This is a genomic window from Natronococcus sp. JC468 (assembly GCF_012163165.1).
Classification (GTDB): Archaea; Halobacteriota; Halobacteria; order Halobacteriales; family Natrialbaceae; genus Natronococcus; species Natronococcus jeotgali.
The window spans coordinates 1-45,087 of the sequence record NZ_JAAVUO010000028.1 but is presented as its reverse complement, the minus strand read 5'-3'; the positions used below and the strand labels follow the sequence as shown (position 1 = coordinate 45,087).

The following is a 45,087-nucleotide window of genomic DNA, read 5'->3' as shown; positions in this document are numbered from 1 at the left end:
TGTAGTGAGCGTGGGGGGGGGGGCCGTGGGAACGTGGCGGGGCGGGGCCGCCCACGCCGACGCCGCCTCCGCCGACGCCGATCCCGCGGCCGCCGCCGCCGCCGCGGACGCCGTCGGCGGCGAGGCCGTTCCCCTCGAGAGCGACGCGACCTACGACGTCGTCTGTATCGCGGTGCCGCTCTCCCACGCCGCCGGGGCGATCGCCGACCACGCCTCGCGGGCCGACGCGGCGATCGTCGACGTCTCGGGGGCGATGGTCGACCCGCTGGCGGCGATGGCCCGCCACGCGCCCGCTCTCGAGCGCGCGAGCCTCCACCCGCTCTTTGCCCCCGAGCGGGCGCCGGGATCGATCGCCGTCGTCCGCGAGGACGCGGGACTGACGATCGAGACGCTGCTGGCGACCCTCGAGGACCGGGGCAACGACCTCGTCGAGACGACCCCGGAAGAACACGACGAGGCGATGGAGACGGTCCAGTCGGCGACCCACGCCGCCGTCCTCGCCTTCGCGCTGGCGGCCGAGTCGGTTCCCGAGGGGTTCGAGACGCCGATCTACGAGGAGCTGCGCGCGCTCGCGACGCGGGTGACCGCGGGGACGCCGCGGGTCTACGCCGACATCCAGGAAACGTTCGCGGGCGCCGAGGCCGTCGCCGACGCCGCCCGGGAACTCGCCGATGCCGACCACGACGAGTTCGAGTCGCTGTACGCCGAGGCTGCACGCAAGCTACGCGAGGAGGGTGATCAGGAATGACCGACCAACGCGAGGCGATCCGTTCGAACGCGAAGTACCTGCGAAACGTCCGCCCGATCGACCCCGAAGAGATCTGCGACTACGTCGAGGGCTCGCCCCACCCGGCGGTCGTCCGCCAGCACCTCCGCGAGGACGCCGTCTCGCTCGGCCTGCGCGAACGCGAGGACGGCACCTTCGTCCCCGTCGGCGACGAGCCCGTGCGCCCGCGACGCGGCCCCGTCGAACGCTTCCCCGCTCGCTACGAGGAGCGACTCGAGGACTTCCTCGTCGAGCGCTACGGGGTGGACTGGCACCGGGACGGGACGGGCCAGCTCCTGCGGTCGACGATCAGGCGGTTCAAGTCCCGCTACCTCGAGGGCCGTCCCGTCGAGTACGACGACGACGTCGCCGCGGGCTACGCGATCTATCACCTGCCGGGCTACTACGCCGCCGTCCAGTACGCGCTGGACGACCTGGCCGAACGGGGGCTGCTCGGGCGGGAGCTGCGCGTGCTCGACGTCGGCGCCGGCGTCGGCGGTCCCGCGCTCGGACTCTGTGACTACCTCCCGGACGACGCCGTCGTCGACTACCACGCGATCGAACCCAGCGCGGCCGCCGACGTCCTCGAGGGGCTGCTCGCGGAGACGGGCCGAAACGTCCACCCGACGATCCACCGCGACCCCGTCGAGGACGTCGACCTCGGCGCGCTCGGCGACGGCGAGGGGTTCGACCTCGTGCTCGCCTGCAACGTCCTGAGCGAGCTCGCCGATCCCGAGGCGGTCGCCCGCTCGGCGCTCGGCGCACTCGCGTCCGACGGCACGTTCCTCGGAATGGCACCCGCGGACAAGAACACGAGCGTCGAGCTCCGGGCGCTCGAACGGGAGCTCGAGGGGACAACCGTTGCGGCCGACGCAGTCGGCGGGTCGGCCCGCGAGGTAACCGTCTACGGCCCGACGGTTCGGCTCTGGCCGGACGCGACGCCGACCGATCGCGGCTGGTCGTTCGACGCCCGGCCCGACCTGGCGGTGCCGTCGTTCCAGCGTAGACTCGACGAGGCGACGCCGGCGGACGACGCCGACCACGCCCCCGGCGAGTTCGTCAACGTCGACGTGCAGTTCTCCTACTCGCAGCTCCGTCTGGACGGGACGCGTCGGATCGAGATCTCCCTCGAGACCGGCGACTGGGCGAGGATGGCCGAGACCGAGCGCCACGTCACCAACCGGATCGACCTGGCCGCAGCGAAGCTCAGCCGCTCACTGTCGGCCGACGGGGCGAATCCGCTGTTCAAGATCAGCGACGGCAGCGAGGCCGTTGATCACTACGCCGTGCTCACCCGGGAGAGCGCCCTGAACCGCCCGCTGCTCGAGGCCGACTACGGCGAGGTGCTCACCTTCGAGGGCGTCCTCGCGCTGTGGAACGACGACGAGGGGGCGTACAACCTGGTCGTCGACGAGGAGACGATCGTCGACCGGATCGGCTGAGACGGTTTGCTCGTTCCGGAGTCCTTTTCGCACCTCCGTTCGACGGTGTCGACATGAGCGAGCCTCTCGAGATCCTGCTGACCAACGACGACGGGATCGACAGCACGGGGATCCGGGCGCTCCACGACGCCCTCGCCGAGCACGCGAACGTGACCGTCGTCGCGCCCGCGACCGACCAGAGCGCCTGCGGGCGGTCGATCTCCCACGCGGTCGACGTCCGGGAGCACGACCTCGGCTACGCCCTCGAGGGAACGCCCGCCGACTGCGTCGTCGCCGGACTCGCCGAGCTGGGACCCGAGCCCGACCTCGTCGTCGCGGGCTGTAACGAGGGCGCCAACCTCGGCGAGTACGTCCTCGGGCGGTCGGGGACGATCAGCGCGGCCGTCGAGGCCGCCTTCTTCGACGTTCCCGCCATCGCGACCTCGATGTACGTCCCACTCGACGGGACCTCCCTCGAGGAGGTCGACCTCGAGCCCGCCGACTTCGCGGAGGCGACCCGCGTAACCTCCTACCTCGCCGACCACGCCCTCGAGGCGGGCGTTTTCGACCACGCGGCGTACTTAAACGTCAACGTCCCGCTTCCGGACGCCGATCCGGCGCCGATCGAGATCACCCGCCCGTCGAAGCGCTACGAGATGGACGCCGAGCGAAACGGCGACGCCGTTCACCTCACCGACCGAATCTGGGAATCGATGGATCCCGAGACGATCCCGGATCCCGAGGGGACCGATCGCCGGGCCGTCGCCGAGGGCCGAATCAGCGTCTCGCCGCTGACGGCGCCACACTCGACGAACCACCACGACGCCCTCGAGGCGCTGGCCGAGACCTACCTCGAGACGGTCGCCACCGACGACTGATTCCGCGTCCTCGCCGCGTCGCCCGAGTCGACGGCATCGACGACCTCGACCGCGGTGAACGAAGCGTTCGATCGGACTCCTCGAGTGGCGTCGACTTGCGCGTCGCAAGGGCGTCGCTATTCTACGGGGCTCGCGTGGACACAAACCGAACTCGACAACGGGCCAAGTATATAAACAACCGAACACAAGTACAAGGTAGACCGACGGCCAAGCAGCGATACTCTCAGCGGAGGAGATCATAGATGGTATTTAATACGCTCTGGACACGGCTCTCGTCGCTCTGGTCGGGGGACTCCACCGACGACGACGCCGACGCCGACTCCGGGACGGAGGCGGCGACAGAATCGACCGAGGAACAGCACAACGAAACGTTAAGCTACGCCGAACGGATCGAGTACGGAACCGACGACCGACAGCTTCCGGACGACGACAAGGTGCTCCGGTTGCTGGTCAAACGCGGCGGCCGCGTCGACGAGTCGACCGTCCTCGAGGAAACCGACTGGTCGGAAGAGCACCTGCGCGAGGTCGTCGAACGGATGGAAGCGGACGATCAAGTCAGCGCGATCACCGTCGGACAAAAGCGCGTGATCTGTCGGCGCGGATTCGAGCCGAAGGGCTACCGTTCTCACCTCAACGAGTGACGGCCGTTCGATGTGCCAGTACGCTCTCGACGTCTCGAACTGCTGACCGCTCTCGAGCCCCGCAGGCCGTCACCGGTCCATCTTCGGTAGCTGACCCGTCGTAACCGATACCAGTTACCTTAACACGGCAACACCTAACAAGCCTCGGGGCGAATGTACGTAACATACGTTACAATGACCGAGATCGGCGGATTCCAAGACAACGTCGCACGCATCGACCTCGGCGAGGGCGAGGTAAACTACGAGGGGATCGACGAGGAGGACGCACGGAAGTATATCGGCGCGCGCGGACTGGGGGTGAAGTACGTTTTCGAACAGGGAACGGATGTCGACCCGCTCGGGCCGGACAACCTGCTGGCGTTCATGAACGGCCCGCTGTCGGGTACGCAGGTAACCATGAGCGGTCGGATCGCCATCTGTACCAAATCGCCGCTGACCGGGACGGTCACGGATAGCCATCACGGCGGCTGGTCGGGCGCCCGACTGAAGTGGGCCGGCTTCGACGGCCTGCTGTTCGAGGGTCAGGCCGACGACCCGGTCTACGCCTACGTCGAGGACGGCGAGGTCGAACTCCGGGACGCCTCACATCTCTGGGGGAAGGGCGTCCACGAGACCCGCGACACGATCGAGGAGGAGGTCGACGGCCAGTACGGCAAGAACCTCTCGATCATGGCGATCGGTGACGGCGGCGAGAACGGGGTTCGGTACGCCTGTATCATGAACGAGGACGACCGGGCCTCCGGACGGGGCGGCACGGGCTGTGTCGCCGGCTCGAAGAACCTCAAGGCGGTCGTCATCAAGTCCAACACGAAGATGCCCCAGCCCGCCGACCCCGAGACGTTCAAGGAGGGTCACCAGCAGGCGATGCAGGCGATCACCGAGTCCGACGTCACCGCGCCCAACGAGGGCGGGCTCTCGATGTACGGGACCAACGTCCTGATGAACATCACCGAGGAGATGGACGGTCACCCGACCAAAAACGGCGAGTACACCTCCTCGCGGTCCTACAACGAGGCCGAGCAGGGCGGCGAGGAGGTCCTCGACGCCGAGCGCATCAGCGGCGAGAACGTCCGCGAGAACATCCTCGTCGACGAGCCGACCTGTCACTCCTGTCCCGTCGCCTGCAAGAAGGAAGTCGAGGTCGACGTGATGCACAAAGGCGAGGAGATGAACGTCCGGATGGAGTCGTTCGAGTACGAGTCCGCCTGGGCGCTCGGAACGAACTCGCTGAACGACGACCGCGACAAGATCGCGGTGATGATCGATCGCTGTAACGACATGGGGATCGACACCATCGAGGCGGGCAACATCATGGCGATGGCGATGGACGCCACCGAGGAAGGCTACCTCGACGACCTCGAGGAGGGCCTCGAGTGGGGCGACGCCGAGGAGATGATCGAGATGATCGAGCGCATCGCCAACCGCGACGGCGAGTTGCCGGACCTGCTCGCGGAGGGCCAGGCCCGCTTCGCCGACGCCGTCGACGCCCACGACTGCCGCCTCGACGTCAAGGGCCAGGCGATCGCGGCCTACGACCCCCGCTGCATGAAGGGGATGGGGATCGGCTACGCCACCTCGAACCGCGGCGCCTGCCACCTTCGGGGCTACACCCCCGCCGCCGAGATCCTCGGCATCCCGGAGAAGGTCGACCCCTACGAGCACGAGGGTAAGGGCGAACTCACCGCCGAGTTCCAGGACCTCCACGCCATCTCCGACTCGTTCGACATCTGCAAGTTCAACGCCTTCGCCGAGGGGATCGAGGAGTACGTCGCCCAGTACAACGGGATGACCGGCTTCGACGTCACCGAGGACGAACTGATGGAAACCGGCGAGCGCATCTACAACCTCGAGCGGTACTACAACAACCTCGTCGGCTTCGACGGCGACGACGACTCCCTGCCCGAGATCTTCCTCGAGGAGGGCGAGACGCCCGGCCAGGGCGCAAGCGAGGGCGAGTTCTGCGAGCTCGAGGAGATGAAAGACGAGTACTACGAGCACCGCGGCTGGGTCGACGGCGTCGTCCCCGACGAGAAACTCGAGGAACTCGAGATCGAGATCGGACCCGGAACCGGCGTCAGCGCCGGTGACAGCGGGGCCGCGGCACCGAGCGACGACTGAGACCGACGATCGGAACGTTCGCCGTCGACGATTTTTGCGATCCGTCACCGACCGATGACCGACCCCGAACCCGAACTACCGCGTCTCGCCGAACTCGACCAGTTAGCTGAGCGACTGCTCGAGCACGCCGCCGCCGAACTCGAGCCCGCCCGGACGACCCTCGAGCTGACGGGGTACGCCGACGGCGACTACGAGCTCCGGGCGTTCGAGACGGTCTCGCTTCGCTCGGGCCCCGACGGCGAGGACGTCTGGGAACGCATCGAGATCCGGTACAACCCTCGGCTCGAGTGGATCCAGCGCTGTCACTACTGCGAGAGCGATCGGGGCCGGTTCGACGAAACGGTAACCGACCTCGAGGCCTATCCGGATCCGACGTCGATCGCCAATCTCGACGAGTGAGGCGGTCCGACTCCGAGCCGGCGTCTCCTCACTGACTCGACGGTAGAACGTCGCGGTGACGGCTCGAGGGCCGACGATCGACGGCGGTGCGATCACGGTCGCCGGACGGGGCTCGTCCGTCGATCGCGGTCGATCGAACGGTGTCGATCCGCCCGGCCGGCGAACCGCCGCACTCGAGTACGAAAGAAATCGTCCGGTTCGGCTACTCGTCGTCCGGATCCTCGGGCGCTCCGTAGACCGTTTCTCCGCTGCGATCGGTCCCCGACGATTCGTCGCCGGAACCTTCCTCCGGGTTTTCCTCGGTTGTCTCGTCTGCGGGGTCTTGCTCGGTGTCGTCTTCGGGCGTCTCGGCTGCCGTATCCTGCCCGGACTCGTCTTCGGACGCCTCGTCTGTAGCGTCCTGTTCGGAGTCTCCGGCCGACTCGTCTGTCGTCTCTTCCTCGGAGTCGCCCTCGCGCGTTTCGTCCTCAATCCCGTCTCCGGCGCCCGCCTCGCGGTCGTCTTCGCAGACGATTCGGCCGCGAAGCTCGCCCGTCGGATACGATTCAGTGGCCACGCTGACGTACACCTCGCCCGCGGCCAACTCGGTCGCGACCGCCTCGAGGTCCGACCGATCGAACGCTCCGAGGAGATCCTCGAGAGTGAGCGTCCCCTCCGCGAGCGTGCCGTCGAACCGACCCTCGATGCGATCGGCCGTCCCCGCTCGGGGATAGAGCTGGACGAGACCGCGACCCTCGCCGTCGTCGTTCCCGGAGCGGATCCTGACCGCGATGGGATCGCAGAGCCACTCGACGTCGATCGCGTAGTGGACGGTCCGCGCCTCGAGGTCGATCTCGAACGCGGCGGTTCCGCAGGCGTTCGTCTCGACCTCGTAGGGAACGACCGCGTCGGTCAGCGTCGCCGAAAACGTCGTCGGGAGATCCTCGAGGACGGCGTCCTCGTCGCGACCGTCGGCGTCCGCGCCGCCGATTCCCGTCGCGAGTCCGCCGCCGATCGTTGCGCCCGCCGTCTGTAGCACCCGTCGTCTGGATCGCAGATAGTCACTCATGCGTCGTTGAAGTACTCGACCGAGAATATTTCCACTAACCCGATAAATTCATTTTACGGAATAGTTTAAATTTCATAAAATCTAATATCAGGAGTCATAGAATCGGTCCGGAGCGCGGGACGGCGAGTCTACCGACTGGAGCAACAGCGCGGACGGAACGACGTGAACTCGCTCGAGACGGGATTCGGGGTACGAGTCGGAACACGCAGATCTCGACGCTAAGTAGCGCTCGAGGTGAACGAATATTGGTTCGTCGAGACTGAGCAAAACGGGAGGTTTGCGAGGGACGGCGAGTCGACTGACTGGAGCGAACGAAGTGAACGGAAGGAAGTGGACTCGCCGGGATGTTGAACTACGCCCAGACGTTCCGAGTCGCTCGCTGCGCTCGCTTCCCGGGCTGGGACTGGTCTCGTTCAAATCCCGCTCGTATCACGAATTTACGGCTCGAGAGTTGCTCGCCGCAAAATTAGTGGACTCGCCGGGATTTGAACCCGGGGCCTCTCCCATGCCAAGGGAGTGATCTACCACTGATCTACGAGCCCTCGCCTGCACTCCTCACTTTCGTACACACCGGTATAAACCCCTCGATATCGGGCGACAGCGGCGGGGAAGGACACGGTGTGTGGTCTCGAGCCACGTCGTCCGGTTCGATCCGGTTCTTCCTCGTGACTCCCGAACGACTCGCGTCCCCGGGTCCTCGAATCGCGGGCGGGCGCCGTCGTCAATGATAAAAGATTAGGCAGATACTGCCTTTGGGTGTGAATGTACCCCATGAAAACGCCAATGCGGACCACGGACTTCCTCGACCGAGCGGTCGACCTCTACAACGACGTGACGGGGATCGTCGCCCACGACGGCACCGAGTACACCTACGCGGAGGTCGACGAGCGGGTGAACCGACTGGCGCACGCCCTCGAGGAGAGCGGGGTCGGACAGGGCGACCGGGTCGCGCTGCTGGCGCCGAACACCCACTACTTCATCGAGACGCTGTACGCGACGAACAAGCTGGGGGCGGTGTTCGTCCCGCTGAACTACCGCCTGACGCCCGGCGAGTACGAGTACATCCTCGGGGACTGCGAGGCGAACACGCTGATCGCCGACTACGACTACGCCGACAAGATCGAGCCGATCCGCGATTCGATCCCCGCCGAGACGTTCGTCGGCTACCGGGCCGACGAGATCGAGGGGGAGTGGACCGACTACGAGGCGTTCCTCGAGGGCCACTCCGCCGACGAACCCGACCGACCCGACATCGACGAGGACGACGACGCCAGTATCAACTACACCTCGGGAACGACGGGCGATCCGAAGGGTGTCGTCCGGACCCACCGCACCGAACACTGGCACGCCCTCGTGTTGAACCAGCACATGGAGATCCGCGACGACGACAACTACCTCTGGACGCTGCCGATGTTCCACTGCAACGGCTGGGGCCACACCTACGCGATCACGGGCACCGGCGGGACCCACGTCTGTCAGCGCACGTTCGACGCCGAGGGCGTCTTCGACCGCGTCCGGGAGTACGACGTCACGTTCATGTGCGGCGCGCCGACGGTGCTGAACGCGCTGATCCAGTACCACGAGGAGAACGACGTCGAGACGACCGGCGACCGCGACGTGCGGATCGCGACCGCCGGCAGCGCGCCCGCGACCGCGACCATCGAGACCGTCGAGGACGAGTTCGACTGGCGGATCATCCACATCTACGGCCTCACGGAGACGGCGCCGATCATCACGACCAGCAACTCGCCGCGCCGTCTCGCCCAGCGCGGCCGCGAGCTCAAGGTCAAGCAGGGCGCCGAGACGCTCTGTACCGACGTCAGGGTCGTCGACGAGGACGGCGCGGACGTCCCCCGTGACGGGGGAACGATCGGCGAGATCGTCGTCCGGGGCAACCAGGTGATGGATCGCTACCTCAACAAACCCGAGGAGACCGAGCGAGCCTTCAACGAGCGCCTCGAGGGCTACTTCCACACCGGCGACCTCGCGACGATCGACGAGGACGGGATGGTCGCGATCCAGGACCGCAAGAAGGACATCATCATCTCCGGCGGGGAGAACATCTCGAGCATCGAACTCGAGGACGTCCTCTACGACCACCCGGACGTCCAGAAGGCGGCGGTGATCCCCGTCCCCAGCGAGCAGTGGGGCGAGACGCCGAAGGCGCTGATCGTCCCCCGCGCGGACGCCGAGCCGACCGAGGACGAGATCGTCGAGTTCGTCACGGACCACCTCGCAGGCTACAAGAAGCCCACCAGCGTCGAGATCGTCGACGACCTGCCCGAGACGGCGACGGGGAAGGTCCAGAAGTACGAACTCCGCGAGGAGTACTGGGACGACGCCGAGCGCCGCGTCGGCCAACAGTAGACCGGAGGCTTCGGCCGTTGGGGCGCCGAGTTTCGGTTTTGGCACCGATTGACTCATCCGCAAGGAGTATAATGAACGATACTCAAGGACCTCGTATATGGAGGTTCCGCTCCTCGTAACAGACTTTCTCGACCGGGCGCGCAAGTACTACGGCGACGAGGAGGCCGTCGTCGCCACGACGGGTGAACGCTACACCTACGACGAGTTCGGCGACCGCGCCGACAGGCTCTCGGCGGTACTCCAGGAGCGGGGCATCGAGAAGGGCAATCGCGTCGCGGTGCTCGACCCGAACACCCACTATCATCTCGAGGCCGCGTACGGAATCATGCAGCTCGGGGCGATCCACACGCCGCTGAACTACCGGCTGACGCCCGAGGACTACGAGTACATGCTCTCGGACGCGGGCGTCGACGCCGTCGTCGCGGACGACGAGTACGCCCACAAGATCGACGCCGTCCGCGAGGAGGTGCCGACGGAGACCTTTATCGCGACCGACGCCGACGCGCTCGAGGACTGCGAGGGCGAGTGGGAGGACTTCGAGGACCTGATCGCCGAAACCGATCCCGACTACGACCGCCCCGAGATGAGCGAGGACGACGTCATCACGATCAACTACACCTCGGGGACGACGGGTGACCCGAAGGGCGTCATGCGGACTCACCGTACCGAGTCGCTGCACGCCCAGCTGGTGACGATCCACCACGAGATCCGCGACGACGACGTCTACCTCTGGACGCTGCCGATGTTTCACGTCAACGGCTGGGGGCACATCTACGCGATCACGGGGATGGGCGCGAAACACGTCTGCACTCGCGGCGTCGACGCCGAGGCGAACCTCCGGCAGATCCGCGAGGAGGACGTCTCCTTCCTCTGTTGTGCGCCGACCGTCCTCACCCTGTTCGAGGAGTACCTCGAGGAGACGGACGTGCCGACGACGGGCGACGTGTCGATGCGGGTCACCGCGGCTGGCGCAGCGCCACCCGAAAGCATCATCGAGACCGTCGAGGAGGAGTTCGGCTGGTACTTCCGCCAGCTCTACGGGGCGACCGAGACGGGCCCACTGATCGGCACCTCCGCGACCCGGCGGCTGATCGACGAGGACAGCGAGGAGCGGTTCGCCCTCAAAAAGCGCCAGGGGATCGCCCCGCTCGGGACCGAGGTCGAGGTCGTCGACGACGACGGGAACGAAGTGCCCTGGGACGACGAGACGATCGGTGAGATCCTCGTCCGGGGCAACCAGGTCATGGAGGGGTACTGGGAGAAACCGGAGGAGACCGAGGAGGCGTTCGACGACAAACGCGAGGGGTGGTTCCACACCGGCGACCTGGCGGTCGTGAACGAAGACGGCCTGATGGCGATCCAGGACCGCAAGAAGGACATCATCGTCTCGGGCGGGGAGAACATCTCGAGCATCGAACTCGAGGACGCCCTCTTCGACCACCCCGACGTCGCCGACGTCGCGATCATCCCCGCGCCCAGCGAGAAGTGGGGCGAGACGCCGAAGGCGGTCGTCGTGCCCGCAAACGGCGACCCCGAGAACCCTCCCGTTACCGAGGACGACCTGACGGCCTACACCCGCGAGCGGCTCGCGGGCTACAAGGTCGTCCACCGCGTCGAGTTCGTCGACGAACTGCCCAAGACCGCGACGGGCAAGATCCAGAAGTACGAACTCCGCGAACGGGAGTGGGAGGGCGAGGAGTCGATGGTCGGGCAGGGCTGACGGCAGGACGCAACCCTTTAGTCGCTGCTCCCGGTAGCGACGGTGGGAAGCGCACGGCCGCAAATCCGACACCGCCGTCCACCCTTTCGGGCGGCTTGGGATTGCGGAAGTGCACGGGCAGCCGGATCCCCGGCTGTCGAACACTCGAGCGGTCAGTGCGGTTCCTATCCTCACCAATGGCACGAATGCACACCCGCCGTCGTGGCTCGTCCGGATCGGACAAGCCGACGGCAGACGAACCGCCGGAGTGGAGCGACGTCGACGCGGACGACATCGAAGCCCGCGTCGTCGAACTGGCAGAGCAGGGCCACGATCCCAGCCAGATCGGGCTCAAGCTGCGCGACGAGGGCGTCACGGGCACGCCCGTGCCGGACGTCAAGCTGGCGACCGGAAAGAAGATCACCGAGATCCTCGAGGAGAACGACGCGAAAGCCGACATCCCCGAGGACCTGCGCAGCCTGATGGAGCGTGCCGTGCGCCTGCGCGAGCACGTCCGGGAGAACCCCCAGGACTACCAGAACAAACGCTCCCTGCAGAACACCGAGTCGAAGGTTCGCCGCCTGGTCGACTACTACCGCGGCGACGAACTCGAGGCCGACTTCCAGTACTCCTACGACGTGGCGGTCGAACTCCTCGAGGAGTAAGCGATGTCCACGGAGGGTCGAACCGCCGAGACGACGCCAGCCCCCCTCGAGAGCGCGGGCTTCGTTCGGCTCGTCACGAGCGCCGACGGCGACGCGCTCGCGGCGACCGGACTGCTCGCGCGGGCGCTCCGCGAGCGCGGGACGCCGTTCCAGGCGACCGTCAGCCGCACCGTTGCGGAACGGTCCGAACGGGCGACGGCCGGCGAACCCGAGGCCGACGACGCGACGATCGTCGTCGGCGGCGCCGACGCGGACGTCGGCGCGGTTCGACTCGACGCGACCGACAGGACGGCGACGCTCGAGGCCGTCGAACTCGTCCGCGAACTCGGCGAGACGCCCGACCTCGTCCTCGCGCTCGCGGGACTCGTCGCGGCCGGGAGCGACCCCGGCGCCGGCGAGAGCGAGTGGCTCCTCGAGACCGCGCGCGAGCGCGGCCTCGTCGAGCGCCGACCGGGCGTCGCGGTGCCGACCGCGGATCCCGTCGCGGGGCTCGCACACTCGACCCGCCTCCGCGCGCCGTGGTCCGGCGATCCGGACGCAGTTTGCGACGCGCTCGCGGCGCTCGAGGTTCCCGACGAGCCCGCGGCCGACGACCACCGGGCGATCGGCTCGCTGGTCGCCCTCGAGGTCGTCGGCGCCGCGGACGCGACCGACCGGAGCGCCGAGTCGATCGGGCGGGCGCTGAAGCCGTACGCGACCCCCGAGGGGCCGTTCGCGACCGTCGGCGGCTACGCCGACGTGCTGGCGGCGACGGCCCGGACCGAACCGGGAACCGGTGTCGCGCTCGCGATGGGCCACGGCGTCGATCGAGCCGCGCTCGAGGCCTGGCGAACCCACGGCCGTCGCGCCCACGCGGCGCTCGATTCGGCCGCGGCGAGCCGTCACGACGGCCTGGTCGTCCTCGAGATCGAGGACGGACCCGTCGAGACGGTCGCCGAGCTCGCGGTCGCCTATCGCTCGCCCGAACCCGCCGTGTTGACGGTCGGCGACGGCGAGGCGGCGCTGGTCGCGGCCGACACCGCCGCGCCGATCGAGGCGATCGCGCGGACGCTCGCCGACGAAACCGGCGACGCCGTCGCGTACGACGAGGGGCCGCGACGCGGCTACCTGCGGTACGACCCCGACGTGGACGAGTCGACGATCACCGCGACAGCGAGGGAGTTCCGATGAGCCGGCGCGCGACGATCCGGACGACCCACGACGATCCGGAGCTGATCGCGCGGGCGCTCGCGCCCGACAACACCGCCGAGATGGAGACGACGACGGAGGCCGACGCGGTCGTCACGCGGATCGAACGCGAGACGACCGCCGGGCTCCGCTCGACGGTCGACGACTACGCGGTCAACCTCGCGGTCGCGCTCGAGGTCGCACAGCATGCACACCCGACGGACGCGGGTACTGCGTCCGACACCCCAGATAACACAGAATCATGAGCGAACGTTCAGTTTCACGCGCGAAACAGGAAAAGCGGTGGTACACCGTCCACGCTCCCGAGCAGTTCGACCGCACGGAGCTCGGCGAAACCCCCGCTGACGAACCGGAGAAAGTCTACAACCGAACCATCGAAACGACGCTCGGCGAGCTGACCGACAACGCCAGCGAGAATAACACGAAGCTGACCTTCAAGATCACTGACGTCGGCAGCGACGCGGCGTACACGGGGTTCCAGGAGCACGCGCTGACCCGCGACTACCTGCGCTCGCTGGTCCGTCGCGGCGCCTCGAAGATCGAGGCCTACGTCACCGTCCTCACGACCGACGACTACCGCGTCCAGGTCCAGCCCGTCGCCTTCACGACGAAAAAGGCCGACGCCAGCCAGGAGAAGGCCATCCGCGAGCGAATGGTCGAGATGATCGAGGAGGCCGCCGCCGAGCGCACCTTCGAGGAACTCATCGACAGCATCGTCGAGGGACGGCTCTCCTCGGCGATTTACGGCGAGGCCAAGACGATCTACCCGCTGCGCCGGGTCGAGATCCAGAAGACGACCCTCGAGGCCCACCCCGAGGAAGTCGCCGAAGAGGAAGCGACCGCCGTCGACGTCGACGAGGAAGACGTCGCGACCGACGAGTAACCGGCGGTTCGGGATCGATTTCGTTTTTTCGGCTATCGTCGCGTGAACGCAAGGAGCCGCCGCTCGAGCGAGCCGAGACTACTCGACGACGATCTCGCCGATCATCCCGGCCTTGACGTGGGGTTCGCAGATGTAGGTGTAGGTCCCGGCGACCTCGAAGGTGTGTTCGTACGTCTCACGGGGACTGAGCCCGCCGCCGCGGGACTCGTGCCAGGCGTCGATCGCCGCCTGCTCGCCGTCGTAGCCGCCGCTCGCGAAGTACGCGGCCTCGTCGGGGATCTGCTCCTCGAGGGCGGTGACGGTGTGGTCGGCGCCGCTCGTGTTTTTCCAGACGACGGTCTCGCCGACGCTCGCCTCGTACGTTTCGGGGCGGAACGCGTTGCGGTTCATCCCGATGTCGAACCCCTCGTCGCCCGTTTCGTCGTCCTCGAAAACGTTGAGAACGGACGCACAGCCGGCCAGACCGGCCGAGGCGGCGGTCCCGACGGCGGCGAGGTAGACGCGCCGGTTCATGCGCGGACGTTGGGACGGTCGCCACATAACGACCCCGGTTCGATTCTCGAATCGGAACGCGCCGAGCCGAACGGGTTCGCAAGTCGGGAGCGATTACGTATCAGCCCGTCGCCGTAACTATCGATTAGAGTCGATCGCGGTAACTGGACACGCGGGGACGCTCAAACGCCGGATCGGTCGACTCGAGCGCGAATCCCGGCACACCCCAACTCCTTTATGATATCGTCGAGTCGAATCAACGATAATTCCGTCGAAACGAAAACACGTAAGGTATCCGCTACCCGTATCGAACGTATGCTTCCGCGGTTCGTCGGACGGCTGGGTATCGCGGACGCGGTGACGATCGCCAACGCGACGCTGGGATTCGTCGCGATCGTCGTCGCGTTCGTCGAGATCGAACTCGCCGCGCGGCTGATCCTGTTGGCGGCGATCGCCGACGGACTGGACGGACTGCTCGCGCGCCGCTACGGCGGGACCGAGGCGGGCCCGTACCTCGACTCGCTGGCCGACGTCGCCTCCTTCTCGGTCGCCCCGGCCGTCCTCGCGTTCGTCGTCGTCACGGACGGGCTCGGAATCGGCTTCGACGCCGTCACCGCCGAGTTGCTCGTCGTCACCGCGGTCTGTGCGCTGTTCGTCGCGATGGCGGTCACCCGACTCGGGCTGTACACCGCCTACGACGTGACCGGTAGCTACACCGAGGGCGTCCAGACGACGCTGGCGGCGACGATCATCGGCGCCGCGATCCTCGCGGGCGACCCCGCCGACGCCCCCGTGCTCATCCTGGCGGTCACGGCCGCCTTTACCTACCTGATGGTCTCGCGGATCCGCTACCCCGACCTGCTCGCTCGAGACGCCGCCATCATGGGCGTCGTCCACGCGCTGGCGATCCTCGTGCCGACGGCCGCGGGTCGTACCTTCCCCTACGCCCTGTTGACGCTCGGGATCGCGTACATGACGCTGAGCCCCTGGCTCTACTGGCGACCCCAGCCCCGTCGGCCCGAAACCGACCTGCATGGAAACGCTTAGGAACGTGCTGACACGACCTGTACGTATGAACGCAGCCACGCGTCGGTGTCGTCCCCGGGTGATTCGATGAGCGAGGACGAGACGAACGGCGACGACGCGCCGGCCGAGGGGGAGGAAGAACCGGACGCGAACGACGTCGCCGAGGACGCGAACGAGCTCGAGGCGATCCGCGGGGAGCTCGACGCCTTCGAAACCCAGATCGAGGAGTTCGAGGCCAAACTCGAGGCCGCTGAGACCGAGGACGACCTCGATGAGGTCGAGCCGAAACTCGAGGCGTTTCGCGAGGAACTCGAGGCCCTCGAGATCCCCGAGCCGCCCGAGGACGAGGAAGACGACGAGGACGAGGAAGACGTCGTCCACCCCGAGGAGGAACTGCAGGACCGCTACGACGACATCGAGAGCGACCTCGAGTATCTCGAGGACGACCTCGAGGACCAGCGCGGTCCCTACGCCGAGGACGTGATCGGCGATATCGAGGGCGTCAGCGGCACGATCACGGGTACCCGCTGGACGATCGAGGGCGAGGAGGAACTGATCGACGCCGTCGACGACTTCCTCGCGGACACGAACGACCTGCTCGGCGCCTCGATCTCGCTGCCCGACGATCTGGAGCCAACCGAAGGCGCCGAACTCCGCGAGGACGCGCCCGATCCCGACGAGGAGGGTGTCCCCGAACGGCTCGCAGCGACGCTCGAGAACGTTACCGACGCCGTCGAGGCCGCCGACCTCGACCCCGACGAGGACGCCGAGACGATCGCGGCCCTGCTCGAGGCGACCGACGAGTTCGAGGACGACGTCGACGACGCCACCGAGTGGACCGATCTGAAGGTCCGCGAGCAGCTCCGCCGCGAGGGCTTTTACGACGTGCTCGACCACGTCAAGGACTTCCCGCCGGAGTGGCACGCCCTGAAGGTCCACGAGAAGCGCGGCAACGTCGGGATGATCCTGCTCGCGCTCGACTCGCTGGGCTCGGAGTTCATGGAGGAACACTGCATGGAGTCGCTGGAGCGAATGGGTTCCGCGGAGGCGACCGATGCGATGGTCCAGAAGGCCAACCGCCGGGATACGAAGGCCATGAGCATCCTCGGAAAGATCGGCGTCGCCGACGAACAGGTCGTCGAGACCCTGCTCGACTACGTCGACTCGAACATCCAGCTCCAGCGCCCCGCGTTCAGGGCGCTGGGCGAGATCGGCGCCGAGAACGCCGTGCAGCCGATCGCCGAGGAGCTCGCGACCAACGACGACCCGGCCGTCCGCAGCAACGCCGCCCGCGCACTCGGGCTGATCGGCGACACTCGCGCCATCGAGCCGCTGGCCGACGTTCTCGAGGACGACGACGCCGACCGCGTTCGAGCCAGTGCCGCCTGGTCGCTCAACCAGATCGGGACGGCGGACGCGCTCGAGATCGTCGCCGACTACGCCGACGACCGCGCCTACCTCGTCCAGGCCGAAGCCGAGCGCGCCGACCTCGAGCCCGCGGCCTGAGACGGACCGCCGTCCGCGAGCCCGTTCCGTTCCGCGGGTTTAAGCACGAAGCCGCGGCCAGACGAACCGATGCTTCGTCGGCGAATTGCGTTCGCTCTCGTCGCGACGGCGCTGCTGGTCGCCGCGGTACCCGCTCCGATCGTCGTCGGCGCCGGGCCCCACTCACAGACTCCGCCGGACCCGTCCGCGACCGTTCCTCCCGCCTCCGGAACGGACGCGGTAGCGGGCGGGCCCTCGACCGCTCTCGCGGACGCGACGACACCAGCGGGAGGCGACCCCGTCTGTCCCCGGCCGACCGACGCCACGGAGACGCCGTCGGATCCGCGAATCGTCGAACTCTACCCGAATCCGACCACCCACGGGAACGCCGGAGAGTACCTCGTCGTCGAGACGCCCCCGGAAACGAACCTCGGAAACTGGACGATTACGGACGGTCACACGACCGCACGGCTCCCGAACGAGACCGTGTCGGGTCGGATCGCGCTCACGACCGCGCCCGAGACGACGCGCGAACTGACCGACGATCCGGTCGCCGAACTCGAGGGAACACTGCGACTCGCCGCCGACGGCGACGACCTCGAGCTTCGCGACGGCGCTCGAGTCGCGGACGCGGTCGCGTACGATCGCGCGCCGACGGCCGAGCGGTGGTACCGAACGGGAGGGGACGCCGGCGACGCACCCGCCCGCGGCGAGTGGTGGCCCCGCGGCGCGACCTGCCTTCCGGTGTCGACAGCCGACGCCGACGAGGCGACCGCGTTCGTCCTCCCCGACGGCCCCGACGTCCCGCGCGAAACGATCCGTTCTGCCGACGATCGGCTCCTGCTGGCGGGCTACACCGTCACCGACGACGAGATCGCCGCCGACCTCGTCGCGGCGGCCGACCGGGGCGTCGACGTGTCGGTACTGCTCGAGGCGAGCCCCGTCGGCGGAACGCCCACGGCGACCGCGTCGGTCCTCGAGACCCTCGAGCGCGGGGGCGTCGACGTCAGGGTCGTCGGGGGTCGGGACGCGCGCTACCGGTACCACCATCCGAAGTACGCCGTCGCCGACGAGACGGTCCTCGTGACGACGGAGAACTGGAAGGCCTCCGGAATCGGCGGCGAGTCGAGTCGCGGCTGGGGCGTCCGCGTCGAGAACGACCGACTCGCGGCCGACCTCGCCGCCGTGTTCGAGGCCGACTTCGAGGGATGGGACGCCGAATCCGGCGCGTCCTACCTCGAGAACGCCTCGTTCGCCGAGGACGAACCGGCACCCTCTCGGGAGTTCGAGGCGACTCACGAGCCCGAGACGGTTCCGGTCGACTCGGCCGAACTCCTGCTCGCTCCCGAGAACGCGGAGGGACGGCTCGGCGAGCTACTCGCCGGCGCCGACGACGAGATCCTGATCAAGCAGGCCAGTATCGCCGCGGACGTCTCGTTGCTCCAGGAGGCAATCGACGCGGCGCGTCGCGGCGTCGACGTTCGGATCCTGCTCGACTCGAGCTGGTACGTCGAGGAGGAAAACGGGGCGCTGGTCGACGACCTCGAGCGAACGGCCGACGAGGAGGGGCTTCCGCTGGAGGCCGCCCTCGTCGAGGAGGGCGACGCGTTCGAGAAGATCCACGCGAAGGGGATCGTGATCGACCGCGAGACCGTCGTCGTCGGCAGCGCCAACTGGAACGACAACTCGCTGCGAAACAACCGGGAGGTGTTACTCGCCGTGCACGGCTCGGAGGCGGCGAACTACTACGCGACGGTCTTCGAGGACGACTGGGACGGAGAGACGTGGTCGCTTCCGATCGAGCTCTCGGCGACCGTCGTCGTGGCGCTCGTCTGTGCGGCGATCGTCGGCCGTCGGTACGTCCGGTTCGGCTCGGAGTGAGCCCCCGTCGGGAACCCTAGTCCGCCCGGCTCGGTTCGACCTCGAGGTACTTACAGCAGTCCGCCTCGGGGTCGAAACAGTCGGGACACTCCTCGGGACGGTCGATGATCGTGTCGAGCCGATCGGCGACGGTGTCGTCGATCACCGCCTCGAGGGCGTGGGCCTCCTCGCGGAACTCCTCGACCTCGAGAACGTTCGCGAGGAACCGCTCGATGATGCAGTACGTCTGGAGGGCGTCGTGGGCGCGCTCGAGTCCCTCGTCGGTGAGGCTGGCCCCCTTGTACTTCTCGTGCTCGACGAGTTCCCGGCTCTCGAGCTTGCCGACCATCTCGTTGACGCTGGCCGGGCTGACCTCGAGGAGGTCGGCGAGGGTGCCGGTCGAGGCCGGTCCGTCGTCGATGCGCTGTGCGAGGTAGATCGCCTTGAGATACTGATCTGCGGTATTCATCGCGGTCCTCCGTCAGTGTCGGTGTCGGTCGTCGGTCGTCGCCGCGAGCTCCGGACGCCGATCATGCTCTGCGCTCCATGATCTCGGTTACCTCCTCGACGCCCTCCCGTTCCTCCTCGCGGATGTCGTACAGCGTCTCCAGTAATCGCTCGCGGTCGATGTCGAACGCCGCGTCCGACGCCTCGACCGCCTCGATCAGATCGTCGTAGAACTTGTAGGCGGTTTCCTCGTTACAGAGCTGATCGTAGAGCACGCCGTCGGTGTCCTCGGGAGGACCGTACTGCGCGTCGACCAGCGCGTTGATCTCCTCGTAGGCGACGGTTTCGGCCTCGAGCTCGTCGACCAGTGCCTCGAGCCGTTCGCGGTGTTCGGCGGATTCGTTGGCAGCGTCGGCGAGCAGCGCTCGCACCTCCTCGTCGATCGCCTCGCGCTCGTCGGCGGGCAACGACTCGAGGTGGTGGGCGGCGCGGGATTCGACCACCTCCTCCAGGACGACGCCGATCTGGAGGAGTCGGGCGAGCTGGTGGTCGCTCGAGACGCGCTGTCCCAGACTCATACCCGTATCGTGGGTGAGCGCGCTACTTAACTCCGGGCATCTTCCCGGCTCGTCGCCGAGGCGTCTCGTCGGCCTCGACCGCACCGCGGTGCGCGACGAGCCACCGAACGGAGTCGCTTCCGGCTCCCGAATCTCAGACGCCGTCGTCCCGCTCGAGGGCTGCGAGCGTGTCGGCATCGAACTCGACGGACAGATTCCGCATCACTCCTCGGTACCGGGGTCCGCTACAAAAGAACTCGGCAGACGAGCCGCGTTTCGTTTTCGCCCCGAAATCGGACCGGGGATGGAGCGTCTCGTCAGTCGCGCTGGCGAAGCCGGGTGACGACCAGTTCCTCGAGGTCCTCGCGGAGCTCGTCGACCGCGATCTCCTCGAGGACGGGCGTGAAGAACCCTTCGACGAGCATGTTGCGCGCGGCGCGCGGGTCGACTCCGCGGGAGATCATGTAGAACAGCTCCTCCTGGTCGATCTGACCGACCGTCGCCGAGTGGCTGGCTTCGGTGTCGTGGTTGTTGATGATCAGCTTCGGCGAGGCGTCAGCCTCGCTCTCGTCGGAGAGCATCAGCGTGTTCTCGCGCTGGTAGGAGCTCGTGTCCCAGGCCTCGCGGCCGACGTCCTGGACGCCCTCGTAGACCGAGCGGGCGACGTCGTCGGTGACACCGCGGGTGACCAGATCGGCGGTCGTGTGCTCGGCGCGGTGCCAGACCTTCGCGTCGAGGTCGAAGTGTTGATCGTTGTGCCCGTAGAAGGCGCCGACGATCTGGGTCTCGGAGCCCTCGCCGTTGAGCTCCGTCGAGACGCCGGATTTGGTCAGCTGCGTGCCGAGGTTGACCTCGATCCAGTCGATCGTAGCGTAGGTGTCGGCGTCGCCACGTTTGGCGGCGAAGTTGTACGCCTCCTCCGAGAGGTTCTGGAGGCTACCGTACTGGACGTTGCTGTTCTCGCCGGCCGCGACTTCGACGATCCCGCTGTAGTACTGCTCGTCCTGCTCGGTGCCGGTCGACTGCCGCTCGAGGATCGTCACCGAACTCGACTTCTCGGCGACGACGAGCGTGTAGTTGAACAGCGAGCGGGAGTTCTGCTCGGTCCGGATCGTGACGTCCTCGGCGTCGACGCCCTCGGGGACGTAGATCACGGTCCCGGTGCTGAACAGCGCAGTCGACAGCGCCGTCAGGTAGTTCTCCTGGGGATCGACGATGGAACCGAAGTGCTCCCGCAGGAGCTCCTCGTGCTCGTCGACGGCCTCGCTCCAGGGCAGGACCTCGGCCTCGTCGGGGCCGATCTGGTCCTTGTTCTCCGCCGCGTTCAGCGGGTCGACGAGCGACTCGAAGTCGAGCTCGTGGAGGTTCGTCCAGTCTCGCCCCGGCGTCCGGATGACGTCGGGCATCTCGAGGTCCTCGAGGGCCTCGAGCGCCTCGAGACGGGTCTCGAGGAGCCACTCGGGCTCGTCGAGATTGCCGCTGATCTCGCGTACCTGCTCGTCCGTCAGATTGGCGTGTACCTGCGTGCTCATGTTATCCGAGGCTTCCCTCCATCTCGAGTTCGATGAGGCGGTTGAGTTCGACCGCGTACTCGATGGGCAGTTCCTCCGTGATCGGCTCGATGAAGCCGGCGACGATCATCTTCTTGGCGTCGTCGTCGTCGAGTCCGCGGCTCTGGAGGTAGAAGATGTCCTCGTCGCCGATCTTGCCGACGGTCGCCTCGTGGGCGACGTCGACCTTCGACTCCTCGATCTCCATGTACGGCATGGTGTCCGAGGTGGACTCGTTGTCGAACATTAGGGCGTCACACTCGACGGCGGTCGAGGAGTTCTCGGCGCCGTCGGCGATGTGGACGAGACCGCGGTAGTTGGTGCGGCCGCCGTCCTTCGAGATCGACTTCGACTCGATGGTCGAGGACGTCTCGGGCGCGTTGTGGTAGACCTTCGCGCCGGTGTCGATGTCCTGGTCCTCGCCCGCGAAGGCGATGGTGATGTGGGTGTCGGTCGCGCCGCGACCCTTGAGGATCGAACAGGGGTAGAGCATGGTGGCCTTCGAGCCCATCGAGCCCGAGACCCACTCCATGGTGCCGTTCGATTCGACGATAGCGCGCTTGGTGTTGAGGTTGAACGTGTTCTTCGACCAGTTCTGCACGGTCGAGTACTGGACGTGAGCGTCCTCGCCGACGAAGACCTCGACACCCCCGCTGTGGAGGTTGTGGGTGCCGTACTTCGGCGCGGAACAGCCCTCGATGTAGTGGACCTCCGAGCCCTCCTCGGCGATGATGAGCGTGTGCTCGAACTGGCCCATCCCCTCGGAGTTCATCCGGAAGTACGCCTGTACGGGCATCTCGACGGTGACGCCCTCGGGGACGTAGACGAACGAGCCGCCCGACCAGACGGCGCCGTGGAGCGCGGCGAACTTGTTGTCGCTCGGGGGGACGCAGGTCGTCATGAAGTGCTCCTTGACGAGTTCAGGGTGCTCCTGAACCGCCTTGTCCATGTTCATGAAGATGACGCCCTTCTCCTCCCACTGCTCCTGCATGTTCTGGTAGACGACCTCTGATTCGTACTGGGCGCCGACGCCCGAGAGGGCGTTCTTCTCGGCTTCCGGGATGCCCAGCTTGTCGAAGGTGTCCTTGATCTCGTCGGGGAGCTCGGTCCAGTCGTCGACGCCCTCGCGCTTGTCGACGTCCGGTCGGATGTAGGGGACGATCTCCTCGATGTCCAGCTCGGTCAGGTCCGGCTGACCGGGCCAGTCGGTCGGCATCGGCATGTTCTGGTACTGCTTGAGCGCGCGCAGCCGGCGCTCGAGCATCCAGTCGGGCTCGTCCTTGTCCTCGGAGATCATCCGGATGACCTCTTCGGTCAGGCCCTTGTCGGACTTGACGGCGGCGTTTTGCTCCTTCTTGAACTCGAAGCGCGCCTCGGTGTCGGTGTCTTTGAGGTGGTCTTGTTCGGAACTCATGATTGGTATGTATTCGTGTTTACGGCTGTAGCGTTATTACGGTTGTTCTAGTCGAATCCGGTTACGCCGTGCCGTAGACCTCGTCGCGGACCCAGTCGTACCCCTTGTCCTCGAGTTCCTCTGCGAGCGAGGCGTCGCCGCTTTTGGCGATCTGGCCGTCGAGCATCACGTGGACGTGATCGGGCTCGACGTAGTCGAGGATGCGCTGGTAGTGGGTGATCTGGAGGATCCCGGTGCCCTGCTCGTCGCGCAGCGCGTTGATCCCGTTCGAGACGTCCTGCAGGCGGTCGATGTCGAGCCCGGAGTCGATCTCGTCTAAGACGGCGATCGACGGCTCGAGGATGGCGGCCTGAAGGACCTCGTTTTGTTTCTTCTCGCCGCCGGAGAAGCCGGCGTTCAGGTAGCGCTGGGCGAACTTCTCGTCCATGTCCAGCTGTTCCATCTTCTCCTGGAGGATCTGCTGGAACTCGGCGACGCCGACCTCGCCTTCGTCGACGTTGCCCTCCATCGGCGACGTCTCGAAGCCTTCGTCCTCCTCCTCTTCTGTTTCCGCTTCGTCCTCGTCCTCGAAGAGCTCCTCTCGCTCCTCGATCTTGGCGTTCAGCGCCGTGCGCAGGAAGTTCGTCATCGTGACGCCCTCGATCTCGGCGGGGTACTGGAAGCCCAGGAAGACGCCCAGCGCCGCGCGCTCGTTGGGCTCGAGTTCCAGCAGGTTCCAGGTGCGCTGATCCTCGTCGATCTCGACGTCGTCGCCGAACTCGTCGTCCTCGAGGTGGATCAGGACCTCGCCCTCGGTGACCTCGTAGGCCGGGTGGCCGGCGATGACCTTCGCGGTCGTCGACTTCCCGGAGCCGTTGGGGCCCATCAGGGCGTGGATCTCGCCCGACTCGACCTCGAGGTCGACGCCCTCGAGAATCTTCTCGTCGCCGTCCGCCACTTCCGCGTGCAGGTTGGATAGTTCGAGGCGTGCCATAGTACTCTGTCGTGTAAACCGTGGGTCGTCCGCCTGATAACGGTTTCGTATGCGATTGGATACGGTTTCGAATGGCGAAGAATATTTTTCTGAACCGGAACCGTCGCCGCCGACTGCGCGGCGTCTCGACCGACCGATAGCGGCGCAGTGACGGTTCAGCGTGCCATCTTGTCGCGAATTTGGGTTTCACGAGACGAACGACGCTCCGGTGGTGCCTGCGCTCTCGAGTCGACGGCCTACCAGTACTGGTCGAGCCCGGTCTGTTCCTGGCCCGACTTCACTTCCTCCCAGGAGACGTCCAAGGCCTCGAGGATCCGCGAGATCGGACCCTTCAGCGTCTTCTCGAGCATAGTGTCGTAGTCGACCGCGAACTCCGGGGGGATCTGGTCCTCGTACTCGAAACAGATGACGTCGGGATCGCGCTTGAACGCGCCGTAGACGGGGTCCCGGCGCGCGTCGAGCCCCTCCTCGTCCTCGAGGCGCTCGAAGAAGCCGGGGTCGACGCGCTCGAGGTAGAGTCGCTTGGGCTTGCTTCCGCGCTGGAAGTTCGTCCCGAGCAGCCGATTCGCGTACTTCGCGCCCCGAACCTGGGCGGTGTCGGTGTCGTAGTTGTCCAGTCGCTTGCCGATCCCGCCCGGGATGGCGAGGTCGTCGAGGCTCACCTCGCCCGTGCGGACGTCCTCGATGACACCTTGGACGTACTCCTTGGCGCCCTCGACGTCGCCCTCCTTGACGATCATCTCGATGACGCGGTGTTGGACCTCCTTGGTGATCGGGGCGATGTCGGAACGCTGGTACTCGAAACCGACGATGTCGACGTCGTCGACGTCTTTGCCCTCTTTCCAGGTGATGTGGCCGGCGTAGCGTTTCTTCTTGCCCGCCTGGAAGAAGCGCCGATAGAGCTTCTCGAACTCGATCTGGAAGCGGTGGGCCTCGGCGTTCAGGTCCTCGCGTGCGAAGTCGTCGTAGCGGTCGTTGATGTGCTCCTCGATGTGGAAGGACTGCTCGAGGGCCTCCTCTTTCGAGACGTCGGGGCCGAGCTCGAGCATGACCGAATCGGTATCCCCATATGTAACCTGATAATTCAATTCGTTTGCAGCAGTTTCGGTAAATTCGATGACTTCGCGCCCAGTAGCGGTGATAGCAGATGCCGCTTCCTTATCATATAGCCTGAATTGTTCCCATCCCGATACGCCATACAACGAATTCATAATAACCTTGACAGCTCCCTGCTGGCGGTCGTACTGCTCGTACGCCGGCGTTCCGGGTTCGTGTTCGTTCCGGAGTCCCTTCTTCTCCTCGCGCTCGGCGAGCAGTTCCGTGATCATCTCGCGCATCACCCCGTCGGGCTCCTTCCGGAAGTGGATCGGCTCGGGCCGGGTCGGCGCGGTGTAGGTCTCGCCGTCGTACTCGTCGGGATCGACCCGTGTCTCCGGTGAGGCGTTGATCGTCGTCATACACATCGGGTACAGCGACTTCAGGTCGAGCACGGTGACGTTTTCCTTGACGCCCGTGATCGGGTCGAAGACGGCCCCGCCCTCGTACTCCTCGCCGGCTTCCTGTTGCCCCTTCGAGGGGAGGGCGAACTGCCCGTGGGCCTGGTGGAGGACGTACATGTCGACCGCGTCGCCGGGGGTGGGGGCGTCCTCGAGTTTGCAGCCGACGAACGAGCGGACCTCGTCCCAGAAGGGGACGATCTCCTGCTGGCGGTCGAGTTCGACGCAGATCTCGACGTCCCGGAGGTTGTACGCGAGCAGCTGTGTCGGGTCGTCCTCCCAGAGGTCGCCGATATCGCCGGCGTAACGTTCCTTGCCGACCCCGAGTTCGGACTCGCCGACGGCGTCGAGCCGGTAGGAGTCGAGTTCGGAGAAGACCATCCGCTGGTAGCCGTAGAGCAGGTCGAAGACGACTCGACCCTTGATGTCGGGACCACCCCAGTTGCTGCGCCAGACCTCGTCCACTCGGGAGAGGCGATCGATCTCGAGGTTGTAGTCGTGATGGGGACCCTGGAGTTCCTCGAGGCGATCGAGGAGGTATGGTGCGTCGAAATCATCGCAGTTATGGACCAGACACCCTTCAGCGATGAAGTTATGCGTCGTCGTTTCGATGTCGTAGGTCGTTTCAGTACCAGTTACCGAAACGTCCGTTACCTCAACGAAGACGTACTCTTCCCACTCCTCGGAGTGTGTCTCGTGACGTTTGAGGTTGATACCACGCCGGTGTTTGTCGTTCCCGACCCGTTTGGCGTCAGTCCCGACATCAGCTTCGAACAATGCGTATGGGATGTTCTCGGATTGACCGCTTTTGCCGCCCTCAAAGTCCGTTAGGGCGTCTTTCTTTTCGGGATGTCCCATATGCGGGAGAACGCAGTCCTTCAGTCGATCGATGCCGCGTTTCGCATCGGGAATCCTAACGACGTTCTCTCGTTGCTGCGCGTAGATTCCAAGTCGCTTGAATAGCTTTACGTACCACTCACCGATCGACCGGTTCTCGGCAGCAACTGTGATCCCACTTTGCGCAATATTTCCGTCGCCATCGATAGCTCCTGCCAAGAAGCGACTGATGTATTCGGACGGCATTTCGTAAATCGTCGAGAGATCGACGGGGCCGTCGTTTTTGTTTCCAAACGGAATACCGAGCCCGTTAAGGGCGTACATCATCGCATAATCCAGCACGTTCTGTTTGTAACATCCCTTTCCGTCCGGTTCTAAGTGATTCTCGCCAGGGAATTGTCGATGAAGTTCTTCTCGAGTGTTGTAGAACCGAACGCCATCATCTGTCGACATCGACCCGTCCGTGAGGATCAGCCCAGCGTAATAGAGTTCGTCAGGCGTTATTTTTCGTTCGACAGCAACACCCGTTCCCCGATATTCGACGCCACCATCTGGAACGGGAACGTCGTACTGGCTCGCTGCATCTCGACAGCGTTTCGGCGTCCAGACGGTCGTGTGAGGGTGGTGTAACGTTCCGGTTACAACGTCGAATTCGTCGGCTAACTCGGTGATGGCACCGTATGGAAGATCCGTCTTGAATTCTGAGACCGTCTGTTTGTCGGCGTACCGTTGGTTCTCTACTGGAATGAGTTCCGAAAGTGTGGGGACGATCGGCTCTTCGACGGAGAGTCTCCGCGGCTTGAGTACGTAATCACCAGATTCGATTTCGCCCCCCTCCTTCCAGTCTACAGTATCGTCGTCCCCGACCATTATCCGATGCTCGGCTGACGATCGGAGCGAGGATCCATCAGCTAACGAGAATTCACGAATCTCTTTTTTGCTTTCCCACTTGTTCGTTACTTCTGCAACGCCTGTTTGCTGTGATTCGGAACCGACTACCGAATCCCCGATTTCGATATCTTGTATTTCTTTTTCGGTTCCGTCCGCCATGAGGACGTCACTATCCGCCGGAAGACAGTTCCAGCCAGTGACGATGTCTGGATCTGCCTTATTTCGATCAGCAACGTAGTCGACGAACGCTTCGAGCATCGCCTCCTCCTCCTCGAACGCTCGAATCTCGTGGTCGATCTCGCCCTCGATCGGGTCGTACTCGGTGATCTCGTCGGGAATGTGGCCAGAACCCTCATCGGCTGCACAGACCCACATGATGTACTTATCACGGTAGGAGTCGTGGCTGGTGAGACAGACGATGGGTTCTTCGCCATCCTCCGGGAAGCCGTGGCGGTCCTCGACCTCGATGTCGAACGTCAGCACGCGCGGTTCGGCATCGACGTCTGCGGCCTCGACTTCCTCGTGGGGGACGACCAGCGAGCCGTCCTCGGCCCGCCGTTCGGGAACCCGGATCCCGCTGCGGACGTCCTTGTCGATGAGAAACCGGTTCGGGAAGAGGATGTCGGCCTCGTAGTGCTCGAACTCGTCGCGGACCTGCCCGACGTCGCGGGGCGTCTGGCCGAAGATCTTCGTCAGCTTCTCCCCGCGGATGCTCTCGTAGGGCTCGCCGTCCTCGTCCACCTCGCGGCTCCCGGTGAGTCGGTCGTACGCTTCCTCGGGCGGACGCTCGAGGGACGCCGTCGGCGCGTAGAAGTACGGACGAAAGCCGACGATCTGGACGTGTTCCAGTTCGCCGTCGGCCGTCCGTCCGAAGACGTGCATGATCGGTCGCTCGTCGTCGCCGTAGCCGGCGATCGTGTAGTCGACCTGCATCACGGCGAGATCGAGTTCCCCCCGCGATTCGGGAAGCGTCTCCTCGACGACGTCGATCACGTCGGCGGCGCTCGAGCCGCCGTTGCCTGCGACGTGTGCCGCCTCCGCGTCCGGTCGGTCGCTGGGTTCGTCGGACCCCGATCCGAAATCCGCGAGTCCGCTCTGGCCCGCCTCGGTCATGGTACCGGAGTTCGGCGCCGCCGGTTAAAAACCCACCATTCCCGGTTCGCTGCGGTACCGGCGAAAACGCGGTGGGGCAACAAGACATATAATGTGGTAACACATAGCAAAGGGCGAGGTGACCGACGTGTCTACCCGTGCCAACGAAGACGAGATGATGGATCGACGCGAACCGCGTAGCGAGCCCGAGGGCACAGCGACCGTCGAGGCTTACGAAATCGAGGACGGGGTGGTGTTCTACGACGCCGAGAACCCCCTCGCGTGGGTCGAGGCGAGCCGGACGCTCGCGCTCGAGGAGTTCGTCTGAACCGAGGGCGCGGCGCGAACGCGAATCCTTTTCCTTCCGGTTCCCGTCTGCGCAGGTGTGGTGTTCGATCGCTCCGAATACGAGCCCGAGGAGTGGGACCCCGAGGAGGAGTTTACCGACTCCAATAGCGACTCACTGACGATCCCCAAGGTATCGACGGAGGACGCGGGGTCCGGCCTCGGGTCGGACCTGCGTTCGGAGTTCGAATCGTCGGCCGAGCCGGAGATCGAAACCGACGTTCCGAGCGACCTCCTGCAGACGTTCTGGTCGCTCGTCCTCGTCATCAACGCGGCCGTCCTCGCGCTGTCGCTTGGCGTGCTGTTTCTGGTCTTCGAGGGCCCTTCGACCAACAGCGTCGTCCTGCTCCTCGGCGGCATCGTCCTCTCCGGGTTCGCCGTCCGCCGCTACCGGACATCCCAACCGTCGGACGGCGACGACCCGTCCGCACCCGACGCCGACTCGGACCGCGATGCCGACCCGTCCGCGCCCGACGAGACGCCCGCCGAACCCGAACACCGATCGCCCGCGGATCACGACCGACCATGAAACCCGTCCAAGACGACACCGGGAAGCGATACGTCCTTCTCAAACGCTCCGAGCACGCGAGTCTCGTTCGCGATCCCGAAACCGGTAACGAGTGTTACGTCCAGAACGACCGCCTCGAGCACCTCGAGGACGAGTCCGTCCTCGAGACGGCTGCCCGAACCGTCGACGAACCGGTTCGAACGCTGTTGACGGCCGTCCACGACGAAACCGCCCTCGGGTTGCTCGTCGACCTCGGCGAACGCGGCCCGCTCGGCGTTCGCGAGATGCTCGACGCCTACGACTGCTGCGAGAGCGATCTCCACGGTCGGCTCACGGTGTTGACCGCCGCGGACCTGATCGTCGAGACCGACGTCGCCGGCGAACGGGGGTACCGACTCGCCGACGAGGGCGAAGTCGCCCTCGAGGCGATCGGCGCGAACACCGACGCGAACCCGCGCTCCGGAGACGACCGCGGGGAGCACTAGCCGCCGGCGGTATCGCTCTCGAGTCAGTCACTCCGCCCCCAGCAGCGCCGCCTCCGGCGGCTCGCCGCGCACGAGCCGCGATCGGTTCGAGGTGGCGTCCTTCTCGACGCGGACCAGCGAGTCCGCCGCGCCGATCAGCTCCTCGTCGTGGCTGACGACGACGATCTGTTCGACGCCCAGATCCCGCATCGACTCGACCAGCGACACCAACTGCGTGACGTGACCCGAGTCGAGGAAGACGGTCGGCTCGTCTAAGATCAGCGGCGGCATGGGGGCGGTCCCCTCGACACCCTCCGCGAGCAGCCGGTAGATCGCACACCGCAGACTGAGGTTGAATAGCGCCCGCTCGCCCCCCGAGAGCTGCTCGGGCTCGAGGGGCTCGCCGTCTTTCTGGTAGACCGTCAAGCGATACTCCCCGTCCAGGTCGATCCCCGCGTAGGAGTCGTTCCGGTAGACCAGATCGAACGTCTCGTTGAGCAGCCGTTCGAGGGTCTCGACGTTGCGCTGGCGCAGCTCCGCGCGCAACTCGCCGTAGGTCGTCTGGAGCGTCTCCGCCTCGCCGTACAGCGAGTCGAGCCGTTCGCAGCGCGTTTCGACCGCCTCGAGGCGCTCGCGGAGCCGTTCGAGCTCTTCGAGTTTCTCCTCGAGCCCGCCGATCCGGCCCCGAAGCTGGTCGCGGTCGTCCTCGAGGCCCGCGAGTTTCTCCTCGACTCGCTCGAGGTAGTCCTCGGCTTTCTGCTTCTCGCTGCGGGCCCGTTCGATCCGCTCGTCGTCGAACTCGGATTCGAGCTCGCGCTTTCGCTCGCGTTTCGAGGCGAGTTGCTCGCGGCGCTCCTCGTTCATCGTCTCCCAGTCGGCCCGTCGCTCCCGGACGGTCTCGAGCTCGCGCTCGAGGTCGGCCCGCTCGCGTTCGATCTCGGCGACGCGGCGAAGCGTCTCGAGCTTCGCCTTGATCTCGCTTCGCTCGCCGTTGATCTCCCCGAGTTCGGCTCGCGCGTCCGCGACGTCGTCCTCGAGGTCGTCGGCCTCCTCCCGTTTCGCCTCGGCCTCGCGCTCGCGCTCGTCGGCCTCCGTTCGGAGCTCCTCGCGCTGGTCGCGGCGCCCCTCGAGCGCGTCCCGTTTCTCCGCAACCAGCTGGGCGACGTTCTCGCGGTTCTCCTCGAGTCGGTCGACCCGCCGTTCGGCCTCGCGGAGCGCCTCGGCGCGCTCGATGCGTTCCTCGAGTTCGTCGCGCTCGTCGGCGAGTTCGTCGCGTCGGTCCTCGAGCGCCGCGAGCCGGTCGCGTTTCTCCTCGAGAACGTCGACGTGGGGCGAGTCCGTCACGTCCTGACCGCACTCGGGGCATTTCCCCTCCTCGAGCAGTCGCTCGCCCTCGGCGATCGCGTCCTCGACCGACCTGATCTCCGCGGCGACGTCGTTGTGCGTCGAGACGAGCTCCTCGCGGTCGTCCTCGAGGTCCTCGAGGTAGCTCTCGGCCTCGCCGAACGCGATCGGCGCGTCGTCGAACGCCTCGCGGGCGGCCTCGATCTCCGCGTCGAACTCGTCGAGTTTCGCCTCCCGTTGCTCGATCGTCTCGACGGCGTCCTCGAGGTCGTCGTCGAGCTGGTCAGCCTCCTCGCGTTTCGTCTCGGCCCGGGATTCGAGCTCCGCTGCCTCCTCGCGGAGCCGCTCCATACTTCCCTTGCGCTCGGTGATCGCGACGCGGGCGTCCTCGAGGTCGTCGCGCAGCTCCTCGTCGCGCTCCTCGAGGCTCTCGATGCGGTCCTCGACGGCCTCGGCGTCGCCCGTCTCGAGGTCGGTTTCGGCGAGTAACTCGTCGCGCTCGTCGGCGAGTTCCTCGCGGCGCCGGCGTCGTTCGCGCAGTCGCTCGCCGGCGTCCTCGCGCTTTCGCTCGGTCTCGTCGATCTTCGAGCGCAATTCCTCGATCTCCTCGGCGAGGTCGGCGAGCTCCTCGCGGGTCTCCTCGTGGCGCTCGAGGACGTCCGTCGCCGTCTCGAGGGAGTCCCGGGCGTCCTCGCGCTGGGACTCGAAGCGATCGATCTTCGAGACGACGTCGGCGTGGCGCGACTCGAGTTCGTTGAGCCGCTCGTGGAGGTCCTGTCCTTCCTTGCGTTCGACCTGCGTTCGGAGGTCCTCGAGCACCTCGCGTTGGCCGTCGAGCACCGACTTGACCCCGAGGCGGGCGTCGCTGGCGCGCTCGCGGTACTCCTCGAGCGCGCCGAGTTGCAGGAGGTCGTCGATCATGTCCTGGCGCTCGCCCGGCGAGGCGTGGATCAGCTTGTTGACCTCGCCCTGGCGGACGTACGCGCAGTTGACGAACGCCTCGGCGTCCATCCGCAGGAGCCGCGTCACCTCCGCGCGAACGTCGCGTGCGCCCTCGACGGTCTCGGTCGGCGTCTCGAGGACACACTTCGTCGTCGTCGCGCGGTCGCCACGCAGCTTGAGCCGGCGCTCGACGCGGTACTCGCGGCCGTCGTGGGTAAAGCGGAGCTCGACCTCGCTCTCCTCCTCGCCGGTCGTGATCACGTCGTCGAGCGTGCGCTCGTCCAGCGCCTTCGAGCCGTACAGCGCGAAGAAGACGGCCTCGAGCAGCGTCGACTTCCCGCTGCCGTTGACCCCGTGGACGATCGTCACGCCCCGCTCGAGGTCGAGTTCGGCCTCGCCGTAACACTTGAAGTTCAGCAGGCGGACGCGGTCGACCCTCATTCGAAATCACCCAGCGAGGCGTACTCGCGGTCGGAATCCGGCATCGACTTCGACTCGGAACTGTCTCCCGGGCTCGCGTCGGCGGCGTCGCTCGACGTCTCGGCTTCGGTGTCGGTACCCGTACTCGTCTCGGCGTTCCCGTCCGGGCGGGTGCCACTCGCGCCCGCGGCCTCGTCGTTCGCGTCGTCGTCCGCCACAGACGCGGTCTTGGCGGCAGCGGGCTTCTCAGCGTCGGCCTCGCCCTCCCGTTCCGCGACGGCCGTCGCGTCCGCGCCGTCCGGCCCCCGGTCGGGAGCGGGTTCGAACGCCGAGGCCTCGTCCTCGAGAAGCTCCCGAACCCGGCGCTCGACGCGCTCGCGGACGTTCGCGTCGGCGAGGTCGTCGTTTCGAACCGTGCGATCGAGTTCGCGGGCGGCGTCGCTGAGCCCCAGCTCGCGGACGCGCTCGCGGACCGCGTCGTCGGGGTTCGCGAAGCTCACCGACACGTCGGCGTCCTCGTCCGGAAGCTCCCGGCGGTCGTTCACGCGGGCCACGAGCGCGCCCCGATCGACCGCGAGCTCCTCGACGGCCGCGGGGGTAATCGGCTTGCCTTCCCCCTCGAGGGTGACGACGACGACCGCGTCCTCGAGGTCGTGCTGGCGAACCCGTTCCTGAACCCGGTCGACGCCCTCGCCCTCGGAGAGTTCGACGTCGACGAAGGCGAACTCGCGGGTCGCCTCGATCCCTCGGCGCCGGATCGCTGGCTCCTCGCCGGGCTCGAAGTCGACGAGATTGTACCCTCGCTCCTCGCGCTCGCTCGCGCTCGCGCGCTCGGTCGAACCGCAGTAGGTGATCCAGGTCCCCGCCACCTCGGCGGTATCGGGGTGGTGGTTGTCCCCGAGCAAGACGGCGTCGAAGTCGACGGTCGACGCCGTCAGGAGGCGTTCGGTGTCCCAGTCGCCGTGGGGGAACGGCTCGAACAGGCCGTGGCTCACGAGCGCGGCGTGGTCGGCGTCCTCCGGGAGCGGTTCGAAGTCGTACTCGAGATCCCCGCGGCGCGAGCGGGGGACGAAGTCCAGCCCGTAGACCGCGACGTCGTCGAGCACGTACGGCTCGGCACCGAGCCGGGTCGCGAGCCCGAGATCCGAAAAGAGGTCGAGCCACTGGGCGTCGCGTTTCCCCTCGTGGTTGCCGACGACCGCGAGGAAGGGGACGTCGGCGTCCGCGAGATCCCGGAGGATCTCGACGGTCCCCTGGAGGTCGACCAGGTTCGGTCGGCGATCGTGAAAGAGGTCGCCGGCGTGGACCACGGCGTCCACGTCGTCGTCGATCGCGTCCTCGGCCACGCTCCGGAAGGCCTCGAGGAAGTCCCGCCGTCGCTCGGGCGAGTTGTACTGCTGGTACCCGATGTGGGTGTCGCCCGTGTGTATCACCCGCGTCATCTGTCGGGACGTTAGCTACCGCCCCCTAAATGGATTCCGCGACCGAACTGAAAGTAGAGCGCGCTGACCGAACGGGCGGACCGCACCGTCGGCGAGGACGATGCGAGAACGAACCGAGGACTGCTACGACTCGATGTCGAGGCTGTAGAGACGTTTGCGGGCGTCCGAGAACGAGAACCGGGAGTCGATCACGTTCTCCTCGTCGAGGCGGTTAAGCGCGTACCGCACCGTCCGCGACGGGAGCAGCGTCTCGTCGGCGATCTGCTGTTGGGTCATGGTGTCGTTGTACTCGAGGACCTTCGCGACGAGTTTCGCACTCGGCGGGAGCTCGCGGACGTCCTCCCAGGATCCCCTGTCCGCGGGGTCGGGCTCTGGCGACTCTAGAGAACTCATCGTACACACCCATTTCGAATACGGCCAGATAATATTTTCTGTTTCCATCAATGCTCCGTGGTTATATTCCGAGGGGGCTGTAGTTACCCGAAGCCTCTTATGAGCCAACACCCAACCCACGAGTGATGAGCGACACTGTGGACGACGTCGACCTCCCCTACGACGAGGACGAGGCGTCCCAACAGGAGAAAATCCAGGCGCTCGAGGATCGGTTAGAGATTCTCGAGTCCCAAAACGAGGAGATGCGCGACAAACTCCTCGACGCGAACGCCGAGAACAACAAGTACCAGCAGAAACTCGAGCGACTTACCCACGAGAACAAGAAGCTCAAGCAGTCCCCGCTGTTCGTCGCCACGGTCCAGGAGATGACGGACGAAGGCGTCATCATCAAACAGCACGGGAACAACCAGGAGGCGCTGACCGAGGTCACCGAGGAGATGCGCGAGGAGATCGAGCCCGACGCCCGGGTGGCGGTCAACAACTCGCTGTCTATCGTCAAGACCCTCTCGAACGAGACCGACGTCCGCGCCCGCGTGATGGAAGTCACCGAGAGCCCCGACGTCAGCTACGAGGACATCGGCGGCCTCGAGGAGCAGATGCAGGAGGTCCGCGAGACCGTCGAGATGCCCCTCGAGAAGCCCGAGATGTTCGACGACGTCGGCATCGAGCCCCCGAGCGGCGTCTTGCTGTACGGCCCGCCGGGTACCGGGAAGACGATGCTCGCGAAGGCCGTCGCCAACCAGACCGACGCCACCTTCATCAAGATGGCCGGCTCCGAACTCGTCCACAAGTTTATCGGCGAGGGTGCGAAGCTCGTCCGCGACCTGTTCAAGGTCGCCCGCGAGCACGAGCCCGCCGTGATCTTCATCGACGAGATCGACGCCATCGCCGCCAAGCGCACGGAGTCGAAGACCTCCGGCGACGCCGAGGTCCAGCGGACGATGATGCAACTGCTCTCGGAGATGGACGGCTTCGAGGACCGCGGCGAGATCCGCATCATCGCCGCCACCAACCGCTTCGACATGCTCGATCGCGCGATCCTCCGCCCGGGTCGGTTCGACCGCCTCATCGAGGTCCCGAAGCCCAACCAGGAGGGCCGCGAGATCATCTTCGAGATCCACACCCGCGGCATGAACGTCGCCGACGACGTCGACTTCGCGGAGCTGGCGGCCGAGGCCGAGGACGCCTCGGGCGCCGACGTCAAGGCCGTCTGTACCGAGGCCGGGATGTTCGCCATCCGCGACGACCGCACCGAGATCCGGATGGAGGACTTCCGTGGCGCCTGGGAGAAGGTCCAGGCCGAAACCGACGAGTCCGACGAGGTCTCGAAGACGTTCGCCTGACGACGTGTCCCGACGCCTCCTCGACGTCGTTCTCTCGTTCTCTCCGTGTTGCCGTCGCCCCCCCTCGAGGATCGGACGGTCCGGTGGCCGCACGTTGTGATCGCTCTATAGCGACACATAGATACATATCTTCAGACGTATAACTCATATAAATCATCACTATCTCCGCCCGAGACCTATTCGGCGATGGCTGATCGACAGGCCGACGAGACGGAACGAAGCGCCATCGGAACGAACACTCGACGAACGGTCCTCGGTGCGATCGGTGCGGCCGCGAGCGTCGCGACGGGTCTCGTCACCGCGAGCGACCGCGGTGCGGCGCGGTCCGCCGGCGGTCGGGATCGGACGCCGCGGCTGACCGCTCACCGCGGGTTCGCCGACGTCTATCCCGAGAACACCGTCGCCGCGGTCGAGGGGGCGGCACGGTACGGTGCTGACCGGATCGAGATCGACGTCCAGCCGACCGCGGACGGCGAGATCGTCGTCTTCCACGACGAACACCTCGAGGACCTGACCGACGAGAGCGGGCGCGTCGCCAACGCGTCCGCCGAGACGGTCTGTCGGGCCGAGGTCCTCGACAGCGGCGAGACGGTGCCGACGCTGCGGGAGGTCCTCGAGGCAGCGCGGCCGAGCGTCACGATGAACGTCGAGTTCAAGGCCGCGGGCGAGTACTCCTGGTCGACAGTGGCCGAGCGAACCCTCGAGATCGCGTCCGATTTCCCGGGCGAGTTCTACGTCTCCTCGTTCGAGACGGCCGCCCTCGAGGCGGTTCGCAGCGTCGATCCCGCCGTCCCGATAGCGAAGCTCTTCGGCGCGAACCCCGCCGAGAACCTGGAAATCGCTCGCGAGCTCGATGCCGAGGCGATCAATCCCTCGCTGGACGTCCTCGACGCCGACCTCGTTGCGACCGCCCGCGAGGAGGGGCGGGACGTGAACGTCTACACGATCGATAGCTGGCGGGAAGCCCGGCGTCCGATCGAACTGAACGTCGATTCGCTGATCGCCGACTACCCCAGCGTGCTCGAGTTCGGAACCGACGCGCGATCCGGTTTCGGTCGGCGCCGGTAGGGCGCGAGCCCGCCCGTCCTCACAGCGCCGCGAAGACGAGCCACGGCACCACGAACAGCGCCGCCGTCAGCACGGCGAGAATCAGTAGGTATCCGGCGACGGTGCTGCCCGCGGTGAGCCAGGCGGGGTGGTCGAACCCGCTCGTATCGACTGCCATACCGGTACGAACCGAGGACGCGTGCATAAACGTACCGACGGGCTCGCGGTTTCGGTTCGCTTTTACCGACCCGCCGGCTAGGAGCCCGTAATGACGACAATCGCTGTGGTGGACAACCACGGGCAGTTCACCCACCTCGAGCAGCGGGCGCTCCGGGACCTCGGCGTCGACGCCGAACTGATCGACAACGACGACGATCCCGCGGCGGTCGACGCCGACGGCGTCGTCCTCTCGGGCGGCCCCGACATGGATCGGATCGGCAACTCGGCGGACTACCTCGAGCACGACGTCCCCGTCCTGGGGATCTGTCTCGGAATGCAGCTGATCGCCGAGGAGCTAGGCGGCGAGGTCGGCGGCGGCGACTACGGCGGCTACGCCGACGTGACCGTCGAGATCGTCGACGACGAGGATCCCCTCACCGGCAGTCTTCACCCCGAGACCCGGGTGTGGGCGAGCCACGCAGACGAGGTCACGACCCTTCCCGAAGGGTTCGAGCTGACCGCCCGCAGCGACGTCTGCGACGTCGAGGCGATGAGCGACACCGATCGGGACCTCTACGGCGTCCAGTGGCACCCCGAGGTCGCCCACACCGAGGAGGGCGAGCAGATCTTCGAGAACTTCCTCGAGATCTGCGAGCGAAACGGGGCGTAGTCGAGCTCTCCGGGGTTGCGTTTGCGCTTTCCTCCCGAACAGCGATCCCGAGTAGCGACGCCCCGGCCCACGAGCGCCCGATGACATCGGTGTTACGTGATATCCTCGACGTCGCGGAACGCGTATGTAATTACATTGCGAACGAGGTAACGTAATGCAACCACGAATCGACGCCACCGTGAGGACCGTCCCGACGACCGCTGCCGACGGACAAGGGGTGAACTGAGATGTCCACCAGCGTCCTCGTCACCGGCGCGACGGGTAATCAGGGCGGTGCCGTCGTCGAGCACCTCCTCGAGAGCGAGAGCGAGTTCGACGTCCGCGGACTCACGCGGGACGCCTCTGGCGAGACGGCCCAGGAACTCTCCGAGCGGGGCGTAACGATGGTCGAGGGCGACCTGGACGACAAAGAATCCCTCGAACCGCACGTCGCCGAGGTCGACGCCGTCTTCGCCGTCACGAACTTCTGGATTCAGGGGTACGACGCGCAGGTCCAGCAGGGCAAGAACATCGCGGACGTCTCGAGCGAGGCCGGCGTCGAGCACTTCGTCCTCAGCGGCGTCGGCAGCCACTGGGAGGACACCGGCGTCCCCCACTTCGATTCGGCCCAGGAGATCGACCGGTACGCACAGGACCTCGAGCTGCCGATGACCGTCCTCGGACCCGTGTTCTTCTTCCAGAACTTCGAGGCCTTCGCCGAGGACGTCCTCGAGGACGGTCGGATCGCGCTCCCCCTCGAGGAGGGCGTTTCCCTGCAGATGGTCGACACCGGCGACGTCGGCCGGGCCGCCGCGACCGTCCTCGCGAACCCCGAGGCGTTCCTGGGCGAGCGGATCGAGCTGGCGGGCGACGAGCTCACGCTGTCGGAGGCGGCCGACGTCCTCTCGGAAGTGACCGGGCGGGACGTCGAGCCCGTCCACGTCCCGATCGAGGACGCCTACGACACCTTCGGCGAGGAGTTCACCGTCATGTGCGAGTGGTTCAACGAGGTCGGCTACGGCGCGGACCTCGCGGAACTCGAGGACCGCTTCGGCTTCGAGTTCACCGACTTCGAGCGCTACCTCCGCGAGCACGGCTGGGAGGACAAGGAGGGGATGGCGTCGGTCCCGGGCTGGGTCAAGGCGATGCAGTAGCTCGGCCCTGAAGCCGATCGATACGCGACGGTGAACACGGCGAGATCGGACCGAGAAACGACCGTCGACCGCCTACTTCTCCTCGACGTGGCGGATCTCACAGGCGACCCCGCGCGTGCTCTCGGCCATCTCGCGGCCGAACATCTCGGCGCGGCCGACGCCGAAGGCCTTCGGTCCCTCGACGACGACCTCGTCCCCGACGCGGATCTCCTCGTCGGCGTCGACGATCCCCGGCGCGAGGACGCTGCCGTGGGGCACGAAGCCGTCGATCTCGACGCGTTTCGTGGGGGCCTCCCCGTCGACCCACCGCTTCGCGCCCTCGAGCGTGAACGACAGCGTTCCGTACTGGGGGACCATCGTCGCCAGCTGGGTGTCCTCGCTATCGCGGACCTGGATCTTCGGGTAGCGACTCGTCGTCTGGATGTCCTCGAAGAGGTCGTCGCCCGCGCCGTCGCCGAGCAGGTAGTCCGCGATGGCACGGACGGTGTTGTGCTCGCGCTCGCGTTTGGAGTACTTGAGCTCTCCGGAGAGCGCCCGCTGGAGGTTCGCCAGCGACTCCGTGTCGGTCGGGTGGTCCTCGACGGTGTAGGTGACGTCGAGGTCGAGTTCCGCCTCGACGCGCTCGACGATGTCGCGGTAGCCCTCGTCGGGGACGTGGGCGATGATCTCGGGATAGGCGTTGCGCTCGAGGTACCGTTGCAGCACCTGGCTCACGAACCGCTTTTCGTCTTCCGACCAGCGCCCCGTCACCACGGTGTCGTAGTGTTGGGCGGGGTAGGTCGTCTCGAGTTCCTGCGGGACGACCCCGATCGGGCTGGTCATCGAGACGAGGTGGGCGCGCCACTGGATCGCGTCGTGGAACTGGCGGTGGCTCTGGGACTCGCTGTAGGGCTTCGCCGCCGAGCAGGGCACCAACACGAGCGGGTTGGAAAAGCGGTTGCGGTACCGTGTGGTCACGCGGTCGGCGTAGCGCTGGATCTCGACCCGGCGGATGGTGTCGCTGGTCGCGGCGTCGATCTGGGCATCCCGGAGGATGGGCGTCCGTTCCTCGAGGTAGCCCCACTGCGAATCCAGTTCGCGCACGGCGGCCGTGAGCCACTGATCCTGGCGGGCCTGCCCCTCGACGTAATCGCGCAGTCGGCCGTCGCGGATCCGTCGACGGACGATCCCCAATTCGGCCTCGAGGGCGTGTCGGTTGTGCTCGACGCAGTCCTCGCGGGTGAACTCCGCGCGCGGTTTCCGGCAGGCGGGACAGGCGCAGGGCAACTCCTCGAGATCCTCGAGGAAGTAGGCGTCGTCCGTCGTCAGGTACCGTCCCTGGGTTCCCTTCACAACGGCGGCGGTCTCGTCGAAGAGATCGACCCCGGCGTAGGCGAGCACGGCGACGTTCCGTGGCGTGGCGACTCCCGAGAAGTAGACGGCCGTATCCGTGGGAACCGCCTCGCGGACGTTCACGATCGCCTCGACCAGCGCCGCGCCGTGACCCGTGATCGACTGGACGTCCGAAACGGCGTAGGCGTCGGTTCCCTCGTCGGCCGCACCCTCACTCGAGATCACGGCGACGCTCGGGTAATCGACGTCGGGATAGGAAACGGCGAACGACTCCCGGACCTCCTCGGCGGTTCCCCCGGGGAAGCCGCGGTGGGGGAGCACGGTGAGCCGCGAATCGTCGCCCTCCGGCACCGCCCGATCGGAACTCCACAGCGAGCCCGCGTCCTCGAGGACGTCGTCGACGAGCGCGGGCGTCGAACGCGGCTCCTCGAGGCGGAGCTCGCCCACGCGCGCGGCCCCGTCGCGTGCGTGTACTTCGAAGTAGTCGGTCATACCGCACCTCGCGCCGGAGCGCGAAAGAGGCTGTCGATAGCCGCCGACTACGGGCGATCGATCCGAGCGTCCGACGACGGTTCCGGGCGTCCGGGCCACAGCGCAACCGCGAGGTAGCAGAGTCCGAGACCGCGCGTGAACGGAACGACCCACGGCTTCGGTTCGATCGCGTCGGGGTTCTCGTAGGCCGTCTCGAGCGCGACCGCCAGGAACGCCCGCGGCTGTAACAGGGCGGGAAGTCCGAGGACGGCGAACAGCGGCTTGACGCCAGGCCACGCCGTCTCGCGGTTCCGGACGAGCCAGATCGCGGCGACGCCCTCGAGTCGCGCCAGCGGGAGCGTCCACGGTCGAAGCCGGCCGACGTCGGGGTTCTCGAACGCCAGTCGCTCGCCCCGGGCGACGAGCCGATCGGGAGCGAGGATCTCGATCGCGGCGAGCGCGAGCAACAGTGGCCGGAGCATACCCCCGTTAGGTCGGCGACGGAGAAAAACCCGTACCGTTCGGGCCCCCCAGATTCAACTCGAGCGAACCCGTATCAGCCGTATGTCGCCACCGCCGACCGACGAGCCGGGAGACGGCGTCGACGCGATCGACGACGACCGAATCGTCGCGGCGATCCGCACCGCGCCAAAACCCGTCGTGAACACGACCTACCTCGCCGGCGAGTTCGACGTTTCCCCGGAGGCGCTGCTCGAGCGCCTCGAGTCGCTGGTCGCGGACGGACGGCTCGAGGGCCACGAGGTCGTCGGCGAGGGCTACCTCTGGTGGCTCTCGATCGACGAGGAGCTCGAGGGGTAGGAACGCGACCCCGGAGTATCGACGTCTCTTCCGCCCGCAAACATATACGTAAACGGAACCGAGAACGGACGGACTACTCCGCGTCGCCCGACAGCTCGATCAGTTCGACGCGGTCCGGGACGCGGGCGAGGACGTCTGCGGGCCACCCGCGATGTCCGAGCGCGAACTCGGTTTCGGGGTTGTCCTCGACGAGGCGAGCGACGCCGTCGGCCGCGGCCGCGAGTGCCCCGCGGTCGGTTCGGTCGGGAACTTCGGCGGTCAGCGGGTAGCTCTTCGAGAGCGAACGGGGGAAGGGTCCGAAGGGCGGCTGGACCCGCCAGGACTCGTCGTACGCGTCGCCGCCGTCGGTGCGCCCCTCGGTGAGAAAGAGCGCGTCGGGAACCGCGAGTCGCTCGAGTCGCCGGTGGTGGCGAACCACCTCGGGTCGGCGGGCGCTCTCGTGGGACGTATAGAAGAAGGCGCCCTTCGAGACCGGGTCGGAGCGCTCGAGCTGGTCGGCGTGATCGAGCAGCGTCCGGTAGCCGTCGAGCATGGTCGGATGGGCGCGGGCGCGTTGCTCGACCAGCTCGAGGAGGTTGCCCGCGCGGATGGCCTGTTTGATGCGGCGGATCTCCTCGAAGGTGACGTGGAGGTTGTGGGCGGCGAGTTCCTCCTCGCGCCGCTCGTCCCCGAGCGCGCGGAGGTCGTCGGGCGAGTGGGCGGTACAGACCGGACACGAACACGGCAGGTACTCGAGGTCCTCGAGGTGGCGCGTTCCGCGAACCGTCAGGTACCGGTCGTCCCGGGCGTACAGCGCGTAGGCCGCCGAGTCGAACAGGTCACAGCCCATCGCGACCGCGAGCGCGAACATCATGGGGTGGCCGGCGCCGAAGAGGTGGACGGGCGCGTCGGCACCGAGCCCGCGTTTGGCGCCGGCGACGGCGTCGATCATGTCGTCGTAGCGGTAGTCGTTCATCAGCGGGACGACCGCGCCGACGGGGAAGACGTCCAGATCCGTCCCGGCGGCGTGACGGCCCGCGTCCTCGCGGAGGTCGGGGTAGGTCGAGCCCTGAACGGGCGCGGTGACCAGCATCTCGCCGGTGTCGACGCCCTCGGCGAACTCGAGTCGTTCCTGGGTGGTCGCGAGTTCGTCCGCGGCCCGTTCGCGAGGGACGTCCGGCGGCGTCGGAATGTCGACGGGGGTGGCGATGTCCGACCCGATCCGGTGCTGAAAGTCGAGGATCTCCTCGGTGGTGACGTCGATCTCGCCGTACTCCGCGAGCTGGAAGGAGCCGGAGTCGGTCATGATCGCGCCGGGGAAATCCAGCAGGTCGTGAAGTCCCTCCTCGAGAGCTCGTTCGCGGACGTCCTCGGTGCCGTAGATGATATAGGAGTTGGTGATGAGGATCTCGGCGCCGAACTCCTCGGCGAGCCGGCGGGGACTGATCGTGTCCAGGTTCGGATTGATCACCGGCAACAGCGCCGGCGTCTCGACGGTCGCGTCGGCGCGCGGGACGGTGAGCTCGCCGATACGGCCGCCGGCGTCGGCGTCCCGGAGTTCGAAGCACTCGCGCATTCGACCGTGTGTTGGCGAGGGCGTCGGTAAACGTTCCGTTCTCCCGCGAGGCTATCGCTGCGGCGCCGGGCGCCCCGTGGCGGGCGAGCGCGGCGGTCTTGCCCGTTCCGGCGCGTTACCCGCTCGCTTCGAACAGTCGGTAGTACGAGAGCGCGAGCACCGTCCGGCCGTCCCGAATCTCTCCGTCCCGAACCTCGTCCGTTAGCTCCTCGAGTGTCGTCTCGGTCGGTCGGATGGTCTCGTCGTGGTCGAGGCGTTGCTCGGCTGTGGGACGACAGCCGCGGGCGACGAAGAAGTGCATGACCGAGTCGGCGACCCCGTTGATGGGCTCGACCGTGATCAGCGGCTCGAGGCGCTCGGCCTCGCGTCCGGTCTCCTCGGCGAGCTCGCGACGGGCCGCGGCCTCGAGGTCGTCGTCCTCCGGCTCGGTGCCGCCAACGGGAAGGCCGCGGTTGACCCGCGACACGGCCTGGCGCCACTCCTCGATACAGACGACGTCGCCGTCGGGCGTAAACGGGAGGATGCAGACGCTCGCGGGCTCGGAGAGGTAGTCGAACTCGGTTTCGGTGCCGTCCGGCAGTCGGACGGCTTGCGTGATCACGTCGAACCCCGAACAGGAGTACGACGTTCGTTCCTCGAGGGTTTCCCAGGCGAGCGGATCGGTCGGCATACCCCGCGGTACGTCCGTCGGCGTAAAAAACGCCCCGTCACGGCGTCGACGACCGGAAGCGTACCGAGCGTGCAACCGGTGCTATGCGGTGCGTTCCGGCCGACCCGGAGGGCGTACCCGCAGTATAACAAAGCCACGGATCGGTGAACGTCGGCACTCAGAGGGCACCATGGACGAACTAACCGGCTTCCAGCGCGATCTGCTGTACGTCATCGCAGGCAAGGATCGGCCGTCGGGACAGGAGATTCTCGACGACATCAACGAGTACATCGACCAACCGGTCACCCACGGCCGGCTGTATCCGAATCTCGATGCGCTCGTCGAGAAGGAACTCATCGAGAAAGGGGAACTCGATCGCCGAACCAACTACTACGCGCTGACGCCGAAAGGACGCCGCGAACTCCAGCAGCGCCAGGAGTGGGTCAACCGGTACGTCGACGTGTAACCTGGTCCGGCCCCGACCGTCTCGAGTGCGGCGCTTCGAGCGACGCGGACGCTCGCAGCGACGGCTCGCGGTCGGGCGACGCCCGGACGTCGACGGCGGACCGAACCGACCGACGCCGACCCGTAGCGGAGCGGGCGGGAACGGGGACCCTACGACGGACTGTGAGCGCCGTAGGGTGGGCCTACGCGGTCGTTTCGAACGACACTCGGGAGAGGTCGGCCTCGAGGTCGGCGACGTCCTCGTTGAAGGAGGCGACGAACGCGCCGACGTCGTCGACGAGTCGGCGAACCTCGGGCGCCGGCGCGGGGCCGTACTGGGAGAGCAAGTAGGTGCCGTCCGAGCCGCCGACCCGGAGGTAGGAGGCGGCGTCGCCGTCCCACTTCAGCTCCCAGCGCGTTCCGGAGACGGTCGTCCGGTAGGTGCCGTACTCGCCGTCGTAGCGGTGCAGCTCCTGGGCCATCGCGGTCGCGACCTCGCGGATCCTCTCGAGGATGCGGTCGCGCTCGGCGGACAGTTCCGCCGCGCTCGCGACCGCGGGAAAATCCGCCGTCGCGTCGTCGAACAGCCCGTCGAACGACTCGACGTGCTCGTTGAACGCCGCGACGAACGCGTCGTACGCCTCGAGGGCCCGCTCGAGCTCCGCCGGTTCGGGCGGCTGCTTGCTCGAGACGACGTAGATCTCCGAGCCCGAACCGGGCTCGAACCGCAGGTACTGGACGTCCCCGGCCTCGTACTTGAGCGTCCAGTCGCCGTCGGGGGTCTCGAAGGTGCGCTGGCCGTAGTCCCCGCCCTGGAGGACGGCAAGCTGGCGGGCCATCTCGCCGGCGTGGGACCGAACGCGGGCGGCGACCTCGTCGCGTCGCGAGGCGACGTCGTCCGCCGACGCGACGTCGCTATCGAGTCCGTGGCTCATCGTCCGATGGAGGGACCGGAGCGCGGTAACGGTTTGGGTTTCGTCGCCGACGGCGCCGCTCCCCGTAGCGGGACCGCGGGGGCGCTACGGCGCGGGGGATCGTCCTCGCCTCGAGCGGGCGCGAACCGGCGCCGTCGGGGCGTGAAACCGCACGTCGGGCCGGCTACTCGCTCTCGTCGCCCCCCGTCGCCGACTCGTTGTCCGCGCCGTCCTCGGACTCGGTTCCGTTCGAGGCGTCGTCCCCGGATTCGTTCCCGCTCGATTGGGTGCCGTTGCCGCCGTCGATCCCGCCGTTTTCCTCGTCCTCGACGTCCTGGCCGTTTCCGGTTCCCTCCTCGGCCTCGGGCTCGTCGCCCCCGTCGCCGCAGCCGGCGACGAGCGCGGTCGCCGCCGCCGCGCCGGCGGCCCCCCGGAGCCGGCGCCGGGCGCGGCCGGCAGGGCGCGTTCACCCCCCCCCCCCCCCCGCCCGCGCCCCCCCC

The 45,087-nt window shown here is 66.8% G+C and carries 41 protein-coding genes and 1 tRNA gene; 24 read left to right on the top strand and 18 right to left on the bottom strand.

What is annotated here, in order from left to right:
• The 6 genes from GWG54_RS15050 to GWG54_RS15025 all read left to right on the top strand — a co-directional run.
• The coding region (locus GWG54_RS15050; RefSeq protein WP_167938551.1) for a prephenate dehydrogenase dimerization domain-containing protein at nt 1-748 on the top strand (748 nt) is incomplete at its 5' end.
• Nucleotides 745-2,208 (top strand): small ribosomal subunit Rsm22 family protein, encoded by a 1,464-nt coding sequence (locus GWG54_RS15045; protein ID WP_167938550.1) that lies wholly within the window; start codon nt 745-747, stop codon nt 2,206-2,208. The genes GWG54_RS15050 and GWG54_RS15045, both read left to right, overlap by 4 nt.
• Before the next feature lie 53 nt (nt 2,209-2,261).
• Nucleotides 2,262-3,065, top strand: coding sequence for a 5'/3'-nucleotidase SurE (surE, locus tag GWG54_RS15040; protein WP_167938549.1), 804 nt, complete (start codon nt 2,262-2,264; stop codon nt 3,063-3,065).
• Between the two features lie 242 nt (nt 3,066-3,307).
• Complete coding sequence (locus GWG54_RS15035) at nt 3,308-3,706, top strand: hypothetical protein (RefSeq protein ID WP_167938548.1); 399 nt, start codon at nt 3,308-3,310, stop codon at nt 3,704-3,706.
• Between the two features lie 174 nt (nt 3,707-3,880).
• Complete coding sequence (locus GWG54_RS15030) at nt 3,881-5,824, top strand: aldehyde ferredoxin oxidoreductase family protein (protein WP_167938553.1); 1,944 nt, start codon at nt 3,881-3,883, stop codon at nt 5,822-5,824.
• Nucleotides 5,825-5,878: 54 nt separating this feature from the next.
• Nucleotides 5,879-6,223, top strand: coding sequence for a hypothetical protein (locus GWG54_RS15025; protein ID WP_167938547.1), 345 nt, complete (start codon nt 5,879-5,881; stop codon nt 6,221-6,223).
• A 202-nt stretch (nt 6,224-6,425) separates the two neighbouring features.
• Here the strand turns inward: GWG54_RS15025 and GWG54_RS15020 are convergent, their stop codons facing one another.
• The gene (locus tag GWG54_RS15020; protein ID WP_209438467.1) at nt 6,426-7,271 is read right to left on the bottom strand and encodes a CHRD domain-containing protein; all 846 of its coding nucleotides are present in this window, start codon (nt 7,269-7,271) and stop codon (nt 6,426-6,428) included.
• Nucleotides 7,272-7,741: 470 nt separating this feature from the next.
• Nucleotides 7,742-7,813: transfer RNA gene (locus GWG54_RS15015), tRNA-Ala, on the bottom strand.
• Between the two features lie 229 nt (nt 7,814-8,042).
• On the opposite strand from GWG54_RS15015, the gene GWG54_RS15010 reads away from it, so the two are divergent.
• The 6 genes from GWG54_RS15010 (at nt 8,043) to GWG54_RS14985 (ending at nt 14,073) form a co-directional block, all read left to right on the top strand.
• A complete protein-coding gene (locus tag GWG54_RS15010; RefSeq protein WP_167938546.1) occupies nt 8,043-9,638 on the top strand; it encodes a class I adenylate-forming enzyme family protein in 1,596 nt (531 codons plus the stop codon).
• Nucleotides 9,639-9,735: 97 nt separating this feature from the next.
• Complete coding sequence (locus GWG54_RS15005) at nt 9,736-11,358, top strand: long-chain-fatty-acid--CoA ligase (RefSeq protein WP_167938545.1); 1,623 nt, start codon at nt 9,736-9,738, stop codon at nt 11,356-11,358.
• A gap of 176 nt (nt 11,359-11,534) precedes the next feature.
• Nucleotides 11,535-12,002 (top strand): 30S ribosomal protein S15, encoded by a 468-nt coding sequence (locus GWG54_RS15000; protein WP_167938544.1) that lies wholly within the window; start codon nt 11,535-11,537, stop codon nt 12,000-12,002.
• A 3-nt stretch (nt 12,003-12,005) separates the two neighbouring features.
• The gene (locus GWG54_RS14995) at nt 12,006-13,172 is read left to right on the top strand and encodes an exonuclease (protein WP_167938543.1); all 1,167 of its coding nucleotides are present in this window, start codon (nt 12,006-12,008) and stop codon (nt 13,170-13,172) included.
• Complete coding sequence (locus tag GWG54_RS14990; protein WP_008426767.1) at nt 13,169-13,435, top strand: KEOPS complex subunit Pcc1; 267 nt, start codon at nt 13,169-13,171, stop codon at nt 13,433-13,435. Before GWG54_RS14995 ends, GWG54_RS14990 begins: the two co-directional genes overlap by 4 nt.
• Nucleotides 13,432-14,073: a 30S ribosomal protein S3ae gene (locus GWG54_RS14985; protein ID WP_167938542.1), complete on the top strand. Its 642-nt coding sequence runs from the start codon at nt 13,432-13,434 to the stop codon at nt 14,071-14,073. Before GWG54_RS14990 ends, GWG54_RS14985 begins: the two co-directional genes overlap by 4 nt.
• A 78-nt stretch (nt 14,074-14,151) precedes the next feature.
• Here GWG54_RS14985 and GWG54_RS14980 read toward each other — a convergent pair whose 3' ends face one another.
• Complete coding sequence (locus tag GWG54_RS14980; protein WP_167938541.1) at nt 14,152-14,586, bottom strand: plastocyanin/azurin family copper-binding protein; 435 nt, start codon at nt 14,584-14,586, stop codon at nt 14,152-14,154.
• Nucleotides 14,587-14,880: 294 nt separating this feature from the next.
• Here GWG54_RS14980 and GWG54_RS14975 point away from each other — a divergent pair, with 294 nt between their 5' ends.
• From GWG54_RS14975 to GWG54_RS14965, 3 genes are all read left to right on the top strand, one after another.
• Entirely contained in the window at nt 14,881-15,612 is a 732-nt protein-coding gene (locus GWG54_RS14975) for a protein sorting system archaetidylserine synthase (protein WP_167938540.1), read from the top strand.
• Nucleotides 15,613-15,678: 66 nt separating this feature from the next.
• A complete protein-coding gene (locus GWG54_RS14970; RefSeq protein ID WP_167938539.1) occupies nt 15,679-17,097 on the top strand; it encodes a HEAT repeat domain-containing protein in 1,419 nt (472 codons plus the stop codon).
• A gap of 69 nt (nt 17,098-17,166) precedes the next feature.
• Nucleotides 17,167-18,957, top strand: coding sequence for a phosphatidylserine/phosphatidylglycerophosphate/cardiolipin synthase family protein (locus GWG54_RS14965; RefSeq protein WP_167938538.1), 1,791 nt, complete (start codon nt 17,167-17,169; stop codon nt 18,955-18,957).
• 16 nt (nt 18,958-18,973) lie between these two features.
• Here the strand turns inward: GWG54_RS14965 and GWG54_RS14960 are convergent, their stop codons facing one another.
• The 6 genes from GWG54_RS14960 to GWG54_RS14935 all read right to left on the bottom strand — a co-directional run bounded on the left by GWG54_RS14960 (nt 18,974) and on the right by GWG54_RS14935 (nt 28,214).
• Entirely contained in the window at nt 18,974-19,405 is a 432-nt protein-coding gene (locus GWG54_RS14960; RefSeq protein WP_167938537.1) for a metal-dependent transcriptional regulator, read from the bottom strand.
• A 61-nt stretch (nt 19,406-19,466) separates the two neighbouring features.
• Nucleotides 19,467-19,961, bottom strand: coding sequence for a ferritin-like domain-containing protein (locus tag GWG54_RS14955; protein WP_167938536.1), 495 nt, complete (start codon nt 19,959-19,961; stop codon nt 19,467-19,469).
• A gap of 296 nt (nt 19,962-20,257) precedes the next feature.
• Nucleotides 20,258-21,472, bottom strand: coding sequence for a Fe-S cluster assembly protein SufD (gene sufD / locus GWG54_RS14950; RefSeq protein ID WP_167938535.1), 1,215 nt, complete (start codon nt 21,470-21,472; stop codon nt 20,258-20,260).
• Between the two features lies 1 nt (nt 21,473).
• The gene (gene sufB, locus GWG54_RS14945) at nt 21,474-22,904 is read right to left on the bottom strand and encodes a Fe-S cluster assembly protein SufB (protein WP_167938534.1); all 1,431 of its coding nucleotides are present in this window, start codon (nt 22,902-22,904) and stop codon (nt 21,474-21,476) included.
• Between the two features lie 61 nt (nt 22,905-22,965).
• Entirely contained in the window at nt 22,966-23,877 is a 912-nt protein-coding gene (locus GWG54_RS14940; RefSeq protein ID WP_167938533.1) for an ABC transporter ATP-binding protein, read from the bottom strand.
• Between the two features lie 236 nt (nt 23,878-24,113).
• Nucleotides 24,114-28,214 (bottom strand): DNA polymerase domain-containing protein, encoded by a 4,101-nt coding sequence (locus GWG54_RS14935; RefSeq protein WP_167938532.1) that lies wholly within the window; start codon nt 28,212-28,214, stop codon nt 24,114-24,116.
• A gap of 118 nt (nt 28,215-28,332) precedes the next feature.
• Here GWG54_RS14935 and GWG54_RS14930 point away from each other — a divergent pair, with 118 nt between their 5' ends.
• From GWG54_RS14930 to GWG54_RS14920, 3 genes are read left to right on the top strand one after another with little or no spacing between them, the layout of a single operon-like run.
• Nucleotides 28,333-28,521 (top strand): hypothetical protein, encoded by a 189-nt coding sequence (locus tag GWG54_RS14930; RefSeq protein WP_008426790.1) that lies wholly within the window; start codon nt 28,333-28,335, stop codon nt 28,519-28,521.
• A 57-nt stretch (nt 28,522-28,578) separates the two neighbouring features.
• Nucleotides 28,579-29,067, top strand: a complete 489-nt coding sequence (locus GWG54_RS14925; protein WP_167938531.1) for a hypothetical protein — start codon at nt 28,579-28,581, stop codon at nt 29,065-29,067.
• Nucleotides 29,064-29,531, top strand: a complete 468-nt coding sequence (locus GWG54_RS14920; protein ID WP_167938530.1) for a hypothetical protein — start codon at nt 29,064-29,066, stop codon at nt 29,529-29,531. Before GWG54_RS14925 ends, GWG54_RS14920 begins: the two co-directional genes overlap by 4 nt.
• A 27-nt stretch (nt 29,532-29,558) precedes the next feature.
• On the opposite strand, the gene rad50 is transcribed toward GWG54_RS14920, so the two are convergent.
• The 3 genes from rad50 to GWG54_RS14905 form a co-directional block, all read right to left on the bottom strand.
• Nucleotides 29,559-32,237, bottom strand: coding sequence for a DNA double-strand break repair ATPase Rad50 (rad50, locus tag GWG54_RS14915; protein ID WP_167938529.1), 2,679 nt, complete (start codon nt 32,235-32,237; stop codon nt 29,559-29,561).
• On the bottom strand, nt 32,234-33,658 hold the full coding sequence (gene mre11 / locus GWG54_RS14910) for a DNA double-strand break repair protein Mre11 (RefSeq protein ID WP_167938528.1): 1,425 nt from the start codon (nt 33,656-33,658) through the stop codon (nt 32,234-32,236). Before mre11 ends, rad50 begins: the two co-directional genes overlap by 4 nt.
• Before the next feature lie 123 nt (nt 33,659-33,781).
• Nucleotides 33,782-34,051 carry a helix-turn-helix domain-containing protein gene (locus GWG54_RS14905; protein ID WP_008426799.1) on the bottom strand — a complete coding sequence of 90 codons (270 nt, stop codon included), beginning with the start codon at nt 34,049-34,051 and terminating at the stop codon, nt 33,782-33,784.
• 125 nt (nt 34,052-34,176) lie between these two features.
• On the opposite strand from GWG54_RS14905, the gene GWG54_RS14900 reads away from it, so the two are divergent.
• A complete protein-coding gene (locus tag GWG54_RS14900) occupies nt 34,177-35,394 on the top strand; it encodes a proteasome-activating nucleotidase (RefSeq protein WP_167938527.1) in 1,218 nt (405 codons plus the stop codon).
• Between the two features lie 186 nt (nt 35,395-35,580).
• Entirely contained in the window at nt 35,581-36,462 is an 882-nt protein-coding gene (locus tag GWG54_RS14895; RefSeq protein WP_167938526.1) for a glycerophosphodiester phosphodiesterase, read from the top strand.
• A gap of 19 nt (nt 36,463-36,481) precedes the next feature.
• Here GWG54_RS14895 and GWG54_RS14890 read toward each other — a convergent pair whose 3' ends face one another.
• Nucleotides 36,482-36,619 carry a hypothetical protein gene (locus tag GWG54_RS14890; RefSeq protein WP_008426805.1) on the bottom strand — a complete coding sequence of 46 codons (138 nt, stop codon included), beginning with the start codon at nt 36,617-36,619 and terminating at the stop codon, nt 36,482-36,484.
• A 90-nt stretch (nt 36,620-36,709) separates the two neighbouring features.
• On the opposite strand from GWG54_RS14890, the gene GWG54_RS14885 reads away from it, so the two are divergent.
• Complete coding sequence (locus GWG54_RS14885; protein ID WP_167938525.1) at nt 36,710-37,270, top strand: GMP synthase subunit A; 561 nt, start codon at nt 36,710-36,712, stop codon at nt 37,268-37,270.
• A gap of 227 nt (nt 37,271-37,497) precedes the next feature.
• Nucleotides 37,498-38,403, top strand: coding sequence for an NmrA/HSCARG family protein (locus GWG54_RS14880; protein ID WP_167938524.1), 906 nt, complete (start codon nt 37,498-37,500; stop codon nt 38,401-38,403).
• 72 nt (nt 38,404-38,475) lie between these two features.
• Here the strand turns inward: GWG54_RS14880 and arcS are convergent, their stop codons facing one another.
• A complete protein-coding gene (gene arcS, locus GWG54_RS14875; protein WP_167938523.1) occupies nt 38,476-40,227 on the bottom strand; it encodes an archaeosine synthase subunit alpha in 1,752 nt (583 codons plus the stop codon).
• Between the two features lie 47 nt (nt 40,228-40,274).
• Nucleotides 40,275-40,688 carry a hypothetical protein gene (locus GWG54_RS14870; RefSeq protein ID WP_167938522.1) on the bottom strand — a complete coding sequence of 138 codons (414 nt, stop codon included), beginning with the start codon at nt 40,686-40,688 and terminating at the stop codon, nt 40,275-40,277.
• 82 nt (nt 40,689-40,770) lie between these two features.
• Between GWG54_RS14870 and GWG54_RS14865 the strand changes: the two genes are divergently transcribed.
• Nucleotides 40,771-41,025 (top strand): hypothetical protein, encoded by a 255-nt coding sequence (locus tag GWG54_RS14865; protein WP_167938521.1) that lies wholly within the window; start codon nt 40,771-40,773, stop codon nt 41,023-41,025.
• A gap of 73 nt (nt 41,026-41,098) precedes the next feature.
• Here GWG54_RS14865 and tgtA read toward each other — a convergent pair whose 3' ends face one another.
• Nucleotides 41,099-42,580: a tRNA guanosine(15) transglycosylase TgtA gene (gene tgtA, locus GWG54_RS14860; RefSeq protein ID WP_167938520.1), complete on the bottom strand. Its 1,482-nt coding sequence runs from the start codon at nt 42,578-42,580 to the stop codon at nt 41,099-41,101.
• A gap of 115 nt (nt 42,581-42,695) precedes the next feature.
• Nucleotides 42,696-43,250, bottom strand: a complete 555-nt coding sequence (locus tag GWG54_RS14855; RefSeq protein WP_167938519.1) for an NUDIX hydrolase — start codon at nt 43,248-43,250, stop codon at nt 42,696-42,698.
• Nucleotides 43,251-43,419: 169 nt separating this feature from the next.
• Here GWG54_RS14855 and GWG54_RS14850 point away from each other — a divergent pair, with 169 nt between their 5' ends.
• On the top strand, nt 43,420-43,695 hold the full coding sequence (locus GWG54_RS14850; RefSeq protein WP_167938518.1) for a PadR family transcriptional regulator: 276 nt from the start codon (nt 43,420-43,422) through the stop codon (nt 43,693-43,695).
• 181 nt (nt 43,696-43,876) lie between these two features.
• On the opposite strand, the gene GWG54_RS14845 is transcribed toward GWG54_RS14850, so the two are convergent.
• Nucleotides 43,877-44,608: a hypothetical protein gene (locus GWG54_RS14845; protein ID WP_167938517.1), complete on the bottom strand. Its 732-nt coding sequence runs from the start codon at nt 44,606-44,608 to the stop codon at nt 43,877-43,879.
• Nucleotides 44,609-45,087: the final 479 nt, after the last annotated feature.

Coding starts and splice junctions, on each gene's coding strand:
- GWG54_RS15045 (WP_167938550.1), top strand. CDS start 745: ATGACCGACCAACGCGAGGCGATCCGTTCGAACGCGAAGTACCTGCGA.
- surE (WP_167938549.1), top strand. CDS start 2,262: ATGAGCGAGCCTCTCGAGATCCTGCTGACCAACGACGACGGGATCGAC.
- GWG54_RS15035 (WP_167938548.1), top strand. CDS start 3,308: ATGGTATTTAATACGCTCTGGACACGGCTCTCGTCGCTCTGGTCGGGG.
- GWG54_RS15030 (WP_167938553.1), top strand. CDS start 3,881: ATGACCGAGATCGGCGGATTCCAAGACAACGTCGCACGCATCGACCTC.
- GWG54_RS15025 (WP_167938547.1), top strand. CDS start 5,879: ATGACCGACCCCGAACCCGAACTACCGCGTCTCGCCGAACTCGACCAG.
- GWG54_RS15020 (WP_209438467.1), bottom strand. CDS start 7,271: ATGAGTGACTATCTGCGATCCAGACGACGGGTGCTACAGACGGCGGGC.
- GWG54_RS15010 (WP_167938546.1), top strand. CDS start 8,043: ATGAAAACGCCAATGCGGACCACGGACTTCCTCGACCGAGCGGTCGAC.
- GWG54_RS15005 (WP_167938545.1), top strand. CDS start 9,736: ATGGAGGTTCCGCTCCTCGTAACAGACTTTCTCGACCGGGCGCGCAAG.
- GWG54_RS15000 (WP_167938544.1), top strand. CDS start 11,535: ATGGCACGAATGCACACCCGCCGTCGTGGCTCGTCCGGATCGGACAAG.
- GWG54_RS14995 (WP_167938543.1), top strand. CDS start 12,006: ATGTCCACGGAGGGTCGAACCGCCGAGACGACGCCAGCCCCCCTCGAG.
- GWG54_RS14990 (WP_008426767.1), top strand. CDS start 13,169: ATGAGCCGGCGCGCGACGATCCGGACGACCCACGACGATCCGGAGCTG.
- GWG54_RS14985 (WP_167938542.1), top strand. CDS start 13,432: ATGAGCGAACGTTCAGTTTCACGCGCGAAACAGGAAAAGCGGTGGTAC.
- GWG54_RS14980 (WP_167938541.1), bottom strand. CDS start 14,586: ATGAACCGGCGCGTCTACCTCGCCGCCGTCGGGACCGCCGCCTCGGCC.
- GWG54_RS14975 (WP_167938540.1), top strand. CDS start 14,881: ATGCTTCCGCGGTTCGTCGGACGGCTGGGTATCGCGGACGCGGTGACG.
- GWG54_RS14970 (WP_167938539.1), top strand. CDS start 15,679: ATGAGCGAGGACGAGACGAACGGCGACGACGCGCCGGCCGAGGGGGAG.
- GWG54_RS14965 (WP_167938538.1), top strand. CDS start 17,167: ATGCTTCGTCGGCGAATTGCGTTCGCTCTCGTCGCGACGGCGCTGCTG.
- GWG54_RS14960 (WP_167938537.1), bottom strand. CDS start 19,405: ATGAATACCGCAGATCAGTATCTCAAGGCGATCTACCTCGCACAGCGC.
- GWG54_RS14955 (WP_167938536.1), bottom strand. CDS start 19,961: ATGAGTCTGGGACAGCGCGTCTCGAGCGACCACCAGCTCGCCCGACTC.
- sufD (WP_167938535.1), bottom strand. CDS start 21,472: ATGAGCACGCAGGTACACGCCAATCTGACGGACGAGCAGGTACGCGAG.
- sufB (WP_167938534.1), bottom strand. CDS start 22,904: ATGAGTTCCGAACAAGACCACCTCAAAGACACCGACACCGAGGCGCGC.
- GWG54_RS14940 (WP_167938533.1), bottom strand. CDS start 23,877: ATGGCACGCCTCGAACTATCCAACCTGCACGCGGAAGTGGCGGACGGC.
- GWG54_RS14935 (WP_167938532.1), bottom strand. CDS start 28,214: ATGACCGAGGCGGGCCAGAGCGGACTCGCGGATTTCGGATCGGGGTCC.
- GWG54_RS14920 (WP_167938530.1), top strand. CDS start 29,064: ATGAAACCCGTCCAAGACGACACCGGGAAGCGATACGTCCTTCTCAAA.
- rad50 (WP_167938529.1), bottom strand. CDS start 32,237: ATGAGGGTCGACCGCGTCCGCCTGCTGAACTTCAAGTGTTACGGCGAG.
- mre11 (WP_167938528.1), bottom strand. CDS start 33,658: ATGACGCGGGTGATACACACGGGCGACACCCACATCGGGTACCAGCAG.
- GWG54_RS14905 (WP_008426799.1), bottom strand. CDS start 34,051: ATGAGTTCTCTAGAGTCGCCAGAGCCCGACCCCGCGGACAGGGGATCC.
- GWG54_RS14900 (WP_167938527.1), top strand. CDS start 34,177: ATGAGCGACACTGTGGACGACGTCGACCTCCCCTACGACGAGGACGAG.
- GWG54_RS14895 (WP_167938526.1), top strand. CDS start 35,581: ATGGCTGATCGACAGGCCGACGAGACGGAACGAAGCGCCATCGGAACG.
- GWG54_RS14890 (WP_008426805.1), bottom strand. CDS start 36,619: ATGGCAGTCGATACGAGCGGGTTCGACCACCCCGCCTGGCTCACCGCG.
- GWG54_RS14885 (WP_167938525.1), top strand. CDS start 36,710: ATGACGACAATCGCTGTGGTGGACAACCACGGGCAGTTCACCCACCTC.
- GWG54_RS14880 (WP_167938524.1), top strand. CDS start 37,498: ATGTCCACCAGCGTCCTCGTCACCGGCGCGACGGGTAATCAGGGCGGT.
- arcS (WP_167938523.1), bottom strand. CDS start 40,227: ATGACCGACTACTTCGAAGTACACGCACGCGACGGGGCCGCGCGCGTG.
- GWG54_RS14870 (WP_167938522.1), bottom strand. CDS start 40,688: ATGCTCCGGCCACTGTTGCTCGCGCTCGCCGCGATCGAGATCCTCGCT.
- GWG54_RS14865 (WP_167938521.1), top strand. CDS start 40,771: ATGTCGCCACCGCCGACCGACGAGCCGGGAGACGGCGTCGACGCGATC.
- tgtA (WP_167938520.1), bottom strand. CDS start 42,580: ATGCGCGAGTGCTTCGAACTCCGGGACGCCGACGCCGGCGGCCGTATC.
- GWG54_RS14855 (WP_167938519.1), bottom strand. CDS start 43,250: ATGCCGACCGATCCGCTCGCCTGGGAAACCCTCGAGGAACGAACGTCG.
- GWG54_RS14850 (WP_167938518.1), top strand. CDS start 43,420: ATGGACGAACTAACCGGCTTCCAGCGCGATCTGCTGTACGTCATCGCA.
- GWG54_RS14845 (WP_167938517.1), bottom strand. CDS start 44,608: ATGAGCCACGGACTCGATAGCGACGTCGCGTCGGCGGACGACGTCGCC.